At 40.7% G+C, this 57,671-nt stretch carries 57 protein-coding genes (1 of these 57 running past the window's edge); 33 read left to right on the top strand and 24 right to left on the bottom strand.

What is annotated here, in order from left to right:
- Nucleotides 1–657, bottom strand: partial view of a M24 family metallopeptidase gene (locus tag AC4E92_RS01145; protein WP_490238741.1) — the 5' portion only. It extends 429 nt beyond the left edge of the window; 657 of the gene's 1,086 nt are visible here — the first part of the coding sequence; the start codon lies at nucleotides 655–657; the stop codon falls past the left edge of the window.
- Between the two features lie 58 nt (nucleotides 658–715).
- Here AC4E92_RS01145 and nth point away from each other — a divergent pair, with 58 nt between their 5' ends.
- Complete coding sequence (gene nth, locus AC4E92_RS01140) at nucleotides 716–1,336, top strand: endonuclease III (RefSeq protein WP_490238883.1); 621 nt, start codon at nucleotides 716–718, stop codon at nucleotides 1,334–1,336.
- 110 nt (nucleotides 1,337–1,446) lie between these two features.
- Here nth and AC4E92_RS01135 read toward each other — a convergent pair whose 3' ends face one another.
- Both AC4E92_RS01135 and AC4E92_RS01130 read right to left on the bottom strand, forming a co-directional pair.
- On the bottom strand, nucleotides 1,447–2,358 hold the full coding sequence (locus AC4E92_RS01135; protein ID WP_490238740.1) for a ribonuclease HIII: 912 nt from the start codon (nucleotides 2,356–2,358) through the stop codon (nucleotides 1,447–1,449).
- Nucleotides 2,355–3,557: an FprA family A-type flavoprotein gene (locus AC4E92_RS01130; protein ID WP_490238739.1), complete on the bottom strand. Its 1,203-nt coding sequence runs from the start codon at nucleotides 3,555–3,557 to the stop codon at nucleotides 2,355–2,357. Before AC4E92_RS01130 ends, AC4E92_RS01135 begins: the two co-directional genes overlap by 4 nt.
- A 188-nt stretch (nucleotides 3,558–3,745) precedes the next feature.
- Between AC4E92_RS01130 and AC4E92_RS01125 the strand changes: the two genes are divergently transcribed.
- The 8 genes from AC4E92_RS01125 (at nucleotide 3,746) to AC4E92_RS01090 (ending at nucleotide 10,957) form a co-directional block, all read left to right on the top strand.
- Nucleotides 3,746–4,882 carry a sodium ion-translocating decarboxylase subunit beta gene (locus tag AC4E92_RS01125; protein ID WP_490238738.1) on the top strand — a complete coding sequence of 379 codons (1,137 nt, stop codon included), beginning with the start codon at nucleotides 3,746–3,748 and terminating at the stop codon, nucleotides 4,880–4,882.
- Between the two features lie 184 nt (nucleotides 4,883–5,066).
- Complete coding sequence (locus AC4E92_RS01120) at nucleotides 5,067–6,614, top strand: bifunctional UDP-sugar hydrolase/5'-nucleotidase (RefSeq protein ID WP_490238737.1); 1,548 nt, start codon at nucleotides 5,067–5,069, stop codon at nucleotides 6,612–6,614.
- Between the two features lie 89 nt (nucleotides 6,615–6,703).
- Complete coding sequence (locus AC4E92_RS01115) at nucleotides 6,704–7,579, top strand: RnfABCDGE type electron transport complex subunit D (RefSeq protein ID WP_490238736.1); 876 nt, start codon at nucleotides 6,704–6,706, stop codon at nucleotides 7,577–7,579.
- Complete coding sequence (locus AC4E92_RS01110) at nucleotides 7,576–8,184, top strand: FMN-binding protein (protein WP_490238735.1); 609 nt, start codon at nucleotides 7,576–7,578, stop codon at nucleotides 8,182–8,184. The genes AC4E92_RS01115 and AC4E92_RS01110 overlap by 4 nt, the downstream gene beginning before the upstream one ends.
- Nucleotides 8,181–8,786 carry an Rnf-Nqr domain containing protein gene (locus AC4E92_RS01105; protein ID WP_490238734.1) on the top strand — a complete coding sequence of 202 codons (606 nt, stop codon included), beginning with the start codon at nucleotides 8,181–8,183 and terminating at the stop codon, nucleotides 8,784–8,786. The genes AC4E92_RS01110 and AC4E92_RS01105 overlap by 4 nt, the downstream gene beginning before the upstream one ends.
- Nucleotides 8,783–9,370, top strand: coding sequence for an electron transport complex protein RnfA (locus tag AC4E92_RS01100; RefSeq protein WP_490238733.1), 588 nt, complete (start codon nucleotides 8,783–8,785; stop codon nucleotides 9,368–9,370). The genes AC4E92_RS01105 and AC4E92_RS01100 overlap by 4 nt, the downstream gene beginning before the upstream one ends.
- A 9-nt stretch (nucleotides 9,371–9,379) precedes the next feature.
- Nucleotides 9,380–10,495: an NADH:ubiquinone reductase (Na(+)-transporting) subunit F gene (locus tag AC4E92_RS01095; RefSeq protein ID WP_490238732.1), complete on the top strand. Its 1,116-nt coding sequence runs from the start codon at nucleotides 9,380–9,382 to the stop codon at nucleotides 10,493–10,495.
- Nucleotides 10,496–10,507: 12 nt separating this feature from the next.
- Nucleotides 10,508–10,957: a hypothetical protein gene (locus tag AC4E92_RS01090; RefSeq protein WP_490238731.1), complete on the top strand. Its 450-nt coding sequence runs from the start codon at nucleotides 10,508–10,510 to the stop codon at nucleotides 10,955–10,957.
- 1 nt (nucleotide 10,958) lies between these two features.
- Here AC4E92_RS01090 and AC4E92_RS01085 read toward each other — a convergent pair whose 3' ends face one another.
- Genes AC4E92_RS01085 through AC4E92_RS01065 form a run of 5 tightly spaced genes read right to left on the bottom strand, consistent with a single transcriptional unit; the run spans nucleotide 10,959 to nucleotide 14,621 of the window.
- The gene (locus AC4E92_RS01085; protein WP_490238730.1) at nucleotides 10,959–11,630 is read right to left on the bottom strand and encodes an amino acid ABC transporter permease; all 672 of its coding nucleotides are present in this window, start codon (nucleotides 11,628–11,630) and stop codon (nucleotides 10,959–10,961) included.
- The gene (locus tag AC4E92_RS01080; RefSeq protein ID WP_490238729.1) at nucleotides 11,627–12,382 is read right to left on the bottom strand and encodes an amino acid ABC transporter ATP-binding protein; all 756 of its coding nucleotides are present in this window, start codon (nucleotides 12,380–12,382) and stop codon (nucleotides 11,627–11,629) included. Before AC4E92_RS01080 ends, AC4E92_RS01085 begins: the two co-directional genes overlap by 4 nt.
- Nucleotides 12,379–13,041, bottom strand: coding sequence for an amino acid ABC transporter permease (locus tag AC4E92_RS01075; protein ID WP_490238728.1), 663 nt, complete (start codon nucleotides 13,039–13,041; stop codon nucleotides 12,379–12,381). Before AC4E92_RS01075 ends, AC4E92_RS01080 begins: the two co-directional genes overlap by 4 nt.
- Before the next feature lie 34 nt (nucleotides 13,042–13,075).
- Entirely contained in the window at nucleotides 13,076–13,801 is a 726-nt protein-coding gene (locus AC4E92_RS01070; protein WP_490238727.1) for a basic amino acid ABC transporter substrate-binding protein, read from the bottom strand.
- A 43-nt stretch (nucleotides 13,802–13,844) separates the two neighbouring features.
- Nucleotides 13,845–14,621 (bottom strand): DUF368 domain-containing protein, encoded by a 777-nt coding sequence (locus AC4E92_RS01065; protein WP_490238726.1) that lies wholly within the window; start codon nucleotides 14,619–14,621, stop codon nucleotides 13,845–13,847.
- Nucleotides 14,622–14,778: 157 nt separating this feature from the next.
- Between AC4E92_RS01065 and AC4E92_RS01060 the strand changes: the two genes are divergently transcribed.
- Both AC4E92_RS01060 and AC4E92_RS01055 read left to right on the top strand, forming a co-directional pair.
- The gene (locus tag AC4E92_RS01060) at nucleotides 14,779–16,299 is read left to right on the top strand and encodes an FGGY-family carbohydrate kinase (RefSeq protein ID WP_490238725.1); all 1,521 of its coding nucleotides are present in this window, start codon (nucleotides 14,779–14,781) and stop codon (nucleotides 16,297–16,299) included.
- A gap of 147 nt (nucleotides 16,300–16,446) precedes the next feature.
- Nucleotides 16,447–16,695, top strand: a complete 249-nt coding sequence (locus AC4E92_RS01055) for a hypothetical protein (protein WP_490238724.1) — start codon at nucleotides 16,447–16,449, stop codon at nucleotides 16,693–16,695.
- 50 nt (nucleotides 16,696–16,745) lie between these two features.
- Here the strand turns inward: AC4E92_RS01055 and gndA are convergent, their stop codons facing one another.
- The 6 genes from gndA to AC4E92_RS01025 form a co-directional block, all read right to left on the bottom strand.
- Nucleotides 16,746–18,155, bottom strand: a complete 1,410-nt coding sequence (gene gndA / locus AC4E92_RS01050; protein ID WP_490238723.1) for an NADP-dependent phosphogluconate dehydrogenase — start codon at nucleotides 18,153–18,155, stop codon at nucleotides 16,746–16,748.
- A gap of 40 nt (nucleotides 18,156–18,195) precedes the next feature.
- Nucleotides 18,196–18,903: an ABC transporter ATP-binding protein gene (locus AC4E92_RS01045; protein WP_490238722.1), complete on the bottom strand. Its 708-nt coding sequence runs from the start codon at nucleotides 18,901–18,903 to the stop codon at nucleotides 18,196–18,198.
- Nucleotides 18,869–19,624: an ABC transporter ATP-binding protein gene (locus AC4E92_RS01040; protein WP_490238721.1), complete on the bottom strand. Its 756-nt coding sequence runs from the start codon at nucleotides 19,622–19,624 to the stop codon at nucleotides 18,869–18,871. Before AC4E92_RS01040 ends, AC4E92_RS01045 begins: the two co-directional genes overlap by 35 nt.
- Nucleotides 19,605–20,573, bottom strand: coding sequence for a branched-chain amino acid ABC transporter permease (locus tag AC4E92_RS01035; protein WP_490238720.1), 969 nt, complete (start codon nucleotides 20,571–20,573; stop codon nucleotides 19,605–19,607). The genes AC4E92_RS01040 and AC4E92_RS01035 overlap by 20 nt, the downstream gene beginning before the upstream one ends.
- 8 nt (nucleotides 20,574–20,581) lie before the next feature.
- Nucleotides 20,582–21,439: a branched-chain amino acid ABC transporter permease gene (locus tag AC4E92_RS01030; RefSeq protein ID WP_490238719.1), complete on the bottom strand. Its 858-nt coding sequence runs from the start codon at nucleotides 21,437–21,439 to the stop codon at nucleotides 20,582–20,584.
- 70 nt (nucleotides 21,440–21,509) lie between these two features.
- On the bottom strand, nucleotides 21,510–22,754 hold the full coding sequence (locus AC4E92_RS01025) for an ABC transporter substrate-binding protein (protein ID WP_490238718.1): 1,245 nt from the start codon (nucleotides 22,752–22,754) through the stop codon (nucleotides 21,510–21,512).
- A 282-nt stretch (nucleotides 22,755–23,036) separates the two neighbouring features.
- On the opposite strand from AC4E92_RS01025, the gene AC4E92_RS01020 reads away from it, so the two are divergent.
- Nucleotides 23,037–23,726: a rhomboid family intramembrane serine protease gene (locus AC4E92_RS01020; protein ID WP_490238717.1), complete on the top strand. Its 690-nt coding sequence runs from the start codon at nucleotides 23,037–23,039 to the stop codon at nucleotides 23,724–23,726.
- 4 nt (nucleotides 23,727–23,730) lie between these two features.
- Here the strand turns inward: AC4E92_RS01020 and AC4E92_RS01015 are convergent, their stop codons facing one another.
- Complete coding sequence (locus tag AC4E92_RS01015) at nucleotides 23,731–25,449, bottom strand: hypothetical protein (RefSeq protein WP_490238716.1); 1,719 nt, start codon at nucleotides 25,447–25,449, stop codon at nucleotides 23,731–23,733.
- A gap of 138 nt (nucleotides 25,450–25,587) precedes the next feature.
- The gene (locus AC4E92_RS01010; RefSeq protein WP_490238882.1) at nucleotides 25,588–27,504 is read right to left on the bottom strand and encodes an HD domain-containing phosphohydrolase; all 1,917 of its coding nucleotides are present in this window, start codon (nucleotides 27,502–27,504) and stop codon (nucleotides 25,588–25,590) included.
- 148 nt (nucleotides 27,505–27,652) lie between these two features.
- Between AC4E92_RS01010 and mnmA the strand changes: the two genes are divergently transcribed.
- The 11 genes from mnmA to AC4E92_RS00955 are packed head-to-tail and all read left to right on the top strand — an operon-like array spanning nucleotide 27,653 to nucleotide 42,628.
- Complete coding sequence (mnmA, locus tag AC4E92_RS01005; RefSeq protein ID WP_490238715.1) at nucleotides 27,653–28,702, top strand: tRNA 2-thiouridine(34) synthase MnmA; 1,050 nt, start codon at nucleotides 27,653–27,655, stop codon at nucleotides 28,700–28,702.
- Between the two features lie 52 nt (nucleotides 28,703–28,754).
- A complete protein-coding gene (locus AC4E92_RS01000) occupies nucleotides 28,755–29,438 on the top strand; it encodes a rhomboid family intramembrane serine protease (protein ID WP_490238714.1) in 684 nt (227 codons plus the stop codon).
- 29 nt (nucleotides 29,439–29,467) lie between these two features.
- Entirely contained in the window at nucleotides 29,468–30,862 is a 1,395-nt protein-coding gene (gene gatA, locus AC4E92_RS00995; protein ID WP_490238881.1) for an Asp-tRNA(Asn)/Glu-tRNA(Gln) amidotransferase subunit GatA, read from the top strand.
- Complete coding sequence (gene gatB, locus AC4E92_RS00990) at nucleotides 30,859–32,304, top strand: Asp-tRNA(Asn)/Glu-tRNA(Gln) amidotransferase subunit GatB (protein ID WP_490238713.1); 1,446 nt, start codon at nucleotides 30,859–30,861, stop codon at nucleotides 32,302–32,304. The genes gatA and gatB overlap by 4 nt, the downstream gene beginning before the upstream one ends.
- Entirely contained in the window at nucleotides 32,301–33,059 is a 759-nt protein-coding gene (locus tag AC4E92_RS00985) for a hypothetical protein (protein WP_490238712.1), read from the top strand. The genes gatB and AC4E92_RS00985 overlap by 4 nt, the downstream gene beginning before the upstream one ends.
- Nucleotides 33,046–34,167: a radical SAM family heme chaperone HemW gene (gene hemW / locus AC4E92_RS00980; RefSeq protein ID WP_490238711.1), complete on the top strand. Its 1,122-nt coding sequence runs from the start codon at nucleotides 33,046–33,048 to the stop codon at nucleotides 34,165–34,167. Before AC4E92_RS00985 ends, hemW begins: the two co-directional genes overlap by 14 nt.
- A 1-nt stretch (nucleotide 34,168) precedes the next feature.
- Complete coding sequence (locus AC4E92_RS00975; RefSeq protein ID WP_490238710.1) at nucleotides 34,169–34,750, top strand: flavin reductase family protein; 582 nt, start codon at nucleotides 34,169–34,171, stop codon at nucleotides 34,748–34,750.
- Between the two features lie 3 nt (nucleotides 34,751–34,753).
- On the top strand, nucleotides 34,754–35,734 hold the full coding sequence (locus AC4E92_RS00970; RefSeq protein ID WP_490238709.1) for a DHH family phosphoesterase: 981 nt from the start codon (nucleotides 34,754–34,756) through the stop codon (nucleotides 35,732–35,734).
- Entirely contained in the window at nucleotides 35,721–39,764 is a 4,044-nt protein-coding gene (locus AC4E92_RS00965) for a diguanylate cyclase (protein WP_490238708.1), read from the top strand. Before AC4E92_RS00970 ends, AC4E92_RS00965 begins: the two co-directional genes overlap by 14 nt.
- Complete coding sequence (rnr, locus tag AC4E92_RS00960; protein WP_490238707.1) at nucleotides 39,745–41,901, top strand: ribonuclease R; 2,157 nt, start codon at nucleotides 39,745–39,747, stop codon at nucleotides 41,899–41,901. The genes AC4E92_RS00965 and rnr overlap by 20 nt, the downstream gene beginning before the upstream one ends.
- Entirely contained in the window at nucleotides 41,876–42,628 is a 753-nt protein-coding gene (locus tag AC4E92_RS00955; RefSeq protein WP_490238706.1) for an alpha/beta hydrolase, read from the top strand. Before rnr ends, AC4E92_RS00955 begins: the two co-directional genes overlap by 26 nt.
- Here the strand turns inward: AC4E92_RS00955 and AC4E92_RS00950 are convergent, their stop codons facing one another.
- The 6 genes from AC4E92_RS00950 to AC4E92_RS00925 are packed head-to-tail and all read right to left on the bottom strand — an operon-like array spanning nucleotide 42,629 to nucleotide 46,887.
- Complete coding sequence (locus AC4E92_RS00950; protein WP_490238705.1) at nucleotides 42,629–43,450, bottom strand: LysM peptidoglycan-binding domain-containing protein; 822 nt, start codon at nucleotides 43,448–43,450, stop codon at nucleotides 42,629–42,631.
- 37 nt (nucleotides 43,451–43,487) lie between these two features.
- Nucleotides 43,488–44,528, bottom strand: a complete 1,041-nt coding sequence (locus tag AC4E92_RS00945; protein ID WP_490238704.1) for a protein-glutamate methylesterase/protein-glutamine glutaminase — start codon at nucleotides 44,526–44,528, stop codon at nucleotides 43,488–43,490.
- Nucleotides 44,509–44,967, bottom strand: coding sequence for a diacylglycerol kinase family protein (locus AC4E92_RS00940; protein WP_490238703.1), 459 nt, complete (start codon nucleotides 44,965–44,967; stop codon nucleotides 44,509–44,511). Before AC4E92_RS00940 ends, AC4E92_RS00945 begins: the two co-directional genes overlap by 20 nt.
- Nucleotides 44,954–45,550 carry a 2-oxoacid:ferredoxin oxidoreductase subunit gamma family protein gene (locus tag AC4E92_RS00935; RefSeq protein ID WP_490238702.1) on the bottom strand — a complete coding sequence of 199 codons (597 nt, stop codon included), beginning with the start codon at nucleotides 45,548–45,550 and terminating at the stop codon, nucleotides 44,954–44,956. The genes AC4E92_RS00940 and AC4E92_RS00935 overlap by 14 nt, the downstream gene beginning before the upstream one ends.
- A gap of 13 nt (nucleotides 45,551–45,563) precedes the next feature.
- On the bottom strand, nucleotides 45,564–46,379 hold the full coding sequence (locus tag AC4E92_RS00930) for a 2-oxoacid:ferredoxin oxidoreductase subunit beta (RefSeq protein ID WP_490238701.1): 816 nt from the start codon (nucleotides 46,377–46,379) through the stop codon (nucleotides 45,564–45,566).
- Nucleotides 46,369–46,887, bottom strand: coding sequence for a deoxycytidylate deaminase (locus AC4E92_RS00925; RefSeq protein ID WP_490238700.1), 519 nt, complete (start codon nucleotides 46,885–46,887; stop codon nucleotides 46,369–46,371). Before AC4E92_RS00925 ends, AC4E92_RS00930 begins: the two co-directional genes overlap by 11 nt.
- A 299-nt stretch (nucleotides 46,888–47,186) precedes the next feature.
- Between AC4E92_RS00925 and AC4E92_RS00920 the strand changes: the two genes are divergently transcribed.
- The 10 genes from AC4E92_RS00920 to hisS are packed head-to-tail and all read left to right on the top strand — an operon-like array spanning nucleotide 47,187 to nucleotide 55,030.
- Entirely contained in the window at nucleotides 47,187–47,717 is a 531-nt protein-coding gene (locus tag AC4E92_RS00920; RefSeq protein ID WP_490238699.1) for a helix-turn-helix domain-containing protein, read from the top strand.
- A gap of 16 nt (nucleotides 47,718–47,733) precedes the next feature.
- On the top strand, nucleotides 47,734–48,147 hold the full coding sequence (gene speD / locus AC4E92_RS00915) for an adenosylmethionine decarboxylase (protein WP_490238698.1): 414 nt from the start codon (nucleotides 47,734–47,736) through the stop codon (nucleotides 48,145–48,147).
- Nucleotides 48,140–49,012: a polyamine aminopropyltransferase gene (gene speE / locus AC4E92_RS00910; RefSeq protein ID WP_490238697.1), complete on the top strand. Its 873-nt coding sequence runs from the start codon at nucleotides 48,140–48,142 to the stop codon at nucleotides 49,010–49,012. The genes speD and speE overlap by 8 nt, the downstream gene beginning before the upstream one ends.
- A complete protein-coding gene (locus tag AC4E92_RS00905) occupies nucleotides 49,012–49,818 on the top strand; it encodes a 50S ribosomal protein L11 methyltransferase (protein ID WP_490238696.1) in 807 nt (268 codons plus the stop codon). Before speE ends, AC4E92_RS00905 begins: the two co-directional genes overlap by 1 nt.
- Nucleotides 49,788–50,291, top strand: coding sequence for a DUF501 domain-containing protein (locus AC4E92_RS00900; protein WP_490238695.1), 504 nt, complete (start codon nucleotides 49,788–49,790; stop codon nucleotides 50,289–50,291). The genes AC4E92_RS00905 and AC4E92_RS00900 overlap by 31 nt, the downstream gene beginning before the upstream one ends.
- Nucleotides 50,292–50,331: 40 nt before the next feature.
- Nucleotides 50,332–50,886 carry an RNA polymerase sigma factor gene (locus AC4E92_RS00895; protein ID WP_490238694.1) on the top strand — a complete coding sequence of 185 codons (555 nt, stop codon included), beginning with the start codon at nucleotides 50,332–50,334 and terminating at the stop codon, nucleotides 50,884–50,886.
- The gene (locus AC4E92_RS00890; RefSeq protein ID WP_490238693.1) at nucleotides 50,883–51,236 is read left to right on the top strand and encodes a hypothetical protein; all 354 of its coding nucleotides are present in this window, start codon (nucleotides 50,883–50,885) and stop codon (nucleotides 51,234–51,236) included. The genes AC4E92_RS00895 and AC4E92_RS00890 overlap by 4 nt, the downstream gene beginning before the upstream one ends.
- Nucleotides 51,237–51,260: 24 nt before the next feature.
- Nucleotides 51,261–52,073: a hypothetical protein gene (locus tag AC4E92_RS00885; RefSeq protein WP_490238692.1), complete on the top strand. Its 813-nt coding sequence runs from the start codon at nucleotides 51,261–51,263 to the stop codon at nucleotides 52,071–52,073.
- A gap of 4 nt (nucleotides 52,074–52,077) precedes the next feature.
- On the top strand, nucleotides 52,078–53,724 hold the full coding sequence (locus AC4E92_RS00880; RefSeq protein ID WP_490238691.1) for a radical SAM protein: 1,647 nt from the start codon (nucleotides 52,078–52,080) through the stop codon (nucleotides 53,722–53,724).
- A 19-nt stretch (nucleotides 53,725–53,743) separates the two neighbouring features.
- Nucleotides 53,744–55,030 (top strand): histidine--tRNA ligase, encoded by a 1,287-nt coding sequence (gene hisS, locus AC4E92_RS00875; RefSeq protein WP_490238880.1) that lies wholly within the window; start codon nucleotides 53,744–53,746, stop codon nucleotides 55,028–55,030.
- A 30-nt stretch (nucleotides 55,031–55,060) separates the two neighbouring features.
- Here hisS and glyA read toward each other — a convergent pair whose 3' ends face one another.
- Together glyA and cysS are read right to left on the bottom strand one after the other, a co-directional pair.
- Nucleotides 55,061–56,335, bottom strand: a complete 1,275-nt coding sequence (gene glyA / locus AC4E92_RS00870) for a serine hydroxymethyltransferase (RefSeq protein ID WP_490238690.1) — start codon at nucleotides 56,333–56,335, stop codon at nucleotides 55,061–55,063.
- Nucleotides 56,336–56,338: 3 nt separating this feature from the next.
- Nucleotides 56,339–57,671, bottom strand: a 1,333-nt coding sequence (cysS, locus tag AC4E92_RS00865; RefSeq protein WP_490238689.1) for a cysteine--tRNA ligase, incomplete at its 5' end; no start/stop codon positions are given.

Genomic DNA, 57,671 nt, shown 5'->3' with positions numbered 1-57,671 from the left:
AAAAGTGATCGGCTCTCCATAAGATATTTTCCTGTCTGATGGTCTACCGTGCGGTAAGGATGTTCTTGGTCCGCTGATCACTATTGTCTCAAAGGCAATCCCATCGGCACCGAATTTTTTCATCGTGTACTCGAACTCAGCCGCTATTTCTCTTTCAGTTAAGCCCTCTTTTACTGACTCTATCGTTTTTAGAAAGGCTTTCTCACTTATCGATATAGCCTTTCTGATGTATTCAACCTCTTGCGGTTCTTTGATTGACCTTATCGATTCTATCACCGAATCCAGAGGTATGAATTTTGACTTGACCTTTTCACTGATCTTGAGAAAGACGTTGTGGCTGATTCTTTGAAATTCCAAGCCTATCGTTTTGGGTTTGAGTTCTTCTAAAACAGCTTTTATGCTGTCAAACAGATCTCCATTTCTGTACTCAATCAATTGAAATTTTGTTTGCTGTTTAGCCTGCTCAAAATATCTCGAATCGGTGATGATGAACTGTTTGTCTCTGTTCAGTACAAGGACACTGAATGATCCAGTAAAACCAGACAAATAATAAGTGGAAGGTCTGGAAGAATATTCCACATTATAGATCAAGGCTACATCCACACCAATCTGTTCAATTCTGTCAAAAAATTGATTTAGTCTATTCAACTTCTGCACCTCCTTTATCATTGTACAATAATAAAAGGAGGTATGCAAAACGGATCAAACGACAGTAATACAGTTAACAAAAAAAATAGTTGAACTATTTCCCCGAAAGAAGCTTACAGACGATCCCTTCAAAATATTGATATGTACAATCCTCAGTCAGAGAACGCGGGATGAAAACACCGAAATCGCATGCCGAAAACTTTTTTCAAGATACAGTGATCCATGGACTCTCGCAAAAGCTACACCAGCTCAGCTTTATGAGTTGATTAAAGCTTGTGGTATGTACAAACAGAAGGCTGAAAGAATAATAGCCGTATCAAAAATAATCGCAGAGCAATATCAAGGAAAGGTTCCATCAAATCTGGAAGAACTTTTGAAACTTCCCGGAGTAGGTCGCAAAACGGCAAATATAGTTTTATACCACGGTTTTGGCAAACCTGCTCTGGCAGTCGATACACATGTGCACAGGATATCCAATAGAATTGGTTTTGTCAGTACAAAAGATCCTCAAGAAACTGAGATGGAGCTGACCAAATTGGTTCCAAGTGAACTGTGGGGACCGTTGAATGGCGCAATGGTTGAATTTGGAAGAAGGATCTGTTTACCACGTACACCACTGTGCAGTAAATGCCATTTTACAAAAGATTGTGATTTCTTCAAAAAAACATCTGAAACTTCACACCATTAATGGCACATAGATTTTCCAAACTCTAAAAGTAGAAAATGTGCTGGAAGTTTTTGCCTGTTTTTAATTCATAACTATACCCATCAAACCTATGGCTTTTTCAAATCAAGCTTCTATAAGCCGTGGGTAGTTGGCTTAGAGATGATCAACTTTCGCACATTTGAGAAATTTACCTTTGCCAGTTTTCTAAATTCTTCCAAACCATATCTTTTCAAAAAATCCCTGGCAAATTCAGTTGCTTTTTCTCCAGATCCAAGTGGTATTTTCACACCGTATCGGTCTGAAACTCTGTTGATCCAGGACAAAAACTCTGCTCTTGCAACAATTGAAGCAGCTGCAACAGCTGGATTTCTTTCCGCTTTCACAAATCCAAGAACTGTCAGGTTGTAAAAATCCTTCAACCTTTCTTTCAGATTTTTTGCCCCAAAATCATCGTACACTGCGATAAGAGACGGCTTTTTGTTTATAACATCCATTATACAGCGTGCATGAAGTTCTTCCAAAAGTGCGTTCATATTTTGAATATGAGCAAAATCCTCTGGTTCGACAGTTGCTACCGAGTACGTACACAGAGACTTTATCTGATCAGCCAGATACAGGACTTTTTTGTCGCTCAGTGATTTACTGTCTTTTAATTGATATTTATTCAATTCAGCGTATTCATTTTTACCAACGTATACCGCAGCCACAACAAGAGGTCCAAAGGTATCTCCTTTTCCAGCTTCATCTGAACCAATGGCTGGCAGGATCAGCTTTGGATCGGCTGGAAGATTTCTAAGGATTCTTTTTTGAATTTCAAGATCGTTTTCTGCAAGTGATTCATTCAATATGTCGCTCAGCTTCTGCAAACAGAAAGATTTAATTTGTGACAGATCAACTGTTGTTTGACCGTCTTTTCTCCAGTAAATTCTCAGATATCCACAACCTTTTATACGATACTGTATGCCATAGTGTATGATTTTCTCAGAATCAATCTCAAAACCGTTTGAGAGCAATTTTTGTTTGATCTCTTCAAGATCCTTCATGGTTGTTCTAATATCTTTTTTGCAAAATCATAGGCGAATTTTTCTGCCTTTTGTAGATCTTCACTCGTAGGTCCACCGTTGATATCAAGGACATCCACGATCTGCCATTTAAGAGGTTCCACCATTTCCCTGATTTTCTTCGAAGCTCCTCCGCTCCACCCATAACTCCCAAAGATTGCCGCTGTTTTGAATTGTATACGTTTGACATTTGCCATGTGAAGTACATCCACCATCGGAGGAAACAGAGAGCCCTCGTATGTCGGTGCGCCAATTAATACACCCCTGTTTTTCCACAGTGATGCAAGTATATAACTTATATGTGTTTGAGTGATATTGAAGACATCAACTTTGATTTGTGCTTTAGAAAGACCATTGAGTAAAGAGCTCATAATCCTTTCTGTATTACCGTACATAGAACCGTAGAGCAATGTCACAGATTTTTCAGCCGTAGAAGACGCATACTGTGCCCATTTTTTGTACAGTTCCACAACCATCAATGGGTCTTTGCGCCAGATCAAACCATGAGAAGGCGCAATAACTTCGATGGGAAGGCTTGATAGCTTTTCTATGGCTTTCAGAACAGGTGTACTGAAAGTAGCAACGATATTCGCATAATACCTTAGCATTTCTTTTATGTAGAAATCTTTGTCTTTACATTCATCGTCAAACAAAGCTCCTCTCAGTGCGCCATACCCTCCAAAACCATCACAGGAAAACAGCACTTTCTGAGTGGTTTCATAAGTCATCATTGTTTCAGGCCAGTGGACGAACGGCGTGTAATAAAACCTCAAAGTCTTTTCACCAATCTTCAGCTCTTCCAGATCCTTCACAGTCCTGACACTTTCATCAATGTGGTAAAAAGCTTTGAGCATCTTCAGTCCTTTCTCACTTATTAAAATAGTTGCATGTGGCGCAATTTTTTTCAAGACGGTTAGAATTCCAGTGTGGTCTGGTTCCATATGGTTTATCACCACATAATCTATCTTCGATACTGGCAGAATTTGCTCTATCTGTTCAAAAAATTCATCGGTTTTAATCGATTTTGCAAGATCAATCAAAACGTTCTTTTCATCAACAATTAAGTACGCGTTGTATGAAACACCTTCTTCACCTATTGGCCAGAGCCCCTCGAAAAGCTGGGTGAATCTGTCGTTGACCCCAACCCAGTAAATACCAGGTCTAATCTGTACAGATTGCATGATAAAACCTCCTTAATTAAGTTATTCGTACATATTATACATCAGCTATGTCGCATAAAATATAACCAAATACACAATTACATTTGACATCGAAAAAACAGAATATTCCCCTATAGGTGTTAGAATATGACTTGGAAGATATTCGGCAGATTTTCTTTTTAGAGAATGGAAAGAAGAAGGTGAAGAATATGTTTCAAGAACTATTCTCGGGAATTTTCTCATTGACCATCGGAAACGTAGTCATGATAATTGTCGGGCTGCTGCTCATTTATTTAGCCATTGCAAAGAAATACGAACCTGCTTTGCTGCTGCCAATAGGCTTTGGTACAATTTTAGTAAATATTCCACTATCATCGGCTATTGACCAGTTGCTTGAAGGAGTAATGCACAGGGGAGTTCTGAGTATTTTCTTTGACATAGGTATTGCAACTGAGATTTTCCCACTGCTCATATTCATTGCCGTTGGGGCTATGATCGATTTTACTCCACTGCTGGAGAATCCCGTGATGTTTCTCTTCGGAGCAGCAGCACAATTTGGTATATTCGGAACAATGATAGTTGCAACATTGTTGGGATTTGATCTGAAGGAAGCAGCGTCCATTGGAATCATCGGTGCTGCGGATGGACCAACTTCCATCTATGTGGCTTCTCGCTTTGCAAGACACATGCTGGGTCCAATTTCAGTCGCTGCCTATTCTTACATGTCACTGGTTCCAATCATTCAGCCTCCAGTGATAATGGCTCTGACTACTAAGGAAGAAAGGGCTATCAGAATGCAGCCCAGAGCACAAAAGATACCAAAGATAGTGAAAATAATCTTTCCAATATCTATAACTGTTGTTGCAAGTATTCTGGCACCTACATCCGCTGCGTTGATAGGATTTTTGATGTTTGGAAATCTTTTAAGAGAGTGCGGTGTACTGGATAGTCTTTCAAAATCTGCACAGAATGAACTTGCCAATCTTGTCACAATTTTACTTGGTCTTACAATTGCTTCCACGATGACAGCTGATAAGTTTCTAAAACCACAGACTCTTTTGATACTTGCCTTGGGATTAGTTGCCTTTATTTTTGATACCGCTGCCGGTGTACTATTTGCGAAATTTCTAAATCTCTTTTTAAGGAAAAAAATCAATCCAATGCTTGGAGCAGCAGGAATCTCGGCATTCCCGATGTCAGCACGAGTTATACACAAGATGGGATTGAAAGAGGATCCGATGAACTTTTTATTGATGTATGCCGCTGGTGCAAATACGGCTGGGCAGATCGGCTCAGTTCTGGCAGGTGGAATTTTAATGGCTCTTGTGGGAGGTAGTAAATTATGATGCAAAACTTTCTAACTGCTCTCAAGCTGGGGATCGCTGGATATCTTTTTCTGGTGGGGCTTTTATTTGCTTTTTTTGCCTTTGTGAAGCTCCTTTTAAAAGTTTTCACAAAAACCAGAGGTCCTAAGACGTAAAATAACCTTGGGTGTAGTAAAATTTTGTTGTCGAAAGGAGGCTGGTCTTGGTGAAAAAGATTTTAACGGTTTTGCTGGTCTTGGTGGCAATTTTGAGTTTTGCAACCAAATTGACCATCCTGCACATCAACGACACTCATGGTCATGCCTGGAGTTTCAGCGAAACGAACAACCCCAACATCGGTGGTTTTGCGGCAATAGCAACAATTGTGGAAGAAGTTAGAAAAGAAGTAGAATCACAGGGCGGACATGTGCTCTTCTTGCATGCCGGAGATATAAACACCGGTGTACCTGAATCAGATCAACTGGATGCAGCACCTGACATAGTCGCCCTCAATCTCATGAAACTCGATGCTGCGACCTTTGGAAACCATGAATTTGACAAACCCAAAAATGTTCTTGCAAAACAAATAGCACTTGCTAACTTTCCATTCGTATCTGCCAATTTCACCGATCCGGAAGGAATCATCAAAGTCAAACCCTATATAATCAAAGATTTCGGGGATTTAAAAGTAGCAATATTCGGTCTTACAACCGAGGAAACCGCTATCCTTGAGCCAATTTATCTCAATGGTGCAACATTTGCAAATGCCGTTCAGGTAAGTAAAGCCTTACTACCGGAAATGAGAGCAAAAGCAGATGTGATTGTCGCCCTGTCTCATTTGGGATGGGAACCTGAAGGGGAAGGTAAGACTACAAGTAAACAGCTGGCTCAACTTGTAGATGGTATCGATGTGATAATCGATGGGCACAGTCATACGAAATTCGAAAAGGCTCAATTTGTAAACAACACGATTATCGCACAGGCTTTCGAATGGGGGAAATACGTCGGAAGATTGGACCTTGATATTGAAAATGGAAAAATAGTTGCCTGGAGCTGGAAACCAATCCCAGTTAATCTGAAAGTCTACAAAGGTAAGGATGCTGAAGGTAAGGATATCTATGAATTTGTCGACAAACCATACGAAGAGAATTTCTATGTAAAAACAGTTCTAAGCTATTTCAAGTCCCTTGGAAGCGAAAAGCTCGATACGGTTATTGGTGAAACCAAAATAATGCTTGACGGAGAAAGAGCAAACGTCAGATCAAAAAGCACGAATCTTGCAAACATGATATGTGATTCCATGATCTGGAAAGTAAATGCAGATCTGGCATTGACCAATGGTGGTGGAATTAGAGCCTCGATAAAACCCGGCAAAATAACAATCAGAGATGTTCTCACAGTTTTACCTTTTGGGAATACCCTGTATGTGATTAAAATGACCGGAGCTCAGCTTTTGGAAGTACTTCAATATGCTGCCACGATCAAGGAAGGACAGGGTGCTTTCCTGCAAACAGGTGGATTGACATGGAAGAGTGAACAGGATAAAGTAGTCGAAGCAAAGATCAACGGAGAACCATTGGATCCCAACAGAGTGTATACAGTTGTCACGAATAATTACATGGCGCAGGGTGGAGATGGCTATACTATGCTGAAGGAACTGCCTGGATACGACACAGGATTTACAATGGACAGTGTTCTGGCACAGTATATCCAACAAGTCCTCAAAGGTGTTGTGCAGGACTACGATTCTCAACCAAGATATATCAGACAGTGATGGAATATTTTTAAAAACTGAGAGGTGCAAACCTCTCAGTTTTTATTTATAATTTTAAGTGAAAAACCAGAGCTGGGGGGAGATAAAACTTGACCTTTTTTCAAAAACAACCTCTTATGAGAAAAGTCTTGTATTCACTCATACCCATCTATATTTTTTCTTTTTATCTTTATGGATTGAGAGTTTTGTGGCTTGGAATTTTCGTGTTTGCCACCGGTATTGTTACGGAATATGTAATGGAAAAGCAGAAAAAGAAACCTGTAAGCGAAGCTGTTCTGGTGACCTGTTCACTTTTATTACTGTCGTTACCTCCATTGACTCCATGGTGGATTGCTGTTGTGGGTTCGTTTTTTGGGGTCTTTTTTGCAAAAGAAGTATACGGAGGTTTTGGAAGGAACATCTTCAATCCAGCGATTGTTGGAAGGCTTTTCATCTATATTTCTTTTCCCGTAGCCATGACAAGTCGATGGTTAGTGCCAAGAACTGATATAGTGACATCTGCAACTCCTCTTGATCTTCTCAAAAGCGGACAGAATGTCAATTTGAAAGATCTTTTTTTTGGAGTCAGGGCAGGCTCAATTGGGGAAAGCTGTATATTTTTGATAATAGCAGCGGCGATTTACCTGATGGTCACCAAAACAGCTAATTTTCGAATAATCATCTCCACTTTTCTTTCTGCGACCATTCTGACGTTTTTCCTGAATTTGATAGGCTCAGGTCCTTCGCCCTTACAGATGCTTTTGTCCGGGAGCTTTCTTTTTGTGACAGTTTTCATGGCTACAGATCCGGTTAGTGCACCAAAAAAGAGCACTTCTCAGTGGATTTATGGAGTAATCATCGGAGTGTGTACAGTATTGATAAGGAATTTTTCCCTGTTTTCAGAAGGCACGAGTTTTGGTGTTCTTGTTGGCAATACATTCGCTTCACTTCTTGATGAGTTGTTTTCAAAGAAGGTGAAACAATGAACAGGGAAACCAGATTTTACACGATATTTTTCAGTTTCATCATAACTTTCACATTTGTATTTTTACTGGCTCTGCTCAATGCGTCGACAATTCAAAAAGTTAAAGATAACGAAAATTTGTTCAAAATAAAAGCGATTTTGAAGGCTTTCGGCATTGAATACAGCAACGATCAGCAAGCTATGTCGATGTTTGAAAAACTCGTGAAAATCAGAAAAGTAAATGATGTTGATCTGTATTACACAGTTTCTGGCACACAAACTGCTTATGGAATAATCTTCACCGGTAGTGGCCTTTGGAGCAGCATATCGGGTTTTCTGGCGGTCGATGAAAATGTCGAAAAAATCATTGGAATAGAGTTCATCTCACAAGCGGAAACACCTGGTCTTGGTGGTCGCATAGAAGAAGAATGGTTCAAGAATCAGTTTCGTTCTGAAAAATTGCGCAATGGCATGATAACTGTAGAGACAGGTGGTAACGGTGATTTTGACCATGAAAATGGCAAGGTGGATGCCATCACCGGTGCAACACAGACTTCCAAATCCATAGAAAGAATAATTAACAGTCATTTGACAATACTGCGTAACATTTTGGGGGTGCAAAGATGAGTCAGTTTGCAAAGATCTCTAAAAATAATTTGTTCAGGGAAAACCAGATCCTGATCCAGGTACTTGGTATCTGCTCAACTCTTGCGGTTACAAATAATCTGAGAAACACCCTGATAATGGCAACTGGTGTCACTCTGGTAACAGGATTGTCCAGTCTTACAGTTTCTTTGATCAAAGAATACATACCCCGTAAAGTGAGAATGATGGTCGAAACTCTCATAATTGCATTTTTCGTGATAATTGTTGACATCATATTGCGTGCATATTTGCCTGAGGTGAGCAAGGCACTCGGACCATACGTGGGATTGATTATCACCAATTGCATAATCATGGGGCGTGCTGAAGCATTTGCTCAGGCAAATAGCCCTCTGATTTCTCTCTGGGATGGTCTCACAGCCGGTGCCGGTTATGCATTAGTTTTGATGATCATAGCGTTTATTCGTGAACTGCTCGGTTTTGGAACAATTTTCAACATTCGTGTCATGCCAGAGGGTTTTACACCGTGGACTATCATGGTCATGGCACCCAGCGCCTTTTTCATAGTCGCGATACTCATGTGGGTAGTAAGATCTATATTTCTCAAGGCGGGTGAAAAGAAATGAGTGTGAATCCAATAGTTCTGCTTTTTGCATCTATCTTCACAAGTAATATTCTGCTGAACAATTTTCTGGGCATGTGTTCTTACATTTCAATATCAAAGGATTTGAAATCATCAAACGGGCTTGGAATGGCTGTCACTTTTGTCATGACTATCACGACAGTGATGAACTGGTTTGTGTATCATTACATCATTGTGCCATTCGGTCTGGAGTATTTGAGGTACATAATTTTCATACTTGTCATAGCTGCTGTAGTGCAGATTTTGGAAATGATAATAGACAGATTATCACCTTCGCTTTACATAACCTTGGGCATTTTCCTACCCCTGATCACCGTAAACTGTGCAATACTTGGCGTAACGCTCTTCATGCAACTGAGAAATTATTCGATGCTGCAATCTCTGTTTTACGGATTGGGTTCAGGCATTGGCTGGTGGCTTGCAATAGTTCTTCTGGCGGCAATCAGAAAAAGGACGGACAATGCACCAGTACCAGCAGGTCTAAAAGGAACTGGCCTCACTTTCATAACGATTGGCATTATGGCAATGGCATTCATAGGTTTTTCTGGAATGATACAGATTCAGTGAGGTGAAAAAATGTTATCTGTTTTGATAAGCGTACTCGTTGTTTCTTTAATTAGCACTCTTTTATCTGCCACCATAATGATAGTCGATACCTTTGTGAATAACTACGGGCAGGTTAAAATCACCATCAACAAGCGAAAGACTATAGAAGCAAAGGGCGGGTCACCACTTCTTTTTACTCTCGCGTCGAAGGGAATATTTGTCCCATCAGCCTGTGGGGGACGAGGTAGCTGCGGAGTGTGCAAAGTAAAAATCCTAAGTGATGTTGGACCGTATCTTCCCACTGAAATACCTTATATCTCAAAGGAGCAGATGAAAGAAAATATCAGACTTTCCTGTCAGATCAAAGTCAAAAAAGACTTAGAAATAGAAATTCCAGAAGAACTTCTGTTTGCCAAGAAGTTCAAAGCCACCGTCGAAAAAATAAAAAACGTCACCTATGATATAAAAGAGATAACACTGAAACTCATAGAACCTCAGGCAATTGACTTCAAAGCGGGTCAGTATATTCAGCTGTCGATACCACCTTATGACAAGATCAATCAGGTTACCCAAAGGGCATATTCGATATCTTCCGTGCCAAGCCAGAAAGACAAAATAGAACTTCTGATAAGGCTTGTGCCCGGTGGTGCGGCAACAACTTACGTGCACAATTACATGAAAGAAAATGAAATAGTGGAATTTACAGGACCGTTTGGAGAGTTTTATGCCAGAGATACTGATGCAATGATGATCTGTGTTGCTGGCGGTTCTGGCATGGCACCGCTGAAGTCTATTATCTTTGACCTGTATGAAAAACACATCAACAACCGCGAAATCTGGTACTTTTTTGGAGCAAGATCTTTAAAAGATCTGTTTTATGTCGATCTTTTTCAGGAACTCGAAAAAAAATGGAGCAATTTTCATTTCATACCAGCTCTCTCAAACCCACTCGTAGAAGACAACTGGACCGGTGAAAAAGGTCTGATAACAGAAGTACTGGACAAATACCTCAAGCAAATAATAGATCGTTCCAAGGCAAAAGAAGGTTATCTGTGTGGTAGTCCAGGGATGATAAATGCCTGCGTTCAGGTCATGAAAGACAACGGTATACCACAGGAAAAGATATACTATGACAAATTTGCATGACGAGGTGGTCAGATGAAGATGTCTCCAGAGTATATACAGGCACAAAAGAACATGCAACCGGGTGTGATAAGTTCTGTAGGGTTTTTAGGTGAAGATAAACGCGACCTGGTTCAGATAATTGAAGAAGATGAGCAGATGATGAATCAACTGGGGCTGGATTTTGAAAAGGTTGCACTCTGGATGAAAAAGTTGCTTGATGCAGCGATTAAAGGACTTGGGGAAACAGTACTGGTTGACAACACGTGGGAAGTGAGTATTTACGAGGCTCGTGGTTTTATCCCATGTCCATTCAAAGATGGAATTTTCAGAAAAAGATTAATTCATGTGAAAAACGTAAAAAATGGAGCTGAAATCAATCTCAGTGAGCTATCAATCCACCTGTTTGAGAAACACCATTTTTTGCAGGGAAAGGGTTCGGTTTTCAGAATAGAACCATCTGTGTTAAAGCAGGTACTTGGTTGAACTATCTTTCTGTTATCGCAGTCCCGGGTATTCGCAATTTCCTTTCCAGGTATGAAAAAGCAAAGGACATAGTCCAGACAATCGATAAATAAACAGCGGCGGTGAGCAAATAAACCTTGAAAAATTCAAAATTCCTGCTTGCTATAAACTTTGCCTGAGCCATCATCTCCGGTGCGCCAATTATGTAAGCCATGGAAGTATACTTCAACAGGTAGATGAACTCATTTGTCCAGGCTGGTATGACTCGTCTAAGTGCCTGAGGAAGAATTATATATCTCACTGCCTGCCATTTTTTCATTCCTATTGACAACGCCGCTTTCATCTGACCTGTTCCGATCGACTGAATTGACCCTCTCAAATACTCAGCCTGGTATGCTGCACTGTTGATAGAAAAACCTATCAGAGCAGCAACAAGAGGTGTCAATCTAATACCGTAGACTGGTAAGCCATAATAAAGTATAAAAAGCTGAACCAGCATGGGCGTACCACGTATCAATTCGATAAAACCTGTACTGAGCAAACTCGCAAATTTGTTGCCGTAGACTCTACCCAAACACAACACAATTCCAAGGACCAAACCAGCCAATGCCGCAAAAACGGTCATATACAAAGTCACTGCCAAACCTTGAAAAAGTTTTGGCATCGAAATGAGTGTTATCTGCCACAAGCTCATTTGATCTTTTCCTCTCCATAAAGTTCGGTGAGTTTTTTGAGAAATTGTTTTGTTCTATCTTTTTTGGGACTGGTGAATATCAAAGATGGCGGTCCTTGCTCAACAATCAAACCGTTTTCCATGAAAATGATTTCATCTGCAACAGTCCTTGCAAACCCAAGTTCATGTGTGACGACCAGCATGGTCATACCAGATCTTGCAAGGTCAATCATCACCGAAAGAACTTCACCAATAAGTTCTGGGTCAAGTGCTGATGTTGGCTCATCAAAGAGCATGAGCTTAGGTCTCATTGCGAGTGCTCTTGCTATTGCCACACGCTGTTTTTGACCACCAGATAGTTGTGAAGGATAAAGGTTCGCTTTTTGTGAAAGTCCAACTTTTGACAGCTGTTCCAGTGCAATCTGTGTTGCTTCATCTTTCGAAAGTTTCTGAACCTTTATCAAACCTATTCTCACATTATCAAGTGCTGTAAGATGATTGAACAGATTGAAATCTTGAAAGACATATCCTATTTTTTGTCTCATTTTGTGTGCGTTTCGTGAGGTTATCTCTTCACCTTCAAGTAAAACTCTGCCGTGATCTGGTTCTATCAATCTATTTATGCAAGCGAGCAGCGTGCTTTTACCCGTCCCGCTTGGTCCTATTATGACCTTGGTTTCACCCTTTCTTACCTCAAGTGAGATACCTTTGAGGATCTCGTTTTTACCATAACTCTTCTTTAAATCTTCCACTTTCAGAACGACCTCAGTCAATGTGAAACCCCCTTAGTTTCAAAACCGGGTATCTGTAATTTTTTTTCTATGTATCCCATCAATTTGTTTGCCGTTAGGGTCATTACAAGATATATAGCTGCACAGGTGAGAAAAATAACCATTGGCTCGTAAGTCGTCGAAATGATATAGCTTCCCTGCCTGAGTAGTTCCACCACTCCAAGTGCATAAGCCATGGATGAATCTTTCAGAACCACCGTGAACTCATTTGTCCAAGGGGCAATGGAAAACCTCAAAGCCTGTGGGAAAACTATATACCTGAAGCTCTCAAACGGAGTCATCCCAATCGACAGAGCAGCTAAAGTCTGTCCCTTTCCAACCGAAAGAATTGCTCCTCTGAAAATTTGTGATTGATAAGCAGAACTTCTTATTCCCAAACCAAGAACACAGGAAAAAAACGGAGCGAACCTGATCCCGATCTCTGGAAGACCATAGAAAATCAACATCAACAGCACAAGCAGTGGAATACTCCTGAAAGTTCTTTCATACAAAGAGCAGACAAAACGGGCAACACGGCCACCATAAACCTGAGCAAAACTGACTGGTACTGCAATCACAAAACCTAGCGCTAAACCAAGCGCCGTCAACTCAACAGTGACCAGTGTGCCCTTGAGAAGTATAGGTAAAGAATTAACGACCAACAATAACTTTTCTACTGTTTAACCCCCCACTTGATCAAAAATACTTGTCTATCAACTCTGACATCTTTCCCGTTTCATTCAAAACTCTTATGGCACTGTTGATTTTATCCAGCAACTCTTTGTTCCCTTTCTTCACCGCTATCCCGTACTGCTCCCCCGTAACGATGATACCCACGACTTTGACGGGCTTTGTGGCTGCAAATCTATTGGCTACAGGAGAATCCAGAACAATTGCATCGATGTTTCCATTGAGAAGATCACTCAGAGCAAGTACAAAGGTATCGTAGCGCTTCAAATTTTTTTCGGCGAGTAACCCTTTACCCACCAAGTTGTCGGTGCACCACAGATCTGCTGTCGTGCCCGTCTGGACTCCTATCCTGCCTTTTTGAAACAGAACAGTTATGGTCAAACCACTATCTGCCTTCACTATGATGCTTTGATCTGCAGTCCAGTATGGAATTGAGAAATCTACCACTTGCCTGCGTTCATCGGTTATCGTCATGGCTGCGGCAACTACGTCAACCTGTCCAGCCCTGAGTGCCGGTATCAAAGAATCAAAACTCATATCGACAAACTTCAGTTCAAAATCAGCCAGTTTTGCAATCTCACGCATTAGATCCATGTCGAAGCCAACGAATTGTCCATTGTCAATATACTCAAATGGCGGAAAATCAGCACTCGTTCCGACAGTCACAATTCTGGCACAAACAAAATTGGTGAGCAGGAGTAAAAAAATCAAAAACCAACCTGTTAACTTCACTCTCAACCCCTCCTTTCAGATTCACATTATATCATAACTCAATTCACAACTGCTTTGCACTTTTTGTAAACCACACAGAGAAAAGAAAGCTAACAAATATTATACAAAACAATACAAGATACCCATACCAGCTGAAAGTTTGTTTATCGAATGGCTGTATTTTTAAAAGCGATGCCATCACCAATCCAAGAACGAAATTCCTCGTCTGGCTGGGAAATCTTTCAAACAGATATTTCATAAAAAACACACAAACAATTATACCAACAACAGCACCTACACCAAATGGAATCAATACAGAAAAATTCAGTACACTAACGGCATTTATTATCTTTTCATACACTCCAAAAATGAGCATAACAAGTGATCCACTCAAGCCGGGCATAACCATTGCAAACGCCGCAACAAAACCAGTTAGTGGCAGGAGTGCCGAAGAAATTTTCACAGAGAATCTGATATTTTCAACGAATATAAAAAGAACGATTCCAGCAAGAATGTAGGCAAATTCTAATCTGCCAAGTTTTTTGAACAAAAAAGGAACTGTACCAAGAACAAGCCCAAAAAAAGCGGCATAAGTAAACCCAGCAGCCTTACTCAGTGCTGTACTCATCAATTTAGAACCCAATAAAAGCGCGATCAAGATCCCAGCACCAACCATTATGATGAAGTTGAATTGATCTCTGTTCAATCTGAATCTGACTAAATCAGCGATAGCTTTTATCAATTTTTCATAGACTCCGAGCACAACAGCAACTGTTCCACCGCTGATTCCAGGTACAAGATTAGCCATACCGATCAATATCCCAGCAATTATCGAGCTCATATTGTCAAAAAGTCCCTCCTTTCAAATTTTACAATAATTGGTTGTAAACTTGATTGGTCCTTGAAATGAGCGTAAAATAATGTACGTACCTTTTTAAATCTGAAGGATATATTTCCGCAATAGCTGATTGTTGTGATTGCCATTAGGGGGTATGGTTATGTACATGATAGGCAGTGATATAGGTACGCAAGGTACAAAAAGTGTGATTGTGGATGAATCGGGGCATGTTATCTGTGAGGCTTCAAGAGAATATGATGTCATAAAGCCAAAACCCAATTGGGCTGAGCAATGGCCCGATCCATGGGTCAGGGCAGTCTTTGAAACTATAAAGGAAATAATCGAAAGGTCAAAGGTGTCCAGAAACAAAATCGCCGGGGTAGCCATTAGTGGTTTATTTGGTGGAGCAGGTATTCCTGTTGATAAGAACATGGAAGCTTTATATCCCTGTCTGATATGGATGGACAGAAGAGCTGTAAAGGAAACTCAGTGGGTCAAAGAAAATGTACCCAAGGAAGAAATCTTTGGCATAACTGGAAATTATGTTGATTCTTATTTCGGTTTTCCAAAAATGATGTGGATAAGAAACAATGTCCCTGAAGTTTGGAAGAAAATCTACAAATTTGTCACACCGAAGGATTTTGTCATATATCAGTTGACAGGCGAACTGGCAATTGATTATTCCTCCGCTGGTAATATAGGTGGTCTGTTTGATATAAGAAAACTCACATGGTCTGATCATATGTGTAAGGTACTGAACATTCCCAAGGAGTATTTACCTGAACGTATTGTCAAATCATCAGATGTGGTTGGTAAAATCACAAAAAAAGCAGCGATGTCGTGCGGTTTACTCGAGGGCACTCCAGTTGTAGCAGGAGGTATCGATGCACCGGTTGCACAACTTTCCGCAGGTGCTCTTGAACAAGGAGAACACGTGGCGATGGTTGGAACATCCACCTGTTGGGGAACGGTGCACGATGGAAGTAAACTTGCCTTTAACTTGGTGAGCTATCCATATGTGGTTTACGACACCGAACGCATTTATACTTTCGGCGGTTCAGCAACTACAGGAGCACTTGCAAGATGGTTCAAAGAACAATTTGGTGAATCCGAGACTGTGGTTTCAGAAAGAATAAATACCTCACCGTATCAGTTATTTGACAGGGAAGCTGAAAAAATTGCACCTGGTAGCGATGGTATAATTGTGCTTCCATATTTCATGGGTGAGAGATCGCCTATCTGGGACCCGTTTGCAAAGGGAGTTATCTTTGGGCTCAGTCTCTATCACAGTCGCGCTCATCTTTATAAGGCTTTGATGGAAGGAGCTGCTTACGCTCTGAGACACAATATGGAAGAGGGTATAAGGGCTGGATTAAAACTCAATGACGAATGTTGGATCGTAGGTGGTGTCGCCAAGTCAAATCTCTGGGTGAGAATTTTTGCAGATGTGACCGGTTTTAAAATGCGTCAGGTTGCGAGTCTGGTGGAAGCACCCTTTGGTGATGCGTTCTTAGCCGGTCTCGGGACCGGTGTAATTGACAGACCAGAGGCAATCAAGGACTGGGTCAAATTCAAAGAAGCCATTGAACCAGATGTGGAAAAAAAGAAAATATATGATAAGTATTACCAGATCTTTCTTGAATTGTACAACAGTACTTCATCCTTGATGAGAAAACTCTGATCATTTTAAAGGTAAGGCAGATGCCTTACAAAAAAACAAGCCAGAAAGCACATTCCATTTATGGGATTGTGATGAATGGCTTAAGTTAGTCTGGTAATGAATGTGCATAATAAAAGTAGCAAGAAGTCTCATAGAAGAGTTGAAACGGTGACAAAAGCTGAAAAGATTAAACAAACACTACAGCAAACTAAAGAAAAAAGAAAGAATCAAATACCTGTGGTGTATCAACTAAAAATTAATCTCAACAGAGACTTAAACTCTGCGATTAATATGTTAAAAGCAGTAGGGCTGGACCGGTCCGAATTAAAGCCCGTGGAGTGGGAGACCACTGCCAAGATATTTAGGGGCAATCCCTATATCCTGGTAAGTCACACCATGTTGAAACGGGAAGCCTAGTCTCCTTAATGGGAATCCTATCCCATTTAGGGGATTGGGAGGAGGTCAACTTATTTTTCTAACTGTTGCCACTCAACATGGAAGGTCCCCTCTTTGTCGATTCTTTCAAAAGTATGTGCTCCGAAAAAGTCTCTCTGCGCCTGTATCAGGTTTGCAGGTAAATTTTCTTCCGTGAGGCTGAACAGATAATCAATAGAATTGTTTAAAACAGGGGTAGGTAAGCCTGATTCTCTTGCAACTGCACTTACTTTCAAAACAGAATGAAGTTTTTCTTTGACAAAATCCATGGAAATATTGCTTGCAAGCAAGTTGATATTTTCCGAATTTTCTTTGAGAATATTCCTGAGAAAATCTAAGAGTTTAGCTCTTATAATACAACCGCCTTTCCAGATTCTCAGAACTTCAAGTAAATCTATACCGTAATTGTAAGCATTCGAGGCTTCATGAATAAGCCACAAACCCTGTGAAAACGAAAGAAACATCGTAAAAAGCAGTGACTTTTCAAGGTCTTTGATGAGTGATCTGTCCGTTTGAATTCTTGTTTTTTCTCCGAAGATCTTCGATAGTTGTTTTCTTTGTTCTTTGAAATGAGAAACAGTTCTTGAAAAGACGGCGACATTCAAAGACGGTGTTGGAACACCGAGATCAAGAGCTGCCTGAGCAGTCCACTTGCCAGTACCTTTTTGTTCTGCTTTGTCGAGTATTAATTCAACCAATGGTCTGTTTGTTTCCTCATCTACATGTCTCATGATTTTGTACGTTATTTCCACAAGAAAAGAGGCAAGTTCACCTTTATTCCATTCTTCAAATACATGACCGATTTCTGCACTGTTCATTTTCAAAACTTTCCTCATTATGTCATAAACCTCAGAAATCGATTGCATTATGGAGTATTCTATTCCATTGTGTACCATCTTCACAAAATGTCCTGCTGAGCCATTCCCTACGTAGGTGCAGCAGGGTCCATCCTCTGTCTTTGCGGCTATTTTCACCAGAATATCTTCCACCATTTTATAGGCTTCAAGGCTACCACCTGGCATTATCGATGGACCATGCAATGCCCCGTATTCTCCTCCTGAGACACCCATTCCCAAATAAAGAATTCCCTGATGTGATAATTCTTCAAGTCTTCTGTTTGTGTCTGCATAATGAGAGTTTCCAGCGTCGATCAACAGATCACCTTTTTCAAGGTATGGTAATAACTCTTCGATCACTTCATCAACAGGTGATCCTGCCTTTACCATGAGGATTATTTTTCTTGGTTTTTCAATAGACTCGACAAAATGCTGGATATCAAAAGATGGAATGATCTTTTCTCCTTTGACTCTATCTTCAACAAATTTCCTGGTTCGTTCAACAGTTCTGTTGTAAACAGCCACGGCATAACCATTTCTTGCAATGTTCAAAGCAAGATTCTGTCCCATCACCGCAAGACCAACAACTCCGATATCGGCTTTCATTTCGCCTACCTCCCAAATACAATTCTATATCATTATCATTTTACATACCAAGGTATGCCTTTTTTACATGATCGCTTTCAAGTAATTCTTTACCAGTTCCATGGGCAACTATTCTTCCAGTCTGAAGTATGTATCCTTTGTCTGCTATTTCCAGTGCTTCCTGAATTTTCTGCTCAACCATGAGCACGGTTACACCTTTTTCCCTGTTGACCCGTTGGAGTACCTCAAGAACCTTGTCAACCATCAGAGGCATTAACCCTAAGGACATTTCATCCACCAAAAGCAACTTTGGTTTTGCCATCAGTGCCCTTGCGATAGCCAGCATTTGCTGTTCTCCACCTGACATTGTTTCGGCTTTCTGGTTTTCTCTTTCCTTAAGCCTTGGAAATAGCTCGTACACCTCTGCCAGAAGTCTTTCAACTTCATTTTGATCGTTTATCGTATAGGCACCCATCAACAAATTGTCTTTCACCGACATCTTCCCAAAGACATGTCTACCTTCTGGAACATGTGCTATACCAAGTTTGACAATCTGGTGAGCCGGCAATTTATCTATCCTTTTGCCCATGAATTCAATCGTACCTGAAAATGGTTTCAAAAGACCAGAAATGGTTCTGAGAATAGTTGACTTACCAGCTCCGTTGGAGCCAACTATTGAGACCAGTTCTCCTTCTTCAACGCTGAAGGAAACATCAAAAATGACAGGTACACCGTTATATCCCGCTGTTATTCTGTCGACTTTTAGCATAGTATCTCTCCCCTAAATAAGCCTTTATGACTTCCTCATTGTTTATTATCTGTTCTGGACTACCTTCTGCGATCTTTTTACCGGCATTCAGCACTACAACCCTGTTTGAAATGGGCATAATGGCTTCCATTACATGTTCGACGATCAAGAGTGTTATTCCACTTTTATTGAGGTTTACACACAGTTCCATTGCCTCTTTGACTTCTGTTTGGTTCAACCCAGCCATAGCTTCGTCGAGCATTATCATTCTTGGTTTTGTTGCAAGCATTCTTGCAATTTCAAGTCTTTTTTTATCGGCTATTGTCAGGCTCCCGGCTAACATCTCCCTTTTATCCCAAAGATGTGTCATGTGCAGAACCTGATCCACTATATTTTCGGCTTCTTTTCTGCTATTTGCATGGAGAAATGCACCTGTTAAGACATTTTCCCTCACAGTCATCTCATTCAATGGTTTTACTATTTGAAAGGTTCTGGTTAAACCCATCGAGGCAATTTCATGAGCACTCTTACCGGTTATATCTTTTCCATCAAAAATAACTCTTCCAGAGAAAGGTTTATAAAAGCCACTGATACAATTGAAAAGAGTCGTTTTACCGGCGCCGTTCGGACCTATCAGACTGACTATTTCTTTTTCATTCACCACAAATGAAACGTTATCATTTGCAATCAGACTACCGAATTTCATCGTCACACCCTGGACTTCAAGCAGTGGTTTTGGCATACTGTGCACCTCTCTTTTTGGATCTTGTGAATAACCCCAGTACACCTCGAGGTTCAAAGCATGCAATCACAACTATCAGAGCCCCATAAATCATCAGATCTATACCCTTACCAGTCCCGCCCAGAAAGGACCGTGTGTATTCAGAGAGCGGTATGAGAATTGCAGCGCCGATGATTGGACCATAAACGCTCCCAAGACCTCCAAGTACCGTTAATAAAACTATTTTCATGGATATATCCAGTCCAAAAACCATAAATGGATCTATATAAAGGATATACTGAGCATAGAGCGTACCAAATAAAGCTGTAACAGCTGAACTGATCATCATTGCATATAACTTGTAACGTGAGGTATTTATTCCCAGAGCCTCTGCAGCCTCATGGCTCTCGCGTATTGCTTTCAGATAATATCCCATTTTGTTTTTTTCAATCAAGATTGCTATGAGGATACTCATCAAAAACAGTATGTATGCAATCAAAAAGTACGGTATTTTTGATTTATGAAACTGCATCATCCAGAAACTATCAGGCTTTACAGGAATAGATATTCCCGTTGCACCTTCCACATAGTCCCAACTCACAAAGAGCTGTTTTATGATTTCCGCAACAGCAAGTGTTGCTATGGCAAAATAATGTCCTTTCAGGCGAAAACAGGGATAGCTAACAACCAAAGAAATCAACGCGGCAAACAGTGCGCCAAGGATCATCCCGATCCATGGAGAGATACCAAATCTGTAAAACAGCACCGTTGACGTGTAAGCACCTATTCCAAAAAAAGCAGCGTGACCGAAGGAAGTTTGACCGGCAAAACCAGTTATTATGTTCCAGCCTTCACCGAGTCCGGCAAAAATCAAAAACATTATCATGATATGCTGAAAATTCACATTTTGAAAAACAAATGGAAGAACCAGAATGATTGCAAAAATCACATAAAGCACGGGATTTCTCATTATTCTGCTCACCACCCGAATAAGCCCTTGGGCTTAAACTGAAGAACCAGAAGATATATGAGAAAAGCCAGAGCGTATTTAAACTGTGTACCCAGGTAAAATCCTCCCACAGCTTCTGTAAGACCAATGAGAATTCCGGCATAGAACGCACCCCAAATATTTCCAAAACCTCCAAGAGCAACTATAACAAAGGCGAGTAACCCGTACATTGCACCAGATTCGGGATAAACTGGAAAAATGCCCGAAAGAAGTGTCCCAGCAACGCCGACGCATATACCAGATAAAGCAAATGTTATCGCATAAACTCTTTCGGTATTCACACCCATCAGCTCGGCAATATCCCTGCTTTGAGCAGTTGCTTGTATCGCCCTGCCGGTTTTGGTTTTCTTTATGAATAAGGCTATCAATAGTGTCATCGTGATACTTCCCAGAGCCGCTATCAGTTGTGGCAAACCTATTACTAAATCCGCAAGAAGAATTCTTTTACCCGAGAGAATTGATTCGCCGACGAATCTGTAGTTTGGAGTCCACAAAAATTGTGCAAAGTTTCTTATGAAAAGACTCAATCCGAAAGTGGCAAGAAGTGCCATCAAGCCAGGTGCGTTAACCACACGCTTGATCACGAGTTTATAGATTAAGATACCCAAAAGAGCCGTAATACCAGCGGATATCGGTAGAGAAATAAGCGGATCAAATTTCAAAAGCGTATAAAGCCAAAAGACAACGTACATGGATATCATCATCATATCACCATGAGCGAAATTTATAATGTCCATCAAGCCCCATACAAGTGTTAAGCCAACCGCTACAAGCGAGTATACAGAACCCACAAGTGCGCCAGTCAGAAGAACTTGCAAGAGCATCATTCATCCCCTCTTTGGCAGGTTTTGACTTCCACAAACTTAAATTCAAAGGGAGCTTGCGCCCCCTTTGAATTCATCTTTTATTCCATTCTGGGAATTGTGGTACAGGCTCCTTAGTTTGATATTGTTCTGGCCAGACTGCTTCATATACACCATTGAGGATCTGGGTCATAACGGAAGCAGAGTAGATGTTCTGACCATCTGGGCCAAATTTTATCCTTCCAGAGACAAAATAAGGAGCCATGAAAGTTGAGGTTTTTAGAACGTTCAAGATCTTCTGTGGATCGGTGGAACCTGCTAAATTGATCGCTTCCGCTATAACAATAGCTGAAGCAAAATCCTCAAGCGTCGGACCATCGATATCTAATCCAGATTTTGCTTTGTACATCTCGTTGATCTTAGCCAATAATGGCATTTTCTTGAACAGAGCAGATGTGGTCGCATTTGGACCAGCAAAATAATCGGCATCTTTTCCAAGGTTAACTACAAACTGTGGATCTTGATATCCACCACAGTAGGAAAGTACAACTTTTGGTACAACGTTGAATTCTTTGTATTTTTTAACGAACATGGTCATATCGCCAATATAAGATGCATGGAATATGGCATCTGGTTTTGCACCTTTGATTTTCTGAACTTCAATATCTACGTTAGTCGCATTTGCCGGGTATTTCACATCGGCGACAATGCTGAAACCATCCGCCTGGTAATCTTTTATCTTTTCTTTCACCATCTGTGCAGCATGCACGCCATACTCATTATCGATGTAAACCACCGCTACTCTCTTTATGTTCGCGTTGTATTTCTGGTTCAGATATTTGAGGTATTCAAAGAAAAACACAGTTTCCATACCATCATGTGGAGCGATTCTGAAAAACCATTGCAAACCTCTTTCAGTGAGAGCGGCTGAACTTGAAGAACCAGCAATAAACGGGATCCCGTATTTTTCAGCCACCTGACTTGCCGGTTTTGTAGCCGATGAATGATAACATCCTATCAAAGCAACGACGCCTTCGTTTCTGATCAACCTCTCTGCTTCCGCCATGGCAAGTTCTGGATTTGCCTGGTGATCTGCAAAAACAAACTGAACCTTGGCACCATTGAGATTGGGTAACCCTGCGCTTTTTCCCAGCAGTAACTCGATTTCAGGATGTTCACCGTTGATGATTTCCTGTGCCACTTCGATTGCGTACTTGATCTTCACACCTGTCGCCGCAGCAGGTCCAGTCAACGGGAAAATAGCTCCAATTTTTACAACTTCTTCTGCAAGTACTGTGAAAGCCAGCAGGACCGCTAAAATCACCAGCAACCTTTTCATCTCTACATCGCCTCCCCTTTTAAAAGAATGTGGAATCGTATTATACTTTTGAAAACATTTGAAAACATTTCTTCTCATTGTTGTGTGATTTTTTTCTCGACTTTTTCAATTATATCATTTAAGTTTCAGACTGTCAAAGAGTGTGATAAGCTGAAAAATTGTATTTAGCGAAATTAATCAACTAGTTCTGTCTCAGAAATTTTGCCTTTGTCTTGAATTGTGATTTTCAAATGGTCTGATTGGATGAAATCATGGTTTATAATGAATATGGAGGTGTAGTAGTTGAAGCAATGGAAAGTAACCTATCTAATTTTGGGAATAAACGTAGCTGTTGTGGTACTGATGTTTTTTGTTCAGAATTTTTCAAGTTTGTCGAATCAAGCTTATCTGTATATTAGGTTCGGTGCACAATATGGACCTTTGGTGAGCAATGGCGAATGGTACAGATTAGTCACAGCTATTTTCGTTCACGGTGGTTTTTTGCATCTGCTTTTCAATTCATATGCACTCTTTTATTTTGGCAGCATAGTTGAATCGGTTTACGGTGTAGAGAAATTTGTCTTTGCCTATTTTTTGACAGGTGTGGCTGGAAATCTTGCAACGCATTTTTTCTATTATCGTGCAATATCTGTAGGGGCGAGTGGGGCAATATTTGGACTGGTTGGCATGCTCTTTGCACTGGGTTTTAGACGTGATACACCCTTTTTCATGCGCCAGCTCACAGGTTACGCACTTTTCCCGATGATAATTTTTAACATAATCTACGGTCTTATTCCGGGCAGTAATATAAACAACGCCGCACATATCGGCGGCTTCATAACAGGAATGGTACTTGGACGTGTAATAACTCCCAGACCTGCTTACAGTTTCTGGAAAAAATCGATTGCTTTTGCGTGGAAAGCTGTTGCACTTATCTGTGCTGGAATCGTTGTGCTCTGCTTCATATTGCTGGTTGGGTTTTCTACAAGATAGCCGATCAGATCTGTTCAATTACTTTCAAAAGCGCCTTGGCTGCTAACATTGTGCCTTCTTTTTCATAGCCTTCAACGCCAAGCATTGTTCTTATTTCCCCGACCTTTACTCCTGTTTCAAACATTTTTTTCATGAAATGTTCAGCTATCTTGTGGTGCTCCTTCTGCCGTTGAACAGCTCCGAATGGGTTGGCAAAATAAGATGTCATCAGACCCGTTTCAGAGGTCGTGCCTTTGCTCATCCTTTTTCCTTCGGAGAAAACCTTCAGTGCATCTTCGATATTGTCAAAGAAGATAATGCGATCTTCATCCTTATATACTTCTGTGTAATTGTTAGCGTACAGAAAGAAATCTATACGTGTTGGTGTGATAACTTCGTTGTAATTGTTGAACGGCACTATCACACGTGCATTGACTTGGTCCGGATTCATGAATATGCTTCTGTCCATCGTGGAATAAGCAAATCCCGGAGGCAGATCATCAAGCCTGACAAAAGCGCCTGTTTCTGTACCAAAGGCGAAAACATGTCCATCTATTATTGAAAGGCTTCCCATGTCGTCAATGATAGTATCGACTTGAGCCACTTCTTCCAGTCTGTTGAGTGCATCGAGCGTCTCACTTTTTCCGGCACCACTGTCTCCAACAAACATCGCCACGACACTCTTACCGTTCTTCAGAGTGATTTTTGCCATTGAACCATGTATTGGGAGCTTACCATGATCGATCTTTATTAAATTATGAATTGTCAGGGTGGTTTTCTTCATATACCCAAAGTAATCGTTTTCATCAAGTGCTGGTATGACACCAACATATCGATTTTTGTCCTTGAATATCACACCATTGCGCCATTTATCAGTGTAGTTCGGTATCCTGCTGGTTGGCAGACCGAATATGAGTATTCCATCGGGTTCTCTGTGCTTCAGATCTTTTGGAGTGGCAAGTTCGAACAAATTGGCAAGTCCAGCACCATGTGCAAGATATTCGGCATGAACAAAGTTGTAGAAAAGTAAATCTCGAACAAAGATCGTGAATCTATACCATTCACCCGGTTCGAGTGTTATTTTGTCGAGTATTGTGTCATCAACTACCGGCAGGACGCCTTTTCTCTTGTTCGATTTTGTGTAGAATATCGCAGGAGGATCGAAGATTGCCCCCCATACCGTTGGAATCTTCAACATCCACTGATATTCTTGATATTTCTCTGTATTAGGTTCTTCAACTAAAAACATTACCTGCGCTCCACTCGGGAGCTGTCTCATCACCGTTGGGAACGTATTTGAAACATTCATCATGATTTCTCTGTATAAGTTTTTTATGACAGCTTTAAACTGGTCACCTGCCATGGTCATTGTGTATTCAATACTTGCTCTTCTATTGTAATCTTCAACGTATTTCTCCTGTCGAACCATGAACCTGTGTTTTGAACGCCAGAAAGTGTAGAAGGCTTCTATGAAACGTTCAAGTTCTTTTGGGTTCACATAATAAATTATGTTGGTGATCTCTTTGATGTTTCTCATCGTCAAAAGATGAAGATATTCTACAAATCGATGTAAATCGTAGTCGCTGTTGACTTTAAAAGCATTGAGAGCGTTGAGTAATGGGCTTGATTTATCTTTGAGAATATCGACAAATTCTTTCAAAAGCAATTCAAAACCCTTTTGACCTATTATCTGACTGTAGTTCGTGTATATCACTGACCCATCGATGATCACACTTCTACTCATATCATCGCCTCCTGATAAACCTTATCTTTACTTATACCACTTGGAAGAATAGAAATGAGAAAGGTTAAGGCACAAAACGTTTGCATATTTGTGAAAAAAAGGTTAGATTCACTGATTGGATCAAAGAAAATTTCCAGATCAGATAATAGAGATGAAGACTTTCACCACATCTGGATTGAACTGTGTTCCGGAACACTTCTTGATTTCCTCAATGGCTTTTTCCACAGTCATAGGAATCTTCCTGTATGGTCGAGCTGTTGTCATGGCATCAAAGCTATCTGCAACGAATATGATCTGAGATTCCAGCGGTATATCCCCATCTTTTAGTCCCATCGGATAACCCTTTCCATCATAGCGTTCATGGTGATAAAGTACGATCTTGGCGATTTTTTCCATACCCTTTACTGAAGAAATCAATTCGTACCCTTTTATTGGATGCTCTTTTACAAGTTCAAATTCTTCGCTGTCAAGGAAACCTTCCTTATTAAGTACACTTTGAGGGACATAAATTTTTCCCACATCGTGCAGCAGTGCTGCCAGTTCCAGCTCAGACTCAGAAAATCCAAATTTAACAGCCATCTTCTTGCACAGATTTGCCACTCTTTTGGAATGTCCCTGTGTGTATTTATCATAGTACTCAAGTGCTTTGACAAGCATCAAAACAATTTCTCTGTTGAGCCTTTCTTTCATGGAAATGTATTCTCTTATCACGAAAAATGAGGTAATTATCTTTGTAAGGCTTGCAGCCATTCTCAGATCTTGCTCAGTGAAAGTTCCACCTGAACCTTGTTCTGTACCAAGCACAATAACTCCTATAGACTCAGCTGCAATCTCCATAGGTAATACCATTGCATAAGATGATTCTGGAATTATGTCAATTACATTCCCATTAGTTTTTTGACCGTAAAGTGTTCTTATGTCTTTGACAATCAACGGTTTGTCTGGTACATAGAGCTGGTCAGATGGTATTTCCAAATCATTTATTAAATCCTTATCAAAACCGCGAGCTTCTATTACACGACACGTTTTTTCTTCAACTAATGAAATTGAACCGATAACAGCTTTTGGAAACATCTCAAAAATCAGCTTAAAAGCTTTTTTCAAAAATACCGCTCCATCTTCATGTAAATTGAACGCATCGTCTATCAAATCAAGTGTTCTTGTGAAACTACTGCTGGCTTTTTCAAGTTCATTCAACGCTCTTTCAAGTTCTTCGTTCATTGTCTTTATTTCTTCTGACTGTGCTTTTAATTCCTCGCTATAAGCACTCAATTGCTCGTTTTTCCTGTTCAGTTCGCCTGTGGCTTTCTGCACAGCCTTTTTCAGGTAAATGTTCAAGCCAAAAAGGAACAGAACGGCGGTGATTAAAATCAACACTATTATCAACACGGTGGTAATTAATTTTGAATCAACACCAGCACGGGGTATCATGGAAAGAACAATATTTTGTATTTCTTTTGGTGAAATTTTTTCTAAACCACTGTTCAGTAAGGTCAGAATCTGTTCCTTTCCCTTAGGAACAGCCCAGTGCAGGCTGTTTTCGGTGAAAGGTTGTGATTTTTTCACCCTATAAACCATGTCAAATCGATGCAAATAGTACTGTGCAGGAATATCATCCATGAGAAAAACTTGCACTTCGTGATTTTTCAAGGCAAGGATAAGATCTGCATAGGTATCATAGAATCTGAATTGTATAGAAGGGTTTGCATTTTTGGCAATATCATAGAGAGCATCACCTTTTTTAACACCAACCACGTATGGAGTGAGTTCTTTGAGGTTTCTCAAGGCTGGTAGAGTTTCATCGTAGTATATACTGCTTGTGATTTTGTAAATTTCAATTGAATAGTCCAGAAATTTCTTTCTTTCCTCGGTGACAAAAATCAGATCTATAATATCTGTTTTCTTTTCCTTAGCCATTTGCAAGGCATCTTCCCAATTCATAGGGATTAGCTCTACTTCGATGCCCGTTCTTTGAGAGAAGAGTTTCCACAGCTCTGGGCTGATACCAACGAGCTTTCCTTCTTGATCTATATAGGTAAATGGAGGATAATCTATATTATATCGGTGACAACAGTGAGTTTCATCGAAAAACTCAACGAAACAAAAAGCAAAAGGCTCAAAATGATTTTTTTCATGTATATTCTCCTTAAGACAGTGTAAATTGATTATAGCACATTTTGTACATAAGAAGGATGGTGATGGCTTGAAAATAGGTGTTTTACTCAGCGGAGGTGTTGACAGCGCAGTTGCACTGTATACGCTGCAGAAACAGGGACATGAAGTGACAGCATATCACATGAAAACGATGTACGATGAATTTTACGTGCAAAAACAAATAAAACACAAAGTCTGCTGTTCACCGTCTGACACCTTTGATGCACAGATGATAGCTCAAAGGCTCAAAGTCCCGTTGAAGATAATAAACTTGCAGGATATTTTCAAAAAATCGATCATCGATTATTATCTCAAAGAATACGAACTTGGAAGGACGCCAAATCCCTGTTACATGTGCAATCGTTTGATAAAGTTTGGATATATGATGGATTTGATGCTTCAAGATGGTGTCGATGCCGTCTCGAGTGGTCACTATGCCAGAGTGATCAATGGTAATTTATACAAAGCAGTGAGCAAGGAAAAAGATCAATCTTATTTTCTTTCATCTATAGACAGAGAAAGGCTCAAGAAAATCGTTTTCCCGAACGGAGATAAAACGAAAGATGAAATAAGAGAAATTGCAAAAAAAGCAGATATTCACGTTCACAACAAAAGTGAATCCCAGGATCTATGCTTTATTCCAGATTCAGATCAACTGTGTTTCTTCCAAGAACACGGTTTTACTCCAAGACCCGGACCCATTTTTGATAAAAAAGGAAAAAAGATTGGTGAGCACAATGGACTTGTAAATTACACGATTGGTCAAAGAAAGATAGGTATTTCCACCGGTGAAAGGAAATACGTGATCAGAATATGTGCAAAAGAAAATGCACTGATTGTAGGAGATGAAAAAGATGTCTATGCAGATACGTTTTCTGTCAAAGATCTGAATATTCTGGCTGATCTTGGTGATAGATTTTCCTGCACTGTTAAAGTGAGGAAAAATTCACAGGAGGTCCAGTGCACGGTAATTGTCAAAGACTTTTCAGCCACCGTGAAAGCCGATGTACCCATTTTTGCTGTGACACCAGGACAGGTGGCAGTTTTTTACGAAGATGAGAAGGTACTTGCCGCTGGAATCATCGATGAGGTTTTGTGATAAAATAAGAAAATATAAGAAAATAAAAGAGTTTGCTGTAAGGAGTGATTCTTTGTTTCCATTATATGATACTGTACCGAGCAGAAAAAAGCCATATGTCGTGTATATTTTGATCTTGGTCAATATCGTCTTTTTCATCTATCAACAGACCCTTTCACGGGCAGAGTTGATTCAGTTTCTATACAATTTTGGACTCGTACCTGCCCGGATAACATCACAGCGATGGAGTCAAATCTGGCATCTGAGAACTGGATTGAATTTTTACTCACCAAAATGGTTTTCTTTCATCAGTCACATGTTTTTACACGGAGGATGGTCACATCTGATTGGAAATATGTGGTTTCTCTGGGTTTTCGGCGATAATGTTGAAGACAACATGGGACATACTAAATTCATCATTTTCTATCTTTCAAGCGGTGTCTTTGCCGCCCTGGTGCATTTTCTTTTCAATCTCAATTCACAGGTACCAATGGTTGGAGCTTCTGGTGCCATTTCTGCGGTGACGGGAGCATATTATGTTCTGTTCCCATATTCTCGTGTCATTTCATTTGTTCCAACGTTTTTCCTTCCATTTTTGGTTGCAATACCGGCTGCGGTATACCTTTTTGTCTGGTTTGTCTTTCAAATAATAAGCGGTATCGCAGACAGTGTTGTGAATTCAGGAGTGGCTTACTGGGCACACGCAGGCGGGTTTGTCATCGGGATGATCTGGGGATTTTTCAGAAGAAGATATTGACAAAGGAGGAGTTCGAATTGTTCGAAAAAATGACAATTGAGGATTGCCTGAATTCGAACAGAGAAGAGTTAATAGAGCAATCTTTTGAAAAAATACGATCAATTGATCCAGTAATAAAGAGTTTCATAACCGTTGCAGAAAAAGTGCAGATCAACGATGGACCATATAGGGGGATCCCAATTGCCATAAAAGACAACATCACGACGAAGGGTTTGAAGACAACCTGTGCTTCAAGAATACTTGAGAATTACATTCCACCTTACGATGCAACATGTGTCAAAAGATTAAAAGATTACGGTTTTGCAATTGTTGGAAAGACAAACATGGATGAATTTGCAATGGGTTCAAGTACTGAGAGATCAGCTTTCTTTGCAACGCGAAACCCATGGAATATCGACTGCGTGCCAGGTGGAAGTAGCGGTGGATCTGCAGCAGCAGTTGCAAGTGGACAGGTTATCGCTGCTCTGGGAAGCGACACAGGTGGATCGGTGAGACAGCCGGCGTCTTTTTGCGGTGTGGTGGGTTTCAAACCGACTTATGGACTGGTTTCAAGGTATGGATTGATTGCCTTCGCATCTTCTCTGGATCAGATTGGTCCAATAACAAAATCGGTTCGAGATGCCGCTCTGATAATGGAGATAATTTCAGGCAAAGATCCTTTTGACTCGACGACTGTTTCAAAAAAAGTAGATTTTCTAAGCCAAATCGAAGAAGACATCAGGGGAATGAAATTTGCTGTACCAAAAGAAGTCTATGAGTATGAACAGTTAGATGGTTCTGTGGCTGAAAGATTTGAGGAAGCCATAAAAATCGCTGAAAAACTTGGAGCGACAGTTGAACGTGTACGTATTGCCAGCATGAAATATGCCGTTGCAACTTACTACGTGATAGCACCAGCCGAAGCAAGTTCAAATCTGGCAAGATACGATGGTGTGAAATACGGTTTGAGGATAGAAGAAACAGGTCTAAGAGGTACCTACATGAAAACTCGAAATGTGGGTTTTGGAGAAGAAGTGAGAAGAAGGATCGTACTTGGTACCTTTACTTTGAGCGCGGCTTATTACGAAGCTTACTTCAACAAAGCTCTGAAGGTGAGAAGAATACTTTCAAATGATATGAATCAGATTCTAAACGAATACGATGCCATTCTCACTCCCACATCACCTGTTACGGCTTTCAAGATCGGCTCTGTTTCAGATCCATTGACTTACTATCTGATGGACATCTTCACAGTTCCGGCAAATCTGGTTGGAATTCCCGCTATAAGTATTCCCTTTGGCTTTGCACACGATATGCCTGTGGGATTACAAATAATGGGTAAGAGATTCGAGGATGGGAAGGTCCTGCGGATTGCAAGGAATTTCGAAAAAAGATCTCCATACAACGACAACGGTAGGATCCCTTTGGCGGTGGTGAGAATATGAGTTACAGAACTGTTATTGGTCTTGAAATACACGTTCAATTGATGACCAAAACGAAGGCATTTTGTTCCTGTCGGGCAGATGTTTTTGAACTGCCGCCCAATACAGCTATATGTCCGGTTTGTACAGGTCAGCCCGGCGCGTTGCCCATTGTCAATTCCTCGATGATAGATTATGCGGTAAAAATTGCCCTTGCCTTGAACTGTGACGTTCATGAATATTCAAGGTTTGACAGAAAAAACTATTTCTACCCGGATTTACCAAAAGGTTATCAGATAACGCAGTATTTCTATCCCATAGCAACATCTGGATATTTGGATATAGATGTGGATGGTCAGATAAAAAGAGTGAGAATCAGAAGGTTGCACATAGAGGAAGATGCCGGTAAGTTGATCCACGAAGGAGACTCGATAACCGAGGCTCAATATACCTTGGTAGACATGAATCGCTGCGGTATACCGCTGGTAGAAATAGTCACCGAACCTGATCTTTCATCACCAAAAGAGGCAAGGTTGTTCACAGAGAAACTCCGTACGATACTGCGGTATCTGGAGGTCAGCACCGGTGATATGGAAAAGGGTGCGCTCAGATGTGATGCAAATATCTCCGTTGTTGATGAACTCAACAAACTTCAGAGCAACAGAGTAGAGGTTAAAAACATGAACTCTTTCAAATTCATAGAAAAAGCTCTTGAGTACGAAGAACAGAGAATAATCGATGCTCTGAGAGCTGGAAAAAACGTTGAAAAAGAAACCAGAGGATGGGATCTGACAAGTAAATCGACAATCTCAATGCGCGGTAAGGAAGAAGAAAGTGATTACAGATATTTTCCAGAGCCGGATATCCCTCCAGTGATTCTTTCAAAAGAAAGAATTGAACACATAAGATCATCTCTTGTTGAACTACCAGATCAAAAAATAGAACGATTCGTTGAATGCTACAAAATACCAAGGTATGACGCAACAGTTCTGGCAATGAACAAAGAAATAGCAGATTTTTATGAAGAGTGTGTGAAACAGACCGGTAAACCAAAAGAAACAAGTAACTGGATAATGACCGAGATGCTCAGAGAAATGAAACAGCTTGAAACCGAGCGGATAAACATAACGCCTTTGCACATTTCTGAATTGTTTTCACTCATGGATAAGGGTGAAATTTCCATTAAAATGGCAAAAGATATTTTTCCCGAAGTCTTCAAAACCGGCAAAATGCCAAGTCAGGTATTGAAAGAAAAAGGTATCAAACAGATCAGCGATGAGAAATTCATAGAACAAATCATCAAAAAAGCAATGGAGCAGAATCCAAAAGCGGTGGAGCAGTACAGATCAGGAAAAACGAGTATCATCGGTTATTTCGTGGGACAGGTGATGAAAGAGACGAAAGGATCTGCAAATCCGCAGTTGGTGAATGAAATTGCAAAGCGTTTGCTGGAGGGATCAACTTGAAGCGCATGCTAATCGGACTGATTTTATTTACAGCATCGATTTGTTTTGCAGTTCAGTTCAATCTGTCAAACGACATACAACATTTTATAGATGTTGGGAACCTTCTCATCAATCTTGAAAAAAACGACTCACAAGTGGGGTTTGTCTACAAAAATGATAGATCAAGTTACACAAAACTTGGCTTTTTGAGATTCAAAAACGCAGATGCATCGCTGGCTATCGGTGGTACATTTGGAAATTCCTGGACAGCCTTAATGAGAGTTGAAACAAATGTCTATGGTATAACACCGGGACAGTATAGTTTTGATTTTGTAGTCAGTCCGCAGAAAAGTTATGCCAACTGGAAGATCAACCAGAAATTTTTCTTCGCCAACAATGTTTTGAGTTTCAGCACTTACGAAAGAATCGGTGATCTATCTGCTGGATTTTCAAGAATCTACATGAGATTTCAAAACAGGGAAATCGGGGCATATAGGCTGAATGAAGGGCTTTTTGCGGGTTTCTTCCCATATACCAAGGGACAGACGGGTGAAGAAGGCTTTTTCATGGGTGCTGGCTGGATGAATGGTTTCTCTGGCTTTTTCTCTTTCAGAAGTCGGTGGGTTTTTCAGAATGCTTCAATTTTCGTAGATCCGTTTATCATCATCAAAGTTGATTCTGTGTCTTTTGGTATCAGAATGGAGCTGATAGATTCGAGTATCAAAGGCGACTTACTGTTCACTGACAGGCAGGTGCTTTTGAGTGTCTCGTTCTGAAAATCTTGGACTTTATGTGCACATACCGTTCTGCAAAAGTAGATGTCTTTACTGTGATTTTGTCTCATATACGGATTTTTCATACTTAGAGGATTACTTCAACTGTGTATGCAAGGAGATCAGAATGTGGTCTGAGTCAATTGGAAAAAGAAAAATCGATACAGTGTACATCGGTGGTGGTACGCCGAGTGATGTACCGATTGAGTATATCTCAGAAATTTTGACCACTGTGGAGAAAAATTTCTATCTGATTGATCCTGAGATTACAATTGAGATAAACCCCAATTTTTCCTCTTTTGCCGATCTTAAAAATCTGGGTATAAACAGATTGAGTATAGGGCTTCAGGCTGCCGATGACAGCGTTCTTAGGGCTGTGAATCGAAGACATTCCGTTGCTGATTTCAATAGAGCTTATGAAAATGCCATTAATTATTTTGACAACGTGAATGTTGATTTCATCGTTGGATTGCCACGGGAAAATAGCCACACCATTGTAGAAAATCTGAGTATAATCGAACGTTACCATCCAAAACACGTTTCTGTCTATGTTCTGGAAGTGCACGATGAAAATCAGATTTCTTCACAAACGGATCAGGATATCACCGCAATTCACCATGATATTTTTGTAAATGAACTTGAAAAACTCGGGTATGAGAGGTACGAAATATCCAATTTTTCTCTGCCTGGATATAGATGCAAACACAACCTGAAATACTGGCACAACGACGATTACATTGGTATCGGTGTATCTGCCGGTGGACATGTAGGATCAAAAAGGTATGTAAATGTTTCAAGCCTTCAAAAATACATTGAATCTGTCAATAAAGAAAAATTTGCTTTTGAATACTTTCATGAAAATGACTCACTTGAAGAGCTAAGAGAAACGTTGTTCATGTCTTTGAGGCTCTGTGACGGTGTAGATGTCTACAGGCTGAAAAAACTACTACCAGAGATAGATGTACACAAATTAGTCCAGATGTTTCCAGATCAATTAATCCTGGATAAAGGCAAATTGAAAATGTCCAAGTCCGGGATGGATTTTTCGTGTACTCTCTTATCAGAGATAATCGATAAAAATACCCTTTTACGGGTGACTGGGGGTGAGTGAGATGGTCTTTTTGGAAAACATGGAAAAATACAACCTTCACTACCCAGCAAATGTCGCAATCATTTGCTGTAGATACGAGGAAAGAACTAATCTCATGGCTGCAGCCTGGCATACGCAACTTTCACATGATCCTCCGCTTTATGGCGTATCGGTCTCTCCAAAGAGATTTACTCATGATCTGGTGCTGGTTTCAAAGGAGTTCACAGTCAATTTTCTCAGATTTGATCAAAGCCGTTTAGCAGCCTTTGTTGGTAAAACATCTGGCAGGGACATAGATAAAATCAACGTGTTTGAAATAGATTTGCTCGACGGTAGAAACGTGAAGGCACCTGTACTGAAGAATGCCTATGCGGCTTACGAATGTAAACTCGTCGATTTTCGTAAAACTGGAGACCACACCTTTTTCGTTGGAAAAATAGTTGGGGTTCATTACGATCCAAATGCCTTTTCACCTTCTTTGAATGTCGTCCCAACGCTGTATCTGGGATCAGACCTGTATGTCACTTTTGATCCATCGACAAAACGTTTGCACGATGAAAAACAAGTGAAAGAATACCTGTCTAAATGGGTACAGGGTGGGTGAGTTATGAACAGAGTCGTTTCGATAGTATCACAGATAAGCCAGTCACAGGATATACTCGTGGTGGGACATATCATGCCAGATGGAGATGATATAAGCAGTGTTGCATCATTGATTTTGGGGTTAAAACAATTAGGCAAAAATTGTCTTGGATCGATAGATTATGCAATACCTGAATACTACAGAGTTTTTGCAGGAGTGAACGAGCTGAAACCGTATGAAGCTGTTAAAGACTTTGTACCCGAGCTGGTCATTGTTGTGGATAGTTCTTCACCAGACAGAGTCGGTCGTTTTCAAGCAATGCTCTCACAATACAAAACCGTTGTCATAGATCACCATGCTACGAATACCCTTTTTGGTGATACAAATTGGGTTGATGCGTCATACGCTGCCACTGCTCAGATGGTGTATACTCTGAATAAAGCACTCGGCGTTGTGTACGATGAAGAAATTGCGACAACAAACTTTCTTGGCATAGCAACCGATTCGGGGTTTTTCAGATTTTCAAATACAGACGAACGGGTTTTCAAAGATGCGGCTGAGCTCGTTCAGCACGGTGCTAAACCATATTTTGTCGCTTCCACAATACTTGAGAACAAAAGACCAGAACAAGTGAAATTGTACTGTACCATGGTCAACCATATGGTTGTGGAAGGTCAGTTGGTTTACTCGTGGTTGAGTTATGAAGACTATCTTGAGAATAACTGTGTTGAAGATGACAGCACAGGGTTTGTTGGTGAGATGAGATCACTGAAAGATATCGAGGTTGCGATTTTGATAAATGAATTTCCCAAAGGTGAAATACATGTCAGTTTGAGGTCAAAAAACTGGTTGGATGTGAGTAAGGTGGCATCTATTCTGGGCGGTGGAGGACATGCGAGGGCAGCTGGGTGTTCTTTCAAAAATACACAGCTTGAGAATGTTCTGACCGAAGTTGTGGGGTTGGTGAAAGATTTTTTAAGGGGGAAATCTGGTGAAATTAGTTAAGTTTCTCAGAGAAACATACATTGCAGATGAGCATTTAGTGCTTTATGAAAACACATACATGAGATTGCGCGTGGTAAAACCACAAGCCGTTGGCAGTAAAAAACAGGAATTAGCAAATCTGCTGGCTTTGTTTTCGCGCATCAGACATCCTGGAGTCCTGGTACCTGAAGCTTATGACTTGAAGGATGTACCAAAAATATACTTTCCATACCTTGAAGGCAGACCCATCGATTTGAATGACAAAGCGGAAAGGAATAATTTTGTGATTTTTTTGCTGAACCTGCTGCGCGAGTTCGTACACAGGGGAATTGCCATTCCCGTTGTTTCAATCGAAGATTTTCTCAAGAGTGAAAACTTCTTCATGCTTCCACCCTGCTGGATTAATCCAGACTTTTTACCACAGGGCAGGTACATCTTTGTAGCACCGGAGTTTCTAAAAGCTCAGAAAATCTCAGTTGCTTCAACTGTTTATGTTTTTGGAAAGCTGATAGATGCTCTGAGTGATTCTCAGGAAATGAAACAACTCGTCCTTGGTTTCATCAAAGAAGATCCAAATGAGAGAAGAACACATTTTCCTGCGTCAATCTACCTTCTGAGTGACGTAACTTCTCCAGCTGGTTTGATGGGGTTACGACTCACGACAATTCACAGGCTTGAAGAAAATAAAGTAATTGAAGCTGCGAGAAGTCATGAAAAGCGTCTGAAAACAATTTTCGTTTATGGACCTCAGAGGATCGGAAAGACAACCCTTCTTGGTTCTGTGTCTGATCAACTCAGAAATGAAAATATCCCGGTTATCTGGGCAACAGATCTGCAAAGTTTTATCACCGGGATACTCCAGTTTTTAGATGACAGAGTGCTTTCAAAACTCGATGAACAGGATCAAAAATGGATTGAAAAAATAGCCTTATCTGAACAGGTAAATGCTTCAGAAGCTGTGTTGAGAATTGCAAAAATCCTGAGCAATATGCCTTCTGTTGTGATAATTGTTGACGATGCCCATGAAATGGATTTATCGCTCAGGGCAGTTCTTGAACAGTTGCAAAACTACAAATACACCTTTGGACATACTCTGATCTTGGCGTCGTCTAGCAGAGATATTCCACTTTCTCATGATCTTGTTGTGGAACTTGAGCCATTTGATCTTTCCAAAACAGTTGAAATGATATCAACGATGTTCATGACCAGTAAAGATGCCGTTGAGGATTTCAGTAGATGGATTCACATAATTAGCCGTGGTTTGCCAGGACAGATAATTGAACTGATCAGAATCATGGTGAAAAACAACGTTCTTAAAGTTGAAGAAAACAAGATCAAAATCGATCAAGAAACTCTCAGCAAAACGGACTTCAAACAGATATTGCAGCCATCTGTTGAAAAGTTGGTTAAATCTGGAGCGCATCTTGTAGCTGTACTGGGAGAAAGATTTTCAATTCAGGAGCTTGAATATCTTTCGCAGGATATACAGAAAATCAACTCAAATCTGACAGAATTAATTGACAACGGTCTTGTTTACTGGGAAGATGGAAAATACAGGTTCATAACCTTCGATGTCTGGAATTTGTTCTATGAAAAAATAGAAGCAGGCGAAAAAGCCAGATTACACAGTAAATTATCAGCGATGATTCAAGATGTTGTGAAAAAAGCCTGGCATTTGAGAATGCTTGGCAGGAAGGTCTCTGCGGCTGCACTCTATCTTTTGAGTGCAAGAAAAGAGCTTGCAAACTATCACGATGTCTCGACAGTCATATCTTTGTTAGAGGAAGTTGATAAACTTTTGAAAGACAGAGAAAGCTACGCTCTAAATAGCTTGAAACTCAAAGCACTGCAGATCAAACAAGATTCCAATGCACTAGAAAGATATGCACTCAGCCTTGGTAAAAAATACGACTTTTTCAGATACAGCGCTCTAGTGCATGCATCAAAAGTGAGCCTTGCAAAACAATTGGAAAAGACCGAACTTTTTGAATCCAAAACAAGTTATGGCAAACTTTCAAAACTTTCTTGCATGATGAGACGCATCCTGCTTTCAGGAGAGAAAATCTCTGAGAAATTACTTGACGAAGTTAAAATACTGCTTGCCGATCTCAAAGACACAAGATTGCATAAAAAATTAAAATCGCAAATCTTTCTTTTGATCGCTCAGAACGCTCAAAGATCCAGTATCAGCAATTTAGAGCTCCTAAATCAGGCTAAACAAATTGCGCAGGCTGAGGGTTTCTTGGAGATCTTGGCACGGATTCTCAACGAGCTCGGCGTAAGACTTGCTGCCAGTACGGAAGCATCGAGGTTGATGGAACAGGTCATAGACATTGCACACACAATAGGATCAGATGGACTGGCAATGACTGCTTTGTCAAACATGATATGGGTGAATCTGTACAGAGGTAATATCAACAAGATGTTTCATGACCTTGCCAGATTAAGACAGTTTGTCAGTATAACAGGAAATATCGAGTCTGAAGCATACAGTTATTTCATAGAAGCAAATTTTCATATGTACAACCGTGAGCTTGACGATGCACTGGAAGATTTTTCCCGCGAGCTGTCAATTGAAAGATATCTTGGCATTGAAGAAAGGGCATTGAGAGGTATTGTCTGTGCCTATGCGCTTTCAGACAGTGTCGATAAGGCAAGACAGGTGATATCAGAAAATATTGAAAATCCAGCCATCAACAACCCTATATTTGTACACTTTAGAGACCTGTTTTTGGCTGAAAGTGATGATGAATTTTTCCATGCATGGCAGAGATTTCTCAAGAGAGATACTCCGTACTGGGCTGAAGAGACATGCCAGATATTTGCCGAAAGGCTTATGAAAATCGACAAAGATGGTTTTCTCAAGTTTGCAAAACAACTCGAAACAAATGCGATAAAAGGTGGAGCCTTTTTATCTCTTGCACAGGTTTATGAAGGAATATCACTCGCGTATAAATCCATCGGTGCTGTTCCACTGGCAATGAATTACGCAGAAAGAGCGATTTCTATTTACAGAACAAGGTCATTTTTGAATGCCGCACTTTGGTTTGAGAAAAAGATGAATCTTTTGCATGGAAAAAACGCACTTGGAATATTAAACGAACTACGGTCAAAACTGGGTGAGTCTTTTGAACAACCTTTGAAGGATATTCAGGAACAGCTTGAAAGAACTGCAAGAAACTACGCTTTTGTGCAGGATATCCTTGACATACTCAAAGTCACTGATCCACAGGATGAGATCTATACAGTCATGGAATTTCTCGTTTCAAAGATGATGAACCTTCTTCCGATATCTTCGGTGGGACTGGCATTGTGCGATTCACACGGCAAGGTTCTAGAGTACGCCGGTTTTAACATCAATCAGATACCGGAACAAACCAAAGTCTCCTACACACCTTTTGAATTGTGCACCGAAATAGAGGTATACGATGGTTTCAAGGTTGTTTTGTATGTTGCCAATCAGTCCTTACACCTTGACGAATCCTCTGGATATGAGCTCACAAAAATGGTTTTGAACCTGCAGGAAATGGTTGTTTACGTATTGAGAAATATAATCATCTACCATAGAAGTATTACCGACCCGTTGACTGGGTTGTACACGCGCTGGTATTTCATGACGCGTTTGCACGAAGAATTTGAAAGAGTGAGAAGATATGGTGGTAATTTTTCAGTAGTAATGTGCGATATAGACGATTTCAAAAAAATAAATGATACTTTTGGACATAGGATTGGCGATGAAGTGTTGAAATTCATTGCTTCAGTGTTGAGGAGCAGTACAAGGGCGACTGACATCGTTGGGAGATATGGTGGAGAGGAATTCATATTGATACTTCCAAACACAACTGAAGAAAATGCCGCCAGGGTTGCTGAAAAAATTTTATATCAGATCATAGAGACAAATCCATTTGAGTTCCGTGTGACCATGAGTTTTGGCACTTGCGGTTATCCGGAACACACCGTATTTGAACCTGAGGATCTAATAGCTCTGGCTGATAAGGCGACTTACATGTCCAAGGAAAGGGGTAAGGCATGTGTCACAATCTACCACTGACTTGAGAACAAAAATTGAACAAATCCTTTCCAATAATCCAAAATTAACACTGAAAGAATTGCTCAAAATACTTGGTGTGAAGAATAAGAACTATAGAAAAAAAGTCAAATTCGTACTAAATGAACTTGTCAAGGAAGGAAAAATTTTTACGGACGGCAGAGGACGATACCGCAAGATTGGTGAAGATTCAATCGCTGGTACAATTGAATTCACCCGCCGAGGAAATATGGCATTCGTTATACTAGAAGACGGTAAAGAAGTAGCTGTTCCAGTTGATGAGACAAACGGCGCTTTACACGGTGACAAAGTACTGATTGAAATAACAGGCATGTGGAGAAACCTTCCCATGGGAAGGGTTATAAAAGTTTTAGAACGTGGCAGAGACAGAATAGTTGGAGTCCTTCAGCTCAAAAGATCCCTTTTTTATGTGATACCAGATGATTCAAAGATCATTTACGATTTTTATGTCCCCTTAGAACGTATAAACGGTGCAAAACCCGGACAAAAAGTCATAGCAAAGATCACCAAATGGCCATCACACGGTAGATACCCCCAGGCTGAGGTTGTGAATGTGCTCGGTGATGTCAACGATCCTGCGGTAGATATTCCAAGTGTTATAGCCAAACACGGGTTAAAAGAAGAGTTCCCGGCTGAGGTTATGCGACAGATCAATGAGTTATCCGATGAAATATCTGACAGGGAAAAAGAAGGTAGGGAAGATTTTACAAATCAAATTGTATTCACCATAGACGGCGAAGACGCAAAGGATTTTGATGACGCAGTCTCGATAAAAAAACTCTCCAAGAAAAAATATCTCTTATCAGTACACATTGCCGATGTCTCTCATTATGTGAAAGAAGGTTCCGCAGTTGACCAGGAAGCATTTTCCAGAGGCACGAGTGTTTATCTGCTCGATAAAGTCATACCTATGTTACCTTTCAAACTGTCAAATGTCTTGTGCAGTTTAGTTGAAGGAAAAGAGAGACTTACGTTCACCGTTCAGATGATTATAGACCATGAGGGTAACACTCTAAGTTATAAAATATCCCCGAGTGTGATAAAGAGCAAGAGGCGTCTTACCTATACCCTTGTGAACAGGTACTTTTCAGGTGACAGATCTGCCAAAGAACAACTTGGTAAAAGAATATGCCATTCACTGGATCTGATGCGTGAATTGTCCAAAATTCTCAGAGATAACAGAAGACGCAGAGGTGCGATTCTCGACGTAGAAGGTGGCGAGGTCGATATAATAACAGACCAGCAAGGCCGTGTTGTCGATATACTTCCACGCAAAAGAGGCGAAGCAGAGATTTTGATAGAAGAATTCATGATAAAAGCCAATGAAACCGTAGCTGAAATCTTTCACAACTCGGGTTTGCCTTTTGTGTACAGAATACACGAGCAACCAGATCCAGAAATTCTGCTTCAGTTGAGAGAATACGTTCAGGCATTGGGACTGAAGATAAAATTTCCCAAAACAGTTCATCCAAGCGTTTTTCAGAAAATACTCGAAGCTGTAAAAGATCACCCACTCAAATCGAGCGTTGAAAAGCTCCTTGTTCGTTCCATGAAGCGTGCGATTTATTCAGCCTTCAATGTCGGTCACTTTGGTTTGGCATCTTTTGCTTATACCCATTTTACGTCTCCAATTAGAAGATACCCGGATCTTGTTGTACACAGACTTTTGAAATTGTATCTCAAGCAGGGCGGCAAATTTACGCCAAAGCAAATCGAGGTTTATTCGCAATTACTCCCAAAGATTGCAGAACACTGCAGTAAACGTGAAAGAATAGCAGATGAAGCCGAATGGGATTTAATCAGTATAAAAAAGGTTGAGTACATAAGCAAATACATAGGAAAGGTATTCGACGTGGTTATAACCAACGTCACAAGATTTGGCTTGTTTGTAGAGATTCCAGATAAACTCATATCTGGATTGATACACATATCAACCCTGGATGATTATTATAACTATGACGAGAAGAAAAACATATTGATCGGTGAAAGAACTGGTCGAATATTCAAAATAGGTGATGTGGTTAAGGCAAAGGTGATCAACGCAAACAAGATTTCTGGTGAGGTGGACTTCGAACTGCTGGAGGGAGAAGAAGATGTGGGTAAAAGAGTTTCACGGTAGCAGAGGATATGTAATACTGGTTCATGGTTTGGGAGAACATTCAAAAAGATATCGATGGTTATCAGATCTGCTTCAAAGCCAGGATTACGGTTTGATCACCTTTGATCTGCCCGGTCATGGTGAAACCCCCGGCAAAAGAGGTCATGCATCGTTCAAGGAGATTTTCAGCTTTCTTGACAAGCTGGTTGAATCACACCCAAACCCATTTCTGATGGGACATAGTCTTGGTGGTCTGATAGCCATAAGGTATGCTCAACTCAACAATAAACTGCGCGGACTGATAGTTAGTTCACCGGCTCTGAAACTCTCAAAAGACAATTTCTTACTGAGATTCACCGCGGCTTTCTTTTCACTGATAGCACCAAAATTGAGCTTTAACAACGGGATAGATCCAAATGATCTTTCGCCGAACAAAGAAGCCGTAAAAAGGTACGTACAAGACCCGTTTGTTCACAAAAAGATAAGTGCTAAACTCGCTCACGACATGTTTGTAAATTCGAAACTCGCCTTGAAAGAAGCGAAAAAAATAAATATTCCGTGCTTTATAGCGGTTGGAGAAAAAGATGCTATAACACTTGCAGATGGTGCAAAGCAGTTTTTCAATTCGATTAGTTCATCAGACAAAGTGTTGAAAATATACAAAGACGGATTTCATGAGCTGTTTGAAGATGAAAAAAACGCGCCCATTTTTATGAACGATTTGATATCGTGGTTGAAAGAGCACTGATTACTCTCCACCAGCCGCCGCTTGGATGCCTTCTTTCAAGACGTAGACTTTGTCTGAAGATGGTAATAGAGCCAGAGGATTGACGGTGCTGTTGTTCACAAGCACCTCAAAGTGCAGATGAGGCCCTGTACTTACACCTGTACTACCCACTCTGCCCAGCAGAGTTCCCCTTTCAACCTTTTGACCAACATAGACAGTTATTTTCGAAAGATGCCCATACCGAACTATGCTGTTATTCGATTTGATCTCAACCATTAAACCATACCCGGATTTTTCTCCGGCAAAAGATACCACACCTGAAGTGGATGAGAAAATAGGCGTACCTTCCGGTGCGGCTATGTCCACTCCAGAATGAAATGACATCTGCTTATTCACAGGGTGAATGCGCCAGCCATACGGAGAGGAAATCACACCATATACAGGCCATATATAACCTTTTTCTGTGTTGAAAGCCTTTCCAACGCTTTTGCTTGGAACAAATAATTTTTGTCCTGGCTTTATGAAATCAGAACTCAGCTCGTTGGCTATCATTATGTCGCTGACCGTTGTGAAAAACATGCGAGCAATCGTGTAGAGACTATCACCCTGCTTCACAACGTAGATAAAACCTTCTGGCTGTGGAATCGTAATCTGTTGTCCTGGTTTTAACTTCAGCGGATTTGATAAGTTATTCCAGTCAAGGATTGTCGAAGCAGAAACTTTGAATTTCCTGGCGATGTCATATAAGTTATCACCAGATTGAATCACATAAGTTACGGTCAGATACCCCCCAAAAATCACCACAGACATCAAAAGAGAAAACAGGATAAAAAGTTTTTTCACCCTTATCTCCCCTTTTTCTTAATTTTATACAATCTTCTTATACAATTTCCACAAGTTTTTCAGCTATTTTGTGAGCAGGTAAAACAAAATCGGCGTATCCTTCTTCAACAACGGCTTTTGGCATACCATAGACAACACAGGTTGATTCATCTTCGGCTATCACTTTACCAGAATAATATTTTACCTTAAAAGCACCCTTTGCACCATCTCTGCCCATGCCTGTGAGAATAACACCTATGGTATTGGCTTTGTAAATTTCTGCAACTTTCATGAGAGTGAAATCAACAGCCGGTCTGACGTTGTTTATTTTATCAGATTTGTCCAGAAAGATCTTTATTACACCACCATCTGATTTAACTCCCATGTGATAATCACCGGGAGCAACGTAAACAACGCCTTTTTTGACAACTTCATTGTCCTCAGCTTCTTTGACCTGAACATTTGAGAGAGAGTTCAGGCGCATTGCAAGTGACTTTGTGAACATAGGAGGCATGTGCTGAACTAAAAAAATGGGCGCTGGGAAATCTTTTGGCAGCGCCGGGATAATCTGATCAAGTGATCTGGGACCTCCGGTCGATGAACCTATCACAACTGCTTTTTCAGAAGTAGAGATTTTTCTTGGAGTCGTTAGAACTTTGGAAGAAAGCGGTTTTGATGACAATTTAGATGGGTCTATGGAAATAGCCGTTCTTATTTTTTGAACCAGTACATCTGCAACTTCTCTGAAGCTCAAAGAAGTAGAACCAGAAGGTTTTGTTAGAAAATCTACAGCTCCTATTGAAAGTGCCGTGATCGTGATGTCTGCACCTTCTTCTGTCAAGCTGCTCACCATAATAACGCGCGTTGGGAATCTGGACATGATATTTCTCAGGGTCTCTATGCCATTCATCCGGGGCATTTCTACATCAAGAGTGACAACATCTGGCTTTTTCTGCTGTATAACTTCGAGTGCTTCTAAACCATCCTTCGCCACGCCGACTACCTGCATATCGGCTTGACTATCTATGATGTCTTTGAGAACCATTCTCATAAACGCAGAATCATCGACAACAACCACATTAATTTTTGCGCCTGCCACGTCTCTTCAACCCTCCAGCAAGAACAACAACCGGAAAGAAAACAACATACACCAATGCAAAAAACCTACCCAAATCCGATTTCCAGTGAAACATGGCTCTGCCCATGACAATAAGACCAACGACTACTGCAAATAAAGAATACCACAAGACCACCCCGGCTGCAACATTCTTGACAAATTTGATACGCGGATCGTGATTTTCACTGTAAATATCCATTGTCACTTCTACAACAGTGTTGATCAATTCCATACCAATCACTGAAAAAACGGCAAAAACAAGCCACAACATTTCGCCGTTGGAGATATCAAGAAAATAAGAAATTACCAGAACCAGAGTTCCTATGAAAAAATGTATTTTCAGGTTTCTTTCACACCTTATAGCCTCTGTTATACCAGAAATTGCGTACTTAAAAGAATCAAAAAGATTATTCGAAGCCAATCGTCCTGACTTTTTGTTCGCCTCTGAGCCTGAACTCTTTGTTAGTTGTCTGATATCCATAGTTGATCGCCTCTATGTTCAGCTTTACATATCTTTCAGAGATCAATTCGTGAACAGATCTGATCAAAGAATCAAGGGTGACAATCTGCGTTGCTTTTACCAGAGCGCCTAAACCTATCATGTTACTAACCATTGGCGTCCCAAATTTCTCAATTGCCATCTTTTCAAGTGGAATCATCAAGACTTTTTTCGTCCTGTGAAAACTCTGCGGTAATGTTTCAGTAAACGTTGAATCCATCAAGATGACCCCATTGGGTCTTAAAAGTTTTAGATACGCCTTTAACGCATCTAAGTGCATTATATACATCACATCGAATTGAGAAGCTTCGGGAAAATCTATCCAATCATCGCAGATCATCACATCGCAGTGGCTTATTCCTCCTCTTACCTGAGCACCGTAAAGCTGGGTCTGAACGACATACTTTCCATTGAAAACCGCAGCCTGTGCGAGCAATTTACCTGCAAGTATATTCCCCTGACCACCAATTCCTGCCACTCTTACACTCAAAGGCTCGTTATTCAACTCTCACACCTCCTTATCTGGCAATCTGGCTCGTTGCAGCCTGGTAAAGATCGTGAAAGGTCGGTCTATCTTCCTGGTGAAATTCTCCGATGATTATCTTGTCTTTGAGTTCTTCTTGAGACATTTGCTTAGCTTTGTCCAGCATGACGCTGTTTTTCTTGAAATATTCAATCATCTCTGGAGCATCACCTATTTTGTTATACCTTCCGTAATAGGTGTGACAGTTTGTAACCGCTTCCACAACAGATGTACCTTTGTGGCTCAGAGCGTTGGTTATATAGCGTACCAAAAGCGGATAATGGTATACAGTCGCTCTTGCAACATAAGTGGCACCCGCGGCGATTGCCATTTTAACAACATCGAATGGTTTTTCAATGTTGCCATAAGGTGTTGTCGAAGCAACTTTTTCAAACGGCGTGGTAGGAGAGTTCTGACCGCCTGTCATGCCGTATATCATGTTGTTGAAAACAACAATTGTGATGTCGATATTCCTGCGGCAAGCATGAATGAAGTGATTCCCACCTATGGCAAGGATATCACCATCACCGCCAAGTACAGCAACCTGGAAATCGGGTTTGGCGAGTTTCACGCCTGTTGCGAATGCGATAGCTCTTCCATGCAATGTGTGCAAGGTATTGAAATCTATATAACCAGTGGCTCTGGATGAACATCCTATACCTGATACAACAGCCATCCGTTCCTGCTTGATGCCAAGGTTATCAACAGCCTGCAAAAATGCCTTTAATACGATGCCATTTCCACAGCCCGGACACCATATAGTTGGCCAGTGGTCGTGACGTAAATAAGATGTCAGTTTTTCAACCTTCAAAATATTCACCTCCAACGAGTTGCACATTTATCCCGCAAGTTTTGAAAAAATAATCAGTTAACGGATCGGGGTAATCTGAAAAATAAACGACCCGTACTATGCCCGCATTTATTATAAGCCTTGCACATACCGAACATGGTTTTGTTGTCACGTAAATGGTTGCTTTGTTTGTTGAGATCCCAAATTTAGCTGCCTGCATCAGCGCATTTTGTTCTGCGTGTAATCCGTAGCAAATCTCCTGATTTCTACCAGAAGGTATCTTAAGATCATCTCTTATACAGCCTATTGAATCACAGTGTGGAAAGCCAGAAGGAGGCTGATTGTATCCCGTGGCAAGGATCCTATTTTCCCTGACTATAACTGCTCCTACTTTTCTGTGAGTACAGGTAGATCTTTCACTTACAAGCTGACATATTCTCATGAAATATTCATCCCATGAGATTCTGCTGTCTATTTTCTCTTTTAACTGGACATTTTTCAGATATGTCATAAGATCAAACTCGTCCATGGCAATTAATAATATACAACAATTTTTCCGAAAAAAGAAGAATCAGTAAGAAATAAAAACGGGTTGATGATTTCTCTGATGTTCACAATAGTTAACGAGTCTTGCTTATAAACCAGTACGTATCGATAAACTCGTAAGGATCGTGTGTCTGATCTCTATTGTAAATGAATCTTAAAAATTTCTTAGTATTTTTTCCGGAAATACATGCATATAATGACAACGTAAGTTGACTTGATGTGAACAATATACTGGACAAATGCTTTGATGTCAGCTTCTAAAAAGGAATTGAGGTGTTTTTCATGGATATAGGGGAAAAGGTAAAAAGACTGAGAATGTCCCGTGGATTAACGCAGGAAGAGCTGGCGATGCGCACAGATCTTTCAAGAAGTTTTATATCACAGCTTGAAAGCAATAAGACATCTTTGTCCGTCGACACATTGGAGAAAATATTGCGTGCACTTGGAACTGATCTAAAAGCATTTTTTTCTGAAGAAGAAAGCAAAATAGTCTTTAGAAAAGAAGACAGAATACCAGTTTATGATGAACCAGAAGGGGTTACTTCGCAATTGCTGATGAGCGATGTTGAGACAAAAAAAATAGATCCTGTTCTGGTAAATCTCAAACCCGGTGCACAAACAGAAGAAGAGGATTACCATGAGGGTGACGAATTTGGTTATGTCTTACAAGGTAAGGTGGATTTATGGCTTGATGGCGTAAGGTACAGACTGTCACAGGGTGATTGTTTTTATTACCGAGCTGATAAAAAACACTTTCTGAAGAATCCAAGTAAAAAGAAGGATGCAATTGTTCTGTGGATAGAAATCGATTGATGGGGAGGGATTGGCAATGAAAAAAAGTCTGGGAAGACACCTGATTGCGGAGTTTTACGACTGTGATCAAAAGGCACTTGACGATGTGGCACTTGTTGAACAAAAGATGAAAGATGCTGCTATTGTTGCCGGTGCAACAATAGTTGGTAGCTCGTTCCATAGGTTCCTCCCCTACGGAGTGAGCGGTGTAGTTGTCATCTCTGAATCACATCTGACGATTCACACCTGGCCCGAATACGGCTATGCCGCAATCGACTTGTTCACATGCGGAGAGGACACCGACCCATGGAAAGCCTTTGATTATTTAAAAGAAGCTTTCAATGCAAAGAGGACACAAGTTTTTGAGCATACTCGAGGCGATTACAGAGCAATAGGTATACCAATGAATTCGCCACACAAAGCAGTGAAGGGAGGAGTATACAGTGTCTGAAAAAGTTGTCCCAGGAAAACATCTGTGGTTTTTCGACTATTTCTCCGGCGGAGATGTCGGTCTTGTGATGAGAATAAGCCGGATAATCCACTCAGAACAAACTCCGTATCAAAGAATAGATATCTTTGACAACCCAACTCTGGGCAGGGTGTTTGCACTGGATGGAATCACCATGACAACAGATGTGGATGAATTCATGTACCACGAGATGCTCGCACATGTTGCGCTGTTTTCACACCCAGATCCAAAATCCGTCTTGATCATCGGCGGCGGTGACGGCGGAACATTGCGAGAAGTACTCAGACATCCACAGATTGAGAAAGCAGTTCTTTGCGAGATAGATAGACGTGTAGTTGAAGTTTCAAAGCAATATCTCAAAACCGGAGTAGCTTTAGAAAGCGAAAAAGTTGAGTTAGTCTTTGAAAATGGTGCGGAATACATAAAACACGTTCGAAATCAGTTTGACGTCATAATAATCGATTCAACAGATCCAACGGCTGGCGAGGGTGGACATCTCTTTACACAGGATTTCTATAAATCCTGTTATGATGCACTCAAAGATAATGGTGTAATGACAGCAGAGGCTGAGAATCCTTTATACGATTTCGGATGGCTTAAAATTGCATATAAAAGGGTTCGTAATGCTTTCCCGATTGTTCGAGTGTATCAAGGATTCATGCCAACATATCCTTCTGGTTACTGGTTGTACATCTTTGCTTCAAAGCAAACAGATCCAATGAAAGATTTCAGAGTTGAAGATGCAAAAAAGATGTCTAAGGATCTCAAGTATTACAACGAAGAAATACATAAGGCGGCTTTTGTACTTCCAAATTTCATCAAAAATGAACTCGAAGGGAAAGCATAATGCTCAGAAAAATAAGTGAATGGCATCTGGTAACTGCTGATATAGAAATTCTCGAAGAAGAACTGATTTCAAGAGATTTTTTCAATTACGCTGTGGAACATGAACAGAATAGAACAAAAGTAATCCTGTACACAGATGATGAAGAATTTGTCAGACACATTCTAAAATTAACTCGTAGTGAGCTTGTTGAAAAGAAAAGCTCCCAGGTGAATGACTGGTTCAAGTATATGAAGCTTGAGCCTTTTGAGATCGTCGATGGTGTTTGGGTAGATCCAAAGGGTAGATTCAACAAGCAAGATGCCACAGTTGTCAAAATGAAGCCATCAGCAGCCTTTGGCACAGGCGATCATCCCACAACAGTTCTTGCAGCCAGATTGATGGTCAGGTACCTAAAAGATACCTTCAGCGTTCTGGATGTCGGTTGCGGTACGGCAATACTTGCAATTATAGCCGCAAAGCTCGGTGCAAAAACAGTTACAGCCGTTGATAACGATCCAGTTGCCGTTGATGTTGCCAGAGAATTTGTACGGGAAAATCGAGTAAATGTAAATGTAGTACTTTCTGATCTGGTGAGCAACGTCGATGGTAAATACGATCTTGTGGTTGCGAACATATTGACACCGGTGATAATAAAATTGATTGATCAAATTGACAGGGTAACCAATGTTGGATCTGTATTGATCGTGTCTGGTATACCAATAAAAGATGAGTCGCTCGTCAGAAAACATCTACAGGATAAGAATTTTGAAATACTCTCTGAGGGTGAAATGCAAAATTGGAAAGCATTTGCCGCGAGGATTTTCTGAAAATCAAAAAACAGATAGGTCGTTCTCCAAAGGGAATAAATCGGGTTGTGAAAAGGTGCAGATATGGCTATCCAATGTTGATCGAAAGCTGTCCGGTGATCGATGGAAAACCTTTTCCAACTCTTTACTGGTTGACCTGTCCTTATCTGGTTAAATCAGTTTCGCGTTTGGAAGCAGCTGGATGGATTTCAAAATTTGAAGAATTGATATCACAAGATCCAGTGTTCGAAGATAGGTATCTCAGAGCTCACAAAAAAATTCAGCAAATAAGAGCCGAGCTGATCAACGATGAAAATATAAAGGAAAAATTGAGCGAAGTTGGAAGCGGTGGCATAAGAGACTTGAGAAGGGTCAAATGTTTACATTTGCACTTATCTGATTATCTTGCGGGTATCGATAATCCTGTTGGTGAAATTGTGTTCAAAGAGATTGGTACAATCGAATGCGAAGCAAACAGAGTGATCTGCCGGTGAACTTTTAGAAGTTCTCTCATGTCAAAATAGGAGGAAAACAATGCAAGACGAAGAACTCCTCAAAGGACTCAGACGTGGCGAAGATTGGGCATACAGATGGCTTTACAGAGAGTACGCCAGCAGGATAGGGAGCGTTGCAAGAACTTACTTAGGAGCAGATGATGTCGATGATGTGGTCCAAGAAGTCATGTTGAGAATTTTCAAAGGCGTTAAAAAATTCAAAGGAGATTCCAAGCTCTCTACCTGGATTTACAGAATAGCGATCAATGTTTGCAAAGATTACCTGTCAAAATATAGGAAAAGAAACGAAATACTGACAGATTTCACAGAAGATGAGGAAAGTACGATGCCACATCCAGTATCAGAATCTGATACAGTTTTACAAGCAACCGGAGAAATAGCTTATGAGAAGATCATGGATGCAATAGAAAAGTTATCGGCAGACGATAGATTATTGATAAAGCTCAGAGATGTTGACGGATTGAGTTACGAAGAAATCAGCCAGATAGTCGATAAACCAGTTGGGAGTGTCAAGAGTAGTCTTCATTATGCAAGAAAAAGACTCAAGAAGTTGCTTGAGGAGGCGAATGAATGAACGAGGAGAGTTTTCAAAAATTCCTCGATGGAGAATTGTCCAAAGAAGAATTAGACGAAAAAACAAGGCAAGATGTGAAGATGTATGCCAGCACGATACAGGTCATGAAATTGCGGTATGATTACAAACCAAGTGAAATTCTCGAAAAACGCATAATGTCAAAGGTTCACAGGAAAAGAGAATTGCTCTCAGAAGTATTAATAGCTGCATCTGTAGCTGTTGCGTTGTTTTTTATCACGCTCAACATCTTGCCGACAAAGATTCCGATTACAGTAAGATCTCAGCAAGCTTCTGTGAGTGAAGTCTTTGATTATCTCAGTTTAGTCAAGTTAGTTGGAGATGGTTTCTGAGTTGCCTTAGGAGCGATGGATGAAATGAGAAAAACTTTGATATCCTTTTGTATTGTTGCATGTGTTGTAGCCGCATTTTGTCAGTCATTTATCGATCTTTTTTTGACCAACTCTTATTTTGGAAGACGAGTTGTGATAGAACGTGGTACCAGCAATAAAAGCAGAATTGAACTGGTTTACAGATGGCCTGAGGATAAAATCGTTCAGGTTCTGTCACCGATAATCTTGATCTGGGCAAAACACTCCGGTTCATTCGTCATAGGAGAACCGAATAATCTGCGCATATCACCGCTTGAAATCCTTGATCTTGAAGATCTCTTCATAAGACAGCTAAAACAGGTGGGTATTTCAAAGACAGAAAAAATTGATGGAAAATACAGGGTTGTTGTCGATTCACCGTCTGGTCTTTTCACGGCAATAATAAATGAAAAAGGATACCCCGAGAAAATAACCCGTGTTTTTCAGGGTATGACAACGGAGCTAACTTACGAAGGAGTGCAACCGCTTTCACAAAAATTCGATGAAGTCGCCAGCAAATACAACATTCGTCCAAGTGAAACGACCATCAACTTTCCAAATGAGATCAAAGAGATCTTGCAAACAGTATCCTGGTATACAATTTCACGTCTTAAAATCGGTGAAGAACAGGTCATTTTGATCATGGCTAATCACAAATCTGGATCTATCTTAAAAGTGGTATACGCTTCAAAAGAAGTCAATGTGAACACAGAACAAAACGAGAAAATGCTCCAATGCAGCGGTCAGGGTTATTACATATATGTGATCACCCAGGATGAAAACGTCCTGAAACAAATCAAACAGTTGTTAGAAAAATAAAACCATGAAGGCATTGATTTTAGATGGTTATGTAGATGAACCGGCTGCCTTTGGGGTACCCCCTTATGTAAGCCATTACGTTCGTTATGCCGCTGGAATTCTCACAATGAAAAACTACGACGTGACTTATTACACCATAGATCAGGTGCGCAATGAAAATCTCTGGAACCAATTAACTCGTTTTGATCTTGTTTTGATCATTGCAGGTATAACTGTCCCCGGCAGATATGTAGGTGGAGAGCCAATGTCCTACAGCGAACTCAAAAAAGTACTGGAACTTTGCAAGAAAAGCATTCGTTTTGTTGCCGGTCCCTTTTCTTTTTTCCAGGCGCGTGAAGGTGGAACCAGAGCAACAAGGTCTGAACTCGACGCAGATCACATACTCGGTCCAGATATAGCCGCCGATCTATACAACCGCCTTTTCGATTCAAAAGAAGGTATGAAAAACTGGGAAATCGTTAAAATGGCATCTGTGTCAGGTGCTTGGATAATTAAACAGCATCCAAGGTATCCGAACATCATATGCGAGATGGAACTTTCACGTGGTTGCGAAAGGAAGACTCACTGTAGTTTTTGTGTAGAACCCATCTTCTATCCAAAGTTTTCTTCCAGACCTGTTGAGGATGTTGTAGATGAGATCACGGAACTGTACAAAAACGGCTGCAGGGCTTTCAGATTTGGAAGATCTGCAAATGTTCTAGCATACTATTTTGATAAAGACGGTAAACCATGTCCTGCGGTTTTCGAGGATCTGTACAGAACTATCTGGGAAAGATGCCCTCAGATAAATGTTTTGCACCACGATAATGCCAACCCAGCTTTTATAGCAAATTATGAAAAAGAATGTACCAAAATTCTTCAAACGATGGTGAAATGGAATACACCCGGTGATGTTTTATCTTTTGGCGTTGAAAGTTTCGATCTTGAGGTTATCAAAAAGAACAACATAATGAATTCACCGCAGCAGGTACTCAGAGCCATCCAACTGGTAAACCAAATCGGCGGTGTAAGAATTGATGGCGTTCCAAAACTGCTTCCAGGGATCAATTTACTGTATGGATTGATTGGAGAAACAAAGCAAACTTACGATGAAAATCTCAGGTGGTTGAAGTCGATACTGGATATGGGCTTACTGTTAAGAAGGATCAACATCAGACAGGTAATCGTTGAACCCGACACACCTCTGTACAGATTCACCCAGATGAAGAGGTTGAAAATGAACCGGGAAATGTTCAGATTGTACAAACAGAAAATAAGAGAACAGATCGATCTACCGATGATTCAAAAGGTTTTCCCGGTTGGTTGTGTGCTGCGCAATGTATATCCTGAGTACCAGGAGGGAAAGATCACATTTGCAAGACAACTTGGAAGTTATCCTGTTTTAGCTGGTGTAGCCGGGCAATTGACAACTGTTTCAGATGTTGTGGTGGTTGACCACGGTCCAAGATCGATTACAGCTGTCAGATATCCATTGAATTTGAACACAGCTTCGTACGAGGAGCTCATTCAAATTCCAACAATTGGTGAAAAACGAGCAAAGAAAATCCTGCTCAAAAGACCTTTCAAGGATATCAGTCAGGTGATACAAATCTTAGAAAATGATCAGGAGTGTTTGCGTGTACTCAGCAAGATCGGTGCTGTGGTATCATGAATCAAGGGAGGGTTGAATTCTGAAATACGAACGCATTAAGGGAACAAACGATATCTACGGACAGGAAATTTCATACTGGACCTTTGTTGAAAACAAAGCCAGGCACGTCTCTAAGTTGTTTGGATATGGAGAAATAAGAACACCGATTTTCGAATCAACAGAACTCTTTATGCGCAGTGTTGGAGAGGAAACAGATATAGTTCAAAAAGAAATGTACACTTTTGTCGATAAAGGCGGCAGAAGTTTGACACTCAGACCCGAGGGAACCGCTCCAACTATAAGGGCATTCATAGAAAATTCGATGATCAACGATGGTTTGCCGCAAAGATTTTATTACATTGGACCAATGTTTCGGTATGAAAAGCCTCAAGCCGGTAGGCTCAGACAGTTTCACCAATTTGGAGTAGAACTGATAGGGTCCGCTGAACCTTCAGCAGATGCTGAAATCATTCAGCTTGCAAATTCATTCCTGCAATCTCTTGGATTGAGTCTTTACAAGATATACGTGAATTCCATAGGCTGTCCCAAATGCAGAATAGAATACAGGAACGCTTTAAAACAATATTATACCCAGCATTATGAAGAAGTATGTGATGACTGCAAGAAACGATTTCAATCCAATATCATGAGACTTCTGGATTGCAAAAAAGACATTGAAATAGCACAGAGAGCACCAAAAACAGTTGAATATCTGTGTGATGAATGTAGAGCACATTATGAGAAGCTCAAACACATTCTGGAAAAATTGAATATCCCATTTGAAGAAGATGGAAACCTAGTGAGAGGGCTTGATTATTACACAAGGACGGTTTTCGAAGTGAAACACGATTTACTGGGTGCTCAGAGCACAATACTCGGTGGTGGTAGATACGATGGTCTGTGCAAGGAACTGGGTGGTACAGACCTTCCGGCACTCGGTTTTGCCGCAGGAATCGAAAGACTCATACTGGCTATAAAATCTGAAAAATTACAGATACCACAGCCTTCACAGTGCGATGTCTATATAGCTCCTATTGGTGAGCAGGCTATCACCAAGGCACTTGAATTAGCAAATTCTTTAAGAATGCGTGAAATAGTGGTGATCAGCGATATCAATTCGCGTCAGATCAAAATGCAACTCAAACATGCAAACAGGCTGAATGCCACTGTCGCGATTATAATAGGCGAGGATGAACTTTTGAAAAACACAGTGCAGGTTAAGAACCTGCTGAATCAAGCTCAATCTGAAGTTGAATTTGATTATGCCGTGGACTATGTTCTGGACATATTGAAAAACGAAAAAGTTAGAACCTTTGAGCAAAGATAAAAAGGGCGTATTCGCATACGCCCTTTTTATTTAGAATGTGATTTTTCCAACGTACAATGGGAAGCGCTCACACAAACTTTTGACAGATTCTCTGACTTCTGTTTGGATAGAATCTGGTATTTTACCATCTTCATTGAGTATGTTTTTGAGTACTTTGAGAATGAGATGAGCTATTTGTTTCATTTCCTGCTCCTTCATTCCCCTTGTGGTGACAGCTGGCGTACCGATTCTGATACCGCTTGCAACAAAAGGTGAACGTGTTTCATTTGGAATGGTATTCTTGTTGACAGTTATGCCACAACTTTCAAGTGCTTTTTCGGCTGCTTTTCCTGTTACATTCAGCGGATTTAAATCCACAAGCATCAAATGTGTATCGGTGCCACCTGAAACTATTCTCAATCCCAAATTGGACAGTTCTTCAGCCATGGTCTTTGCGTTTGCAACTATCTGTTTTTGATACTCTTTGAAAGCATCAGTCATTGCTTCTTTGAAACAAACTGCTTTTGCAGCTATGACATGCATCAGTGGACCACCTTGAGTACCTGGAAAGACGGTCTTGTTTATCGCCTTGTAGATTTCCTGATCATTTGTAAGAATCAAACCTCCACGCGGTCCTCTGAGTGTTTTGTGAGTGGTTGAGGTGACTATGTGTGCATATTCACATGGATTTGGATAGATACCCGCGGCAACCAGTCCGGCGAAGTGAGCCATGTCAACCACAAGATATGCACCAACTTCATCGGCTATCTCACGGAAGCGTTTAAAGTCTATTATTCTGGAATATGCACTTCCACCAGCCACTATGATCTTAGGCTTGTGCTCGAGCGCAAGTTTTCTTACCTGATCGTAATCTATCATTTCAGTCTCTGGGTCTACACCATACTGAACTGCTCTGAACAGCTTACCGGAAAAGTTGACAACCGCACCGTGTGTGAGATGCCCACCATGTGAAAGGCTCATTCCCATCAAAAGATCTCCGGCTTCAGCTACTGAAAGATATGCAGCCATGTTTGCCTGTGAACCAGAGTGCGGCTGTACGTTGGCATATTGAACCTTAAAGAGCTGTTTTGCCCTTTCTCTAGCTAATTCTTCGACTTTATCAACCCACTCGCAACCACCATAATATCGTTTCGAAGGGTATCCTTCAGCGTATTTGTTTGTCAGAACACTCCCCATTGCTTCCATGACAGCAACGGAAGCGAAGTTCTCTGAGGCTATGAGTTCGATGCCGTATTCCTCTCTTTGCAATTCACCTATTATCGCTTGGTAAACATCTGGATCTGTCAGTTTCACATGTTCCCACATTTATCACACCTCCAAAATGTATTCTGTTCCATCGGGTTTGTCCTTAAGCTCAATTCCATTTTCTTTGAGTCTGAAACGAATTTCATCGGATAAGTCGTATATCTTTCTTGATCTCAATTCGTTTCGCACATCGATCAGAATCTGAAGAATTTCTTTTACAGATCTGTCGGTTGACCGATGAGGAAGCTCAAACAATCCCAGAACGGGACAGAATTCTCTTCTCAATAGATGATAAATTTTCAAAGCCATTTCATCTTTACCGTCGTCCATTGCCCGGTTCAATTCATTTACCAAGTCAAAAATCATTGCGACAGCTTCGGGTGTATTGAAATCGTTGTCAAGTGCTTGGCAGAAAATGGATCTTTTCTCATCAATCCACTGATCACTTTTCACCAGAGGTGGTACTGGATACTTTGATTCAAACCTACTGAAGGTTTCCCAGACACGTTTTGCAGCCTTCATGGTACTCATAATCGCCTGCTGGGAAAAATCTATCGGACTCCTGTAGTGTTTTGACAAAAAGAAAAGTTTGAGTGCGTCAGCCCCGAATTCTCTGAGTGCTTCGCGCAGTAAAAAGATATTTCCAGTTGATTTGCTCATTTTATCACCTGAGAATCTGATCATTCCATTGTGCATCCAGTATTTAACAAAGGGCTGACCGGTTAAAGCTTCACTCTGTGCTTTTTCGTTTTCGTGATGAGGGAATATCAGATCTTCCCCACCGGCATGTATGTCTAGCGTAGAGCCAAGGAGCTTTGTGGACATTATAGTACACTCTATGTGCCATCCCGGTCTTCCCAGTCCCCACGGACTTTGCCATGCGGGCTCGTTGGGTTTTGCCGATTTCCAAAGTGCAAAATCCAGCGGGTTGCGCTTTTTCTCATTCACTTCTACCCTTGCACCTGATATCATGTCCTCCAGTGACCTGTGAGACAGCTCTCCATATCTTGGAAAGCTCTTGACATCAAAGTACACGTCTTCATCAACAACATAAGCATATCCTTTTTTGATCAGTTCCTGGATTGAGGAGATTATTTCCGAAATGAAATCTGAAGTCTTGGGTGCAAAATTCGGAGCTCTGACACCCAGTGTAGCTGCATCACGCCAGTACTCAGATATATAACTTTCTGCGACATCTTTGAAGGTAACACCCAGTTCATTCGCACGAATGATGATCTTATCATCTATGTCAGTGAAATTCTGGACCATAATTACGCGATATCCTCTGTACTCAAAATACCGTCTTAGTGCATCAAACACAACCATCGGTCTTGCATTACCAATATGGATAAGCCCGTACACAGTTGGACCACAGACGTACATTTTCACAACACCT

The sequence above is a fragment of the Pseudothermotoga sp. genome (assembly GCF_031962025.1).
GTDB lineage: Bacteria > Thermotogota > Thermotogae > Thermotogales > DSM-5069 > Pseudothermotoga_B.
This window is presented reverse-complemented; position numbering and strand designations above follow the sequence as displayed.

Excerpts from the sequence above, each read along its gene's own strand:
- AC4E92_RS01135 (WP_490238740.1), bottom strand. The coding sequence starts at position 2,358 with ATGAAGGATCTTGAAGAGATCAAACAAAAATTGCTCTCAAACGGTTTT.
- AC4E92_RS01130 (WP_490238739.1), bottom strand. The coding sequence starts at position 3,557 with ATGCAATCTGTACAGATTAGACCTGGTATTTACTGGGTTGGGGTCAAC.
- AC4E92_RS01125 (WP_490238738.1), top strand. The coding sequence starts at position 3,746 with ATGTTTCAAGAACTATTCTCGGGAATTTTCTCATTGACCATCGGAAAC.
- AC4E92_RS01110 (WP_490238735.1), top strand. The coding sequence starts at position 7,576 with ATGAACAGGGAAACCAGATTTTACACGATATTTTTCAGTTTCATCATA.
- AC4E92_RS01105 (WP_490238734.1), top strand. The coding sequence starts at position 8,181 with ATGAGTCAGTTTGCAAAGATCTCTAAAAATAATTTGTTCAGGGAAAAC.
- AC4E92_RS01100 (WP_490238733.1), top strand. The coding sequence starts at position 8,783 with ATGAGTGTGAATCCAATAGTTCTGCTTTTTGCATCTATCTTCACAAGT.
- AC4E92_RS01095 (WP_490238732.1), top strand. The coding sequence starts at position 9,380 with ATGTTATCTGTTTTGATAAGCGTACTCGTTGTTTCTTTAATTAGCACT.
- AC4E92_RS01090 (WP_490238731.1), top strand. The coding sequence starts at position 10,508 with ATGAAGATGTCTCCAGAGTATATACAGGCACAAAAGAACATGCAACCG.
- AC4E92_RS01085 (WP_490238730.1), bottom strand. The coding sequence starts at position 11,630 with ATGAGCTTGTGGCAGATAACACTCATTTCGATGCCAAAACTTTTTCAA.
- AC4E92_RS01065 (WP_490238726.1), bottom strand. The coding sequence starts at position 14,621 with ATGAGCTCGATAATTGCTGGGATATTGATCGGTATGGCTAATCTTGTA.
- AC4E92_RS01060 (WP_490238725.1), top strand. The coding sequence starts at position 14,779 with ATGTACATGATAGGCAGTGATATAGGTACGCAAGGTACAAAAAGTGTG.
- gndA (WP_490238723.1), bottom strand. The coding sequence starts at position 18,155 with ATGAAAGCCGATATCGGAGTTGTTGGTCTTGCGGTGATGGGACAGAAT.
- AC4E92_RS01045 (WP_490238722.1), bottom strand. The coding sequence starts at position 18,903 with ATGCTAAAAGTCGACAGAATAACAGCGGGATATAACGGTGTACCTGTC.
- AC4E92_RS01040 (WP_490238721.1), bottom strand. The coding sequence starts at position 19,624 with ATGCCAAAACCACTGCTTGAAGTCCAGGGTGTGACGATGAAATTCGGT.
- AC4E92_RS01035 (WP_490238720.1), bottom strand. The coding sequence starts at position 20,573 with ATGAGAAATCCCGTGCTTTATGTGATTTTTGCAATCATTCTGGTTCTT.
- AC4E92_RS01030 (WP_490238719.1), bottom strand. The coding sequence starts at position 21,439 with ATGATGCTCTTGCAAGTTCTTCTGACTGGCGCACTTGTGGGTTCTGTA.
- AC4E92_RS01025 (WP_490238718.1), bottom strand. The coding sequence starts at position 22,754 with ATGAAAAGGTTGCTGGTGATTTTAGCGGTCCTGCTGGCTTTCACAGTA.
- AC4E92_RS01015 (WP_490238716.1), bottom strand. The coding sequence starts at position 25,449 with ATGAGTAGAAGTGTGATCATCGATGGGTCAGTGATATACACGAACTAC.
- gatA (WP_490238881.1), top strand. The coding sequence starts at position 29,468 with ATGACAATTGAGGATTGCCTGAATTCGAACAGAGAAGAGTTAATAGAG.
- gatB (WP_490238713.1), top strand. The coding sequence starts at position 30,859 with ATGAGTTACAGAACTGTTATTGGTCTTGAAATACACGTTCAATTGATG.
- AC4E92_RS00975 (WP_490238710.1), top strand. The coding sequence starts at position 34,169 with ATGGTCTTTTTGGAAAACATGGAAAAATACAACCTTCACTACCCAGCA.
- AC4E92_RS00970 (WP_490238709.1), top strand. The coding sequence starts at position 34,754 with ATGAACAGAGTCGTTTCGATAGTATCACAGATAAGCCAGTCACAGGAT.
- AC4E92_RS00955 (WP_490238706.1), top strand. The coding sequence starts at position 41,876 with ATGTGGGTAAAAGAGTTTCACGGTAGCAGAGGATATGTAATACTGGTT.
- AC4E92_RS00925 (WP_490238700.1), bottom strand. The coding sequence starts at position 46,887 with ATGGACGAGTTTGATCTTATGACATATCTGAAAAATGTCCAGTTAAAA.
- AC4E92_RS00920 (WP_490238699.1), top strand. The coding sequence starts at position 47,187 with ATGGATATAGGGGAAAAGGTAAAAAGACTGAGAATGTCCCGTGGATTA.
- speD (WP_490238698.1), top strand. The coding sequence starts at position 47,734 with ATGAAAAAAAGTCTGGGAAGACACCTGATTGCGGAGTTTTACGACTGT.
- AC4E92_RS00905 (WP_490238696.1), top strand. The coding sequence starts at position 49,012 with ATGCTCAGAAAAATAAGTGAATGGCATCTGGTAACTGCTGATATAGAA.
- AC4E92_RS00895 (WP_490238694.1), top strand. The coding sequence starts at position 50,332 with ATGCAAGACGAAGAACTCCTCAAAGGACTCAGACGTGGCGAAGATTGG.
- AC4E92_RS00890 (WP_490238693.1), top strand. The coding sequence starts at position 50,883 with ATGAACGAGGAGAGTTTTCAAAAATTCCTCGATGGAGAATTGTCCAAA.
- AC4E92_RS00885 (WP_490238692.1), top strand. The coding sequence starts at position 51,261 with ATGAGAAAAACTTTGATATCCTTTTGTATTGTTGCATGTGTTGTAGCC.
- AC4E92_RS00880 (WP_490238691.1), top strand. The coding sequence starts at position 52,078 with ATGAAGGCATTGATTTTAGATGGTTATGTAGATGAACCGGCTGCCTTT.
- glyA (WP_490238690.1), bottom strand. The coding sequence starts at position 56,335 with ATGTGGGAACATGTGAAACTGACAGATCCAGATGTTTACCAAGCGATA.